We start from the raw sequence: 57,671 nt of genomic DNA on the forward strand, positions 1-57,671 counted from the left end.
CAGGGCCAGCATCAGCAACTCGCGCAGGCGTTCGCGCAGCGGATGCGAGGCGGTGAGCGCGGTCAGCCGGGCGACGGCTTCGGCGTGGTTGCCGAGCGCCAGATCCATGTCGATCTGGGCTTCGACGAGCTGGAGGCGCCATTCCTCAAGACGCGACCGCTGCGCTTCGGCGAACGGGCCCGGCAGGCCTTCCAGTGCCTCGCCGTCCCACAGGTCCAGTGCGCTGCCGATCAGCGCGTGGGCTTGTGGGAGGTCATCGACGGCGCGTGCGCGTCTCGACTCCGCCGCCAGGTCCTGGGCGACGTCGAGGTCGAGTGCGCCTTCGCCGATGTCGAGTGCGTAGCCGCCGGTTTCACTCAGCAGCACTCCGGGGCCCAGGGCCTTGCGCAGGCGTGAGGCGTACGTCCGTACAGCGGCGAGCGCTTGCCCAGGGGGATCTTCGCCCCAGAGTGCGTCGATCAGTTCGCGAGCGGATGCGAAGTGCCCCTCGCGCAGCAGCAGGGCGGCCAGGAGGGCTCGCTGCTGCGGTGATCCACTTGAGACACGCTCCCCATCTCGCCGTACGCGGAGGGGGCCGAGGACGTTGAAGCGGATGCCCTCGGCGGGTGGCCAGTTCAGCGTGGTTCGTTCAGCCGGGGCGGTGAGCCGGGCCTGCCGACTGATGCGTACGGTTTCAGGAGGTTCTCCCTGAAGGATGTGCTGATACAGCTCCTGGAGTTCAGCGCCCGGGTCGATTCCGAGTTCCTCGGTGAGCAGGCGACGCACGTCCGCGTACACCGCGAGGGCCTCTGCCTCCCGGCCCGACTGGTAGAGGGCCAGCATGAGCAGGGCGCGCAGCCTCTCACGCAGCGGATACCTCAAGGTCAAGTTTTCGAGGTCCGGGATGGTTTCGGCGTATGCGCCGAGATCAAGGTCCAGTTCGACTCTGTTCTCGACGAGCAGGAGCCACCACTCCTCCAAGCGCGCGCGCTGGGCCTCGGCGTAAGGGCCCGGCACGTCCCGGAGCGGTTCCCCCTTCAGCTGGTCCAGGGCCTCGCCGATCAGGCGCCGCGCGCCCGCGAGGTCGCCGGACGCCTGCGCCGACTGGGCCTCCGCGTGCAACCGCTCGGCCGCGGTCAGGTCCAAGGGGAGGTCGGTATCGGCCTGTTCGGCGCGGAGGCGGTAGCCATCCGCTTGGCGCTCGACGTGGATGAGGGAACCGGTCTGGCGGAGGAGCCCACGCAGCCGCGCGATGTAGGCGTGAAGAGTGCGCGACGCGGAGCTTGGCGGGTCCTCGCCCCACACCGCGTTCATCAAAGCGGTCTTCGTCACGATCCGGCCCCTACGCAGCAGCAACGCCGCCAGCACCGCGCGCGGCTTCCCTCCCCCCAGCCTGACCGGCTCGTCCCCCCGCCACACCAGCTCCGGCCCGAACACCGTGAACCGCAAAGGCGCCAAGGGCACTTCAGGCGCGTCGCCTCCGTGCCCGTCCGCCCACGACCCCCCGTACAGCCGGTCCAGCACCGGACTCACCAGCACCGCGAACGGCGTCGTCCGCGGTGACAGCCGCGCGCTGCCGTCCGGGTCGGCCAGCAGCGCGGCGAAGTCCGGCATGCGGCCCAGGTACGGCTCGAGAGCCTGGCCGACCGCCTCGACGACCTCGATGGACTGCTCGGTGCTGAGACCGCCGGCCAGGAGGTCACGGACACCGGGCTTGAAGTCGTACAGGACGTCGCCGGGGCCGCCCCTGATGGCCGCGGGCAGGCGTCGGCCGGTCGGCTCCCCTTCACCCAGTGGCTGGAGGATTTCTCCCAGGAGCACTTCCGCCACGACGCCCGACGACGTGGTGGGCAGCGTGGCGGTGCGGACCAGCTGGATGACGGGGGTGCTCAGGGGGCGCATCGCGGACAGCCGTACGGCGAGGCGGTACGCCTCCGGGGAGAAGGAGGCCCGAAAGCGTTCGAGCAGTTGGCCGGGCGACGGCGGGGTCGTGTCGTCCGGGGCGGGGGCATTGCGCGGGTCCGGCCTTCCTCCGGCCGCCGCCTCCCCGACCACCACCGTGTCCATCAACTGCCGCGTCCCCGGGCGGGTCAGCAGCCGTGCCCAGGCTCCCAGCGTGGTGGGCGAGAGCGCGAGGACGGGGACCGGCACCGCGTCCGCGGGGCGTTCCAGGGGCCCTCCGCCCAGTGGATCGAGGATGGCGAGTTCCCCGTCCAGCGCGAACGGGCGGTCGGCGACGAGGAGTTGGGGCTGTGCGTCGAACGCCGTGCCGCGCCACAGCCGTCTCGGCAGCGGTGATACGACGACCAGCGGGCCGGAGCGTTCCCAGGTCCGCAGGAAGCGGCGGGCCGCCGGGCCGCGCCAGGCCTCGTCCACGCCGTCGGTCAGCAGGAAGGTGATGGGGGATTCCGTGCGCGGGGTGGTGCCGGGCCGCTGTCCGCCGCGCAGGTCGAAACGGTGGAGGTGGACCGCGCGGAAGACGCCGCCGCGCTCCAGCAGGCGCCGCACTTCCCGTACGAGGGGCTGCCACACGCGCATGGAGGGGGAGTCGTCGACGAGCAGGACCGCCGTGTGCCGCAGTTCCTGCTCGGGGCGGTCGACCACGTCGAGCACGCCGGACTCCGCGGTGAGCCGAACGGTGGCCTCGATGTCGGCGACCGTGCGATGCCGGTGATCGCGGTGGCTGCGCAGCGGGCGCAGTGCCCGGGCGAGGCCGTGCATCCCCGGCAGGGCCCGTGGGCCCGGTGCGCGGATGGCACGGGCCCTGGGGTCGGCCGCGGAGCCCCGTTCGGCGTCCGCGGCGGCGGTGAAGAGGCGGTGCCGGTGGCCGGAGTCCTCCGCCGGGTCGGAGCGGCCCGGCGCGCGTCGTCCGGGCGGGGTGCGGTCGGGCGGGACGGTGGCGGGCAACGACCCGTCGGCGGGCGGCGGTTCCTGGCCGGCTCGCGCGTCCGGCTGGGCGGGGGACGGGCCGGCCGCGGCGGCCGGGGAGGCGGTGGCGCCGCCGTCCATGGCCCGGGCCAGCCAGAGGATGTCGAGGAGTTCGGGGCCCCCGAGTTCGTATCCCATCCCGTCCAGGACCTGGCGCAGCCGCTCGATCATGCGGGGAACGCTTCGTCCAACCGGTGCATGACCGCGCCGAGCAGTTCGTCGCGGCTCAGATCGGCACCGGTGACCCGCAGGTGGACCGCGGCGAGGAGCTGGTCGGTCGCCAGGCTCTGCACGGCCGCGCGGCGGAGGAAGGCGTCGATCAGGTCGTCGGCCTGGGCGAGAGCGTCCTCGCCCAGGTTCTGCCGGACGATGTCGCGCAGTTTCGCCTCGTCGGGGTCGCGCAGATCGAGGCGTACGCACCGGCGGAGGAAGGCGGGCGGAAACTCCCGCTCGCCGTTGCTGGTCATCACGACGATCGGGAAGTGGGCGCAGGAGACCAGACCGCGCTCGACCCGGACCCGTTCCCGGCTGCCGGTGACGAGGACGTCGGCGGTCTGCTGGTGTTCGGGGAGGCGGGCCAGCTCGGGGATCTCGAACTCGCCCTCCTCCAGCACCACCAGCAGGTCGTTGGGCAGGTCGATGTCGGACTTGTCGACCTCGTCGATGAGCAGGACACGGGGCCCGTCGGGGGCGGCGAGTGCCGTGCCGAGCGGGCCCAGGCGCAGATAGTTCCCGATGTCGGAGCTCTGGCCGGCGCGCCTTCTGAGCCGGCGCGCCTGACCGCGCAGCGGCTCCCGCTCACGTTGCAGGGAGGCCTCACGCAGCCGTCCGACGGCGTCGTACTGGTAGAGGGCGGCCGCCAGGGTCGAGCGGCTGTTCACCGACCAGCGCAGTACGTCGCCCAGCGCGAGGTCCTCGGCCACGGCCCGCGCCAGCGAGCTCTTGCCGGTGCCGGGACGGCCCGTCACCAGGAGCGGCCGACGCAGGTGGAGGGCGGCGTTGACGACGGCGATCTCGTCGGCGTTCATGAGGTAGCGCTGCGCCTCGGCGCGGCGGCGGGAGGCCGGGAAGCGGCGCCAGGGAGGGGGCTCCGGCAGCTCGGCCGGGCCGCGGAACGCCCACCAGTTCTCGGCGGCAGCGCTGGTGTCACCGGGGTCTGCGGTGTGCGGGTGCGTCACGGTCGCGCTCTCCTCGTCGGGGCGTGGGCGGGAGGTTCATGGCTGGGTGAGGACGGGAGGGTTCATGGCTGGGTGAGGGCCCAGGGGTCGGGCGCCAGGGGCGGCGGTCTGTGGTCGGGGCCGTCGTGCAGCAGCGACAGCCGGCGGCCGTGGTGGGCGGGAGAGTCCGGGTCGGCCATCGCCTTGGCCCGTTCCAGGCGGACGGCCTCGGGGATGTGGGTGTGGTCGATGCCCTCCACGAGCGCCAGCAGGTCCGTGGCGACCTGCCCGCCGTGGTCCTCGCGGTGCCACAGCACGGTGTGCACCCCGGCCTGTATGCACTGCCGCAGTACCCGTCCCTGCTGGCGCAGGTCGCAGCAGACGACGACGATCCCGGCGTCCGGGCTCAGTTCGAGCCGGGCCCGGGCGACGGCCGGGTCCGAGCAGCGCTCGTCGAGCAGCAGCGGGGACGCGGTCGGCAGGGCGCTGCTGCGGCGCTTCCAGCCCGCATACGTCTCCCGGGTCCGCTCCGAGCTGCGCAGCACCACGCGCCTGGTGATGCCCGGGTGGAAGCCGATGTCGTCGGCGTCGCCCGGGAACTCCCAGGTGTCCACGTCCAGGCGCAGCCAGGCGGGCGCGACGAAGAACTCCAGCAGCGCGGTCTGAGGGTGCTCCTGGACCTCGGTGCGCAGCACCGTGCGGATGGCCTCCACGACCTGGTGGCTGGGGACCTCGGTGTCCTGGGTCAACACGACCTCGTGCCGGCCGTCTCCGCTCCACACCCAGACCTGGTACGTGAAGAGATGTCCCGGCGACACGGGCAGCAGCTCGACCTGGACCCGCGGCGGAACGCCACCGGTACGCCCGGGGGCGGCCGTGGCGGAATGGGCCGCGGACGCGTCGGCCCGGAACTGGTCCACCGCGGCGGGCGCCACACCCAGTCGGGGAGCGGTGCTGCGCGCCCATGCGTCGAGATCGTCGGCGACCTCTTGGCCCGCCGCGCGCTCCCGCACGCTGATGTGGACGACGCCCTGCAACAACGGGGCCATGCGCCCGCCGGGTGGGGGATCGTAGCCCTCGAGGATGTCCGTGGCATCCGCGAGGTCGACGGGCGTCGGCAGGCCTTCCGCGTACGGCAGCACCGCGCGCAGCAGCGCGACGGGATCGGTGGCACGACACTGGGCGAGGAGCGCGTTCAGATTGCGCCGTCGCTGCGGCGAGAGCCGCTCGCAGGGGCTGACGAGACGGGCGATGCGCAACAGCCTCTCCCAGCCGCCGGACTCCGCGAGGGCGCCGGGACGGCACTCGGCGAGGTGCTCGTAGACGATGTCGAGGAGTTCGGGCACGCCGCGGCGCACTCCCATGGCCATGCCCGCCAGCCGCTCGACATCGGCGGCCGGGCCGACGGACTTCCTGCCGAGCCGTGCGGCGAGCCACTCCTCGCACTCCTTGACCGCCTGCCGGGTGGTCAGCAACTCCTCCAGCATCGCCAGGAGTTGCTGGCGTCCACGTCCGGCCGCGGGAACCGCCACGGGTGGCAGGCCGGGCAGCTCCGACTCGATGGACGACAGGCCGATCGCGTACATGGCGGCGGCCGAGCCATGGTGGCCGGAGCGCGGGGGCGGTGGCGCCGGCTGCTGTGAGGTCTCGTGGGCGGCGACGACGAGTCCGACGACGGCCTGTCGCTCGCGGTCCCACAGTGGTCCGCCGCTGAAGCCCGGCGCCACCGTGCCGCCCAGCACGTCCAGAGCGATCCAGGGATGGGCCGAGACCCGCGGCATCGCGCGGAGTGTGGGCAGGGTATGGCCGCTGGCCCACTGCGCGACGACCTCGTTGCCGTCCCGCGGAGGGAGAAACGGGGCCGGTTCGGCACCCGGCGGGGCTTCGGTGTCGAGTTCCAGCACGGCCAGGTCGCCGTAGTACGGAAGCATGCCGACGGCCGGGGGTATGGGGTGACCCGGCTCCGAGCGGGAGCGCGGCGGACGCCACAGCTCCGCGACGACCCGGCCGGCCAACTGGCGCTCACGGTCGACGTTCGGCAGCCGAACCGGGACCACCTGACCGCGTGGCGGCAGCGCGGTGTCGAAACGGTCGCGGCCGAGCGCGCTGTTGACGACGTGAGCGCACGTCAGCACGAGCCGCGGGGCGATCAGCACACCCGCGCCCACGGGCCGGACCTGGCCCAGAACCGACACGAAGGCCCGGTGCAGCGGGGCGTCGGCCAGGGCGGAGCTCACATCCGGGCGCATGCCATCAGGAGCCGTTCACCTGGTCGGGGACGGGAGCCGGGGGCGGGGCCTGGGTCGTCCCGTTCCCTGAGACGGATGTACCGTCCGTGGCGCCCGCCAGGTTCCAGGTCGCGGAGACGGTGAAGCTCGCCTCGCCACTCCCCGAGAACACCCCAAGGCTCAGATCGCTGCCCAGCGTGACGCCGAACTCGACGGTGACCTCGTCGGGTCGCTGGGCGAACTGCGCGAAGCTCTGATGAATGCCGCTGAGCACGCCCCCGAGTGGACGCAACGCCTGGGTGAGGGCCTCACCACCACGGGTGAGCGCCCGCGCCGTGCGCCCGTCGACGCTCACCGGGCGCGCACTGCCGAATCCGTCCGGAAGCTCCAGCTCGTCCGCCGGCTCTTTGGCGGGTTCGGTTCCGGTGGATCCGCCGACCTCTTCGCGCGTGGGCGCAAGGTGCAGACGCACGACGGAACCGTCGTCGAAGGTGAGTCTCACGTCCCCCATGAGTCGAAGTCTCGCACGTCACACGTGCATCCGTTGGAACTCTTCACAGACGGTTGCCCGTCAAGTCCCTTGCGGGCGTGGGCCATCGGCTCACAGCACCTTGCGGTGCACGAGGGCCGACAGGACCAGGGCGCCGGGCAGCAGCGGTACCCACACCGTGATGACGCGGTAGCCGATGAGGGTCGCCGTGGCCAGGCCCAGGGGCGTGCCGAAGGCGGTCATCGTGAAGACCAGCGCCGCGTCCACGGGGCCGATGCCGCCCGGTGCGGGGACGGCGCCGACCGCGGTGCTGGCGGCGAGGAACGCGAAGGTCACCTGTGCCCAGGTCATGGGCAGGCCGAGTGAGGCGCCGACGCAGGCGATCACGGTGGCCTGGAGGAGTGGGGTGACGGCCGCGCCGCCCCAGAGGGCGAGTACGCGGCTGGGCATGGTGTGCAGTCGTCGGGCGTCGGTCAGGGCGGTCCGTACGAAGGTGAGGGCCGGGCGGCGCAGCGGGGGTACGGCCGTCACGAGCAGGAGGGGTGCGGTGAGGCCGAACGTCACGCCCCCTGCGGCCAGGAACAACGTCCGCCGGTCCGGGACGACTTCGTCCAGCCGCAGCAGGTCGGGGAAGGCCAGCAGGAAGACGAGGAACACCGCGGTCTTCGCGATCGGTCTGACCAGCGAGTACAGGGCGAGCGAGGCGGCGGCCCGGCCGAGGGGTATCCCGCGGCCCCGCAGGAAGCGCAGGGTGACCGCGTGGGCGCCGATGCTCGCCGGGAGCACATGGTTCGCGGCACCGGCGGCGAACTGCGAGGCGAGCAGCAGCCACGGCGGCAGCCGCTCGGGGAGGGCGCCCTGCCGGACGCACGCGGGGGCCAGCCAGCCCAGGCAGGTGAAGAAGAGCGCGGCGAGCAGCCACCAGGGGTCGGCGGAGCCCAGCCGGGCGGCACCGTCGTAGAGGGTGCGCCAGTCGACCGCCGCCCACGCCCCGATCAGCAGGAGGGGGAGCACGCTCAGCAGCCTGGGGAGGAGGCGGGCGGCGGCGGCGGGGGAGCGGGCGGGAGCGGGAGCGGGGATTTCGTCGAGCGGGAGCAGGGACACGGCGCACGTCGTCCTTCCGCGTCACGCCCGCGCGGGGCGGGGCGGACGGATCCGAGGCGAGGCATGAGGGGACGGCGGAAACGTTCCCTTCCGGTGTGACGCTCCGGTGTCCGGAATCCGAAGGCGCGCGGGCGGGTGGGCGACACGGACGGCCACCCCTCGCGCACCGTGAATCATCGATCCGCTCCTCTGTTGACTTTTGGCTTACCGAGCCAGAGGATTTCCGGGATGACCCACACGGAACGCCTGCTCGCCAGTGCGGCTCTCCCCGTCGACCTCGACGAGGCCGCGCACCGCTGTCTCGTCGCCGGATTCGAAGGCACCACGGTCGTCCCCGACACCCTGAAGCGGCTCGTCGACCGCGGCCTCGGCGGGGTCATCCTGTTCACCCGCAACATCCGCGACGCGGAGCAGGTGCGCCGGCTCACCGACACCCTGCGGGCACTGCGCCCGGACCTGCTGGTGGGCATCGACAACGAGGGCGGCGGTATCGGGCACCTCGTGGGCGCGGGCGCCCCGGAGGTACCCGGCTCCTTCGCCCTCGGCGTCGCCGACGACCCCGCCCTGACCGCCCGCTGCGCCGACGCGCTCGCCGGGCATCTGGCCACGCTCGGCATCACCGCCTCCTACGCCCCCGTGGCCGACGTCCAGCGGCACCCGGACAACCCGATCGTGCGGACCCGCTCCTTCGGCACCGACGCCGAGCTGGTCTCCCGCCATCTGCGGGCCTGGATCGCCGCCACCGAGGCGCGCGGCATCGCCTCCTGCGCCAAGCACTTCCCCGGGCACGGCGGCACCGTCACCGACAGCCACCACGAGCTGGCCGTCGACCCGCGGCCGTACGAGGAACTCGACCTGGCCCCCTTCCGGGCCGCCGTCGACGCGGGCGTGCCGATGCTGATGAGTGCCCACGTCGTCTTCCCGGCGCTGGACGCCAACCGCCCCGCCACCCTGAGCCGCCGCATCCTGCGCGATCTGCTGCGGCACGAGCTCGGCTTCGACGGCGTCCTGGTCAGCGACGCGCTGGAGATGAAGGCGATAGCGGACCGCTACGGCGAGGCCGCCGGGGCGCGGATCGCCCTCGCCGCGGGGGCGGACCAGGTCATCGTCGCCGTACCGGACCTGGAGGTCACCCTGTCCTGCCGGGAGGCGGTGCTCGACGCGCTGCGCTGCGACGTGCTGACCGAGGAGCGGGTGGCTGAGGCCGCGGAGCGGGTGCGGCGGCTCGCCGAGCGGTACGCCACCCCCGCGGCCGAGGTCGGCGAGTGGGACGCGGGGGCCGGGCTGGAGGCGGCCCGCCGGGCCGTGCGCGGCCAGGGCCGCGGGCCTGCGGCGGTGCGCGGCGCCCATGTCGTCGACCTGTTCCCGCCGCCGCACCCCGCGCTCAACTGGGGCGGCGAGGACCTGCTGTGCGAACTGCGCGCCGTCGACCCCACGGCCACCGGGACGACGGTCACCGGCGAGGCCGCGGATCCGGCCTCCTTCGTCGACGGGATCCTGCGCCTTGCCGAGGGCACGCCGTTGATCGTCGCCACCTGCGACGCCGGGTTGTACCCCTGGCAGCGGCACCTGCGGGACGCCCTGCTGGCCGCGCGACCTGACGCGGTGCGCGTGGCCACCGGGCTCCCGGACGGCGGCGCCCTGTGCTCGTACGGGCGCGGCCGGGTGAACCTGCGGGCGACGGCGGAGGCACTGACGGGCGCGTGAGCCCGCACGGCGCCTACGGCAGTCGTACGAGTTCTTTGATGCCGCGCGCCGCCAAGTACTCCGCGTCGTCCGCCCGTGAGGCCAGGACCACCGCCGGGCGGACGCCCTCCGTGCGCAACCGCATCCATGCCTCGAAGTACGCGCCTCCCGGGCCGGACACGGAACGGGTGCCCGGCGTGCAGTCCAGGACCAGGGCTCTCTCGCGCGGCGCGGGGGACGGGGGCTCGGCGCGCAGTTCGGCGACGGTCTCGGCGAGCGCCGTGGCGATCGGCTTGGCCCGGCCCGCCGAGTCGAACAGGCCGAGGGTGTACTCCAGTTCCGGATAGTCGGCCAGGGAACGGTCCACGTCGTGGGAGCACCACCACGTCACGCCCCACAGGGTCGCGCACTCGGCCGCGTTCCGTACGGTCGCCCGCGCGAACTCCGCTGCGTCGGCGGCCGGGATGTGCGGCTGCGGCGCGCCCGTCTCCTGGACCCAGACGGGCCGGGACGGGTCCTGGGAGTACGCGGTGGCGAGTTCCGTGCCGTACTCGGCGAGGTGCAGCACCTGCGGGGAGCGGGGGCCGTAACGGCGGGCGCAGTCGCCGGAGAACACCCACGGGTGGATGGTGGTCAGGTCGCCCTTGCGGGCCGAGGCCTCGGGGGTGAAGGGGTGGTCGTCGCCGTACCAGGCCGCGTCGTAGGCGGAGTGCGTGGCGAGGTGGCCGGGGCGCAGGCCGTCGCGGGCGGCGGCCAGCAGGGTGTCGAGGTAGCGGTCCACCTCGTCCGGTTTCACCGGGTTGTGCTCGACCAGGTTGTTGAGTTCGTTGCCGAGCTGGAGACCGATGAGGTTGGGGCGGTCGGCGAGGGCGTGGCCGAGGGTGCGCAGCAGGTCGGCCTGTGCCGCGATGGCTTCCGGGTCCGTGAAGACGTTGCGGTGGTGCCAGCTGCGGGTCCACTCCGGGTAGAAGTCGAAGCTGGACAGATGGCCCTGTACGCCGTCCACGAGGACGTCGAGACCGGCCTCGGCCGCCAGGTCGACCAGCCGCGCCAGCTGGTCGACGGCGGCGGTGCGGATGAGGGTGCGGTTGGGCTGGAGGAGGGGCCAGAGGTGGAAGACGCGGACGTGGTCGAGACCGAGCCCGGCTATCTGGGCCAGGTCCTCGCGGGCGTGGGCCGGGTCGAAGTCGTGCCAGGAGTGGAACCAGCCGAGACGGGGCGTGTAGTTGACGCCGAAGCGGAGCGTAGAGATGGGATCCTCCTCGGGTCCGGTCGTGTCCTGCTCTTTGTCCTGCTCTTTGTCCTGCTCTTGTTCTGCGCGAATGTATCAACCACCATAGTCAGTGATGAGCAATAATTTGAACCAGGATCTCGTGATCGGCCTGGACGCCGGTGGCACGCGTACGCGTGCCGTCCTCGCCGCCGCCGACGGCCCCCCGCTCGGCGAAGGCGCCGCCGGTCCGGGCAACGCCCTGACCGTGGCGGTGCCGACGCTCACGGAACACCTGGCCGAAGCCATCGCGGAGGCGGTGCCGGAGAGCCTCCGCGGGAGGGTGGTCGCCGTCGCCGGCGGTTTCGCGGGCGCCACGGCCGCCTCGCCGGACGAACCCGGCCACGTCAACGCCCGCGCCGCGCTCACCGCCGCCCTGCGGCGCCTGGGCATCGCCACCGGCTCCGTCCGCATCTGCAGCGACATCGAGGCGGCCTTCGCCTCCGCACCCGGCACCCCGGCCGACGGCCTCGCCCTGGTGGCCGGCACCGGCGCGGTCGCCATGCGCATCACCGGCCGCCGGGGCACGACCACCGTGGACGGCGACGGCTGGCTGCTCGGCGACGACGGCAGCGGCTTCTGGATCGGACGCGCTGCGGTGCGGGCGGCACTGCGGATGGCGGACGGCCGAGGACCGGCGACGACCCTGGCCGCGTCGGTCGGCCGGGCCCTCGGCCTCCCGGCCGCGGCACTGCCGCCCGGCGCCGTCGACGTCGTGCCGCGCGGCGCGGAGGGGGTACGGGCACAGAGCACCGGCGATGAGGGCCGTGCGCTGCACACCATCGGCGAGGGCCGCGCGCTGGGCACCGGCGATGAGGGGCGGTTGCAGCGCACCGGCGGCGAGGGTCGCTTGCAGCGCACCGGCGGCGAGGGTCGCTTGCAGCGCACCGCCGATGAGGGTCGCCCGTTGCGCACCATCGGCGAGGGCCGCACGCAGCACATCGCCGATGACGGTCGCCCGCCGCGCGCGGGTGATGAGGGCAGCGCGCTGGGCACTGGCGACGAGGGCCGCCCTCAGCACACCGCCGGCGACAGCCGCCCGCAGCGCACCTCCGCCGACGTACAGCCGCAGCACACCTCCGCCGACGACCCCCCGCACCACACCTCCACCGACAACGCCCCCTCGCACCACACCGCCACCGACAACGCCCCCCCACCCCACCCCACCCCGAACTGGCCCCGTCCCCGGCGCGAGGCCTACCGCATGTACCTACTCCCCGCCGTCATGGCTGAGCCCCCGATCCGGCTCGCTCGATTCGCCCCGCTGGTGGCCGAGGCGGCGCGGGGCAAGGATCCGGTCGCCGAGGCGATCCTCGAGGAGGCGGCCGGTCAACTGGCCGAGGCTGTAAGGGCGTTGGATCCCCGCCCGGGAGAACCGCTCGTCGCCACCGGTGGCCTGCTCGGGCCCGACGGTCCCCTGACCGCGCTTCTGACCGGTCGCCTGGCCGCCCTCGGGCTCACGCTCGGCTGGGTGGCCGACGGCTGCCGGGGCGCCGTGGCGCTCGCCCGGCTCGTACACACGGCGGCAGCGGATGAGTGACGTCCTCTACCGCGACCCGACCGCCCCCGTCGACGCCCGCGTCCGCGACCTGCTCGCCCGCATGACCCTGCGCGAGAAGGCCGGCCAGCTCAACCAGCGGATGTACGGCTGGGACGCCTACCGCCGCGCAGCGGACGGCGGGTTCGAGCTCACCGACGCCCTGTACGCCGAGACCGAGCGCTTCGCCGGACTCGGCGCCCTGTACGGGCTCCAGCGCGCCGACGCCTGGTCCGGCGTCGACCACACCAACGGGCCCGGTGCCGAGGACGGCGCCGCTCTGGCCGGGTTGGTGCAGCGGCACGTCGTCGAGCGGAGCCGGCTCGGCATACCGGCGCTGTTCGTCGAGGAGGTGCCGCACGGCCACATGGCGCTCGACGGGACGGTTCTCCCCGTGAATCTGGCCGTCGGCGCGACCTGGGACCCCGAGTTGTACGAGCGCGCCGCCGCCCACGCCGCCGCCGAACTGCGCGCCCGGGGTGGCCATGTCGCCCTCGTGTCCGCCCTCGACATCGCCCGCGATCCGCGCTGGGGCCGTACCGAGGAGTGCTTCACCGAGGATCCGTATCTCGCGGCCCGGCTCACCGAGGCCCTCGTACGGGGCATGCAGGGCGAGCCCGCCGAGTGCTTCGCCGCCGACCGGGCCCCCGTCGTCCTCAAGCACTTCGCCGGACAGGGCGCCACCGTCGGCGGGCGCAACTCCGCCGAGTCCGAACTCGGGCTCCGCGAACTCCACGAGATCCACCTCCCCGCGGCCCGGGCCGGCATCCGCGCCGGAGCCGCCGCCGTCATGTCCGCGTACAACGAGGTCGACGGTTTGCCCTGCTCCGGTAACAGGGCCCTGCTCACCGGGCTGTTGCGCGAGCGCTGGGGCTTCGACGGGCTCGTCATGGCCGACGGTCTGGCCGTGGACGCGCTGGCCCGCATCACCGGTGACAAGGTCTCCGCCGGCGCCCTCGCGCTCCGCGCCGGTGTCGACCTCAGCCTGTGGGACGAGGGCTTCACGCACCTGGAGGAGGCGGTCGAGCGGGGACTGGTGAGCGAGGACGTCCTCGACGCGGCCGTCGCCCGCGTCCTGCGGCTCAAGTTCCGCCTCGGGCTGTTCGACCAGGCCGGCACGGACTCTGCTCCGGCCCATGGCAGGGAGGTCAGCACGGCCCTCGCCCGCGCCGCGGTCACCCTCCTCCACAACGACGGCGGTGTCCTGCCCGTCGCGGCGGGCGTCTCCCGTATCGCCGTCCTCGGACCTCAATCGGCCACCACAGCACACCAGTTGGGCGACTACACCGCTCCGCAGCGCCCCGGTACGGGCGCGAGCGTGCTCGACGGGCTACGGCGACTCGCCCCGCCCGGCGTCGGCATCCGCCACGCCCGCGGCTGCGCCCTCACCGGCGACGACCTCTCCGACATCCCCGAGGCGGTCGCCGCGGCAGCCGCCTGTGACGTGGCCGTGCTCGTGCTGGGCGGCAGCAGTGCGCGCACCCCGGGCACCGGCTTCGCGGCCAACGGGGCCGCGCTCACCGCCGTCTCGGAGATGACCTGCGGCGAGGGAGTCGACCTGGCCGGTCTCAGGCTCGGGAAGGCGCAGCACGCGCTGCTGGACGCCGTCACCGCGACCGGCACACCCACGGTGGTCGTCCTGATCCAGGGCCGTCCGCACGCCGTCCCGGAGGCGGCGGAACGTGCCGCCGCGCTGCTCACCGCCTGGTATCCGGGCCCGTGGGGCGGCGAGGCGATCGCCGAGATCCTCCTGGGACACGTGGAACCGCTCGGCCGTCTCCCGGTCTCCGTGCCGCGCTCGGCGGCCCAACTCCCCGTCTACTACAACCACAAGGACATCGAGTACGGCGGCTACGTGGACGAAAGCGCCCTGCCGCTCTACTCCTTCGGCCACGGGCTGTCGTACACGAGCTTCGCGTACGGACCGCCGCGCCTGTCCGGGCACACGGTCGAGGTCGAGGTCACCAACACCGGGAGCCGGAGCGGGCGCACGGTCGTGCAGGTCTATCTGAGGCGACTGATCACGTCCGTCTGGCCGCGCACCCTCGAACTGTGCGCGTTCGAGGGCATCGACCTCGCGCCGGGCGAGCGCCGTACGGTCACCATGACCCTCGAAGAAGAACAACTGGACCGGGCCGACACCGTCGAGATCCGTGTCGCGGAGTCGGCCCGGGCGGCGCTGACCGCCGTACCCGCTGTTCTGCACGTGGGAGACCTCAGAACTTGACGGCCCCCGACGACACACCCTTGTAGAACCACCGCTGCGTGATCATGAACAGCACCAGCACCGGAATCACGGAGATCACCGAACCGGCCATGACCATCCGCTGGTCGTAGCCGAACGACGAGCTCTGCAGCCGCGACAGACCCAGGGTCAGGGTCATGTTGCTCTCCGTGCGCAGGACGATCAGCGGCCAGAGGAAGTCGTCCCAGGCGCTGATGAAGGTGTTGATGACGACCACCAGGATCGCGCCCCACGCGGACGGCAGGTACAGGTACCTGAAGCGCTGCCACTCGTTCGCCCCGTCGAGCATGGCCGAGTCCTCGATCTCGCGCGGCACCGCCAGGAACGCGCCGCGCATCAGCAGGACGTTGATGGCACCGACGAACCCGGGCAGCCACACACCCGCCAGGCTGTCGACCAGGCCCAGGCCGCGGATGCTGATGAACAGCGACACCATGATCGACTCGAACGGGAACATCATGGAGGCGACCAGTACGACCCAGACCGCCTTGCGGCCCTTCCAGGAGGGCTTGGAGAGCATGTAGCCGGCCGTGGTGGAGAACACCAGCTGGCTGGTGACCGACAGGGCGACCACGATCAGGCTGTTCTTGATGTACGTGGCCACCGGCACCTGGTCGAAGACCGTCCGGTAGGCCCGCAGGGTCGGGTGCTGCGGCAGGAGGGAGGCGTTCGCCCCGAAGACGTCCTCGCCGGTGCCCTTCAGCGAGGCCAGCAACTGCCACAGCAGCGGTCCGACGGTCAGGCCGAGCACGAGGAACAGGATCAGGTAGCGGACGATCAGTTCCCGGGGGCGGCCGTAGTCCCGCCAGCGCGGCATCAGGCGGCGGCGCTTGGCCGAAACCGCGGTCGTCGTCATGCGTCGTCCTCCTTCGTCAGGCGCTGCGCCAGCAGGGTCAGTCCCAGCGTCAGCAGGAACAGGGCCACGCTGACGGCCGAGCCGTAACCGGCGTTGCCGGTGAGCGGGTCCAGGCCGACGTCCCGGATGTAGAAGGGCAGGGTGCGGTCGGCGCCGCCGGGGCCGCCGGTGGAGCCGCCGAGCATGTAGATCTCGGTGAACACGCGCAGCGAGCCGATGCCGGTGAGCGTGCCGACGAGCATCATGGCCTGGCGCACGCCCGGCACGGTGATGTGCCAGAAGCGGCGGGCGGCGCCGGCGCCGTCCATGGACGCCGCCTCGTGCAGCTCCTTGGGTACGTTCCCGAGCGCGGCCAGGTAGAAGACCATGTACCAGCCGAGCCCCTTCCACAGGGTCAGGCCCATCGCGGACAGCAGGATCAGCCACGGGTCGGACAGGAACGGGATGGCGTCCCTGATCACATGGGACTTCTCCAGCCAGGTGTTGACCAGCCCGTCGTCGGCCAGCAGCCACTGCCAGCTCAGGCCCACGACCACGCTGGAGGCGAGCACCGGGGTGTAGAAGGCGGAGCGGAAGAAGCCGATGCCGGGCAGGTTCTTCTCCACCAGGATGGCCAGCAGCAGCGGCAGCAGCACCATCAGCGGTACGACGATCAGCGCGTACAGGATGCTGTTGCGGGTCGCCAGCCAGAAGTCGGAGTCGTCCAGCATCCGCGTGTAGTTGTCCAGCCCGACGAAGCTCGCGGCGCCGCCGAGAGGCTTGGCATTGGTGAAGGACAGCACGAGCGTGTTGAGGAACGGGAACACGCCGAAGACCACCGCGCAGATGATCGCGGGAGCGGTCCACAGCCAGGGCAGCCACCAACGGCGGTACATCGCCGCGCCGTTGGCACCGGGAGCGCGACCGGGCAGCAGGGCCCGGGAGAGCCGGCCAAGACGGGACGGGGCCGCGCCCGGCGCGGAGACTGTGCTCTCCGCACCGGGCACGGACACCGGCTTCGTGATCTGTACCGTCACCGTCAGCCTGCCTGCTTCAGGAGCTCGTTGGACTTCTCCTGGGCGTCCTTCACGGCGTCCGCGGCGCTCTTCTTGCCCTGCATGGCGAGCTGCACCTGGCCCACGATGGCGGCCTGCATGGCCGAGGAGATGTTGGTCTGGTAGGCGGTGGCCGTCTTGAGCTGCTCGGCGATGAGCTTGCGGGCCTCGGAGAACGGGTCGCTACCGCTGACCTTCTGGAAGAACGGGTCGTCCAGCGAGGTCGTGGTCGTCGGGAAGATCACGACCTTCGGGTCCTTGCACCAGGCCGTCTGGTTCTCCGCGTTGGTGAGGAACTCCGCGAAGGCCACCGCTGTGGGGGCGTTCTTGGTGGTCGCGGCGGTCGCGATGTACTGGGGGGCACCCGTGGTGTGGCCGAGCGCGTCGAAGGGCTGCTGGCCGACGGCGGTCTTGGTGTAGATCGACGGGCTGTTCTGCTGCACGAAGCGCACGAAGCTCGGGTTCGTCGAACCGTAGGCGAGCTTGCCCTGGCTGTAGAGCGTGGAGGGGTCGTTGTTGGAGGACAGCGAGTCCTTCGGCATCGCGCCCTCCTTGTACAGCTTCGTCATCCACTCGACCCACTGGACGGTGCGCGGATCGTCGCCGAAGACGGCGGACTTGCCGTCGGAAGACAGGATCTTGATGTTCATCTGGTCCCAGTCGGCCGGGACCCGCCAGACCGGGTTGGCCATCGTCGCGTAGTACTCGCCCTTGCCCGCCTTGGCGATCTTCTCGTAGTCGGCGAACAGCCCGAACATGGTCGTCGGCGGCTTCGCCGGGTCGACCCCGGCCTTCTTCAGCAGGTCGGTGTTGTACGTCAGGACGACGCCGCCGGTGTACCAGGGCAGCACGGTGTGCACCGAGGCGCCCGAGGCGTCCTTCATGGTGCTGGAGTTCCAGAACGCCGGGACGAACGGCTTGCCGGCGTCCGGGTCCTTGACACCCAGGTTGAGCAGGTAGCCGGCCTTGGTGAGGGCGGTCGCGGTGGGGGAGTCGACGTTGATCACGTCCGGCAGGGTGCAGGCGGAGGCGTCGGTGACGGTGCGCTGGTTGAAGTTCTGGTCGCCGGGGTCGTCGATCCACTTGACCTTGGTGCCGGGGTGCGCCTTCTCGAAGTCGTCGATGACGCCGTTGAAGAAGCCGCCGAAGTCCTTCTTCAGGTTGGTCGTCTGGAAGGTGATGTTGCCCTTGACGTCGCCGGAGAGCTTCCCGGACCCGACGTTGGCCTTGTCGACCTTGCAGGCTCCGGCGGTGGCGTCGCCGTCACCGGAGCCGCCGCCCGAGAGTCCGCAGCCGGATGCGGCCAGGGACAGGGCGGCGATACAGGTCAGGGTGCGGGTCAGTCTTCTTGCGCGCATGTGATGGGCCCTCCTGCGACCGGGCGAGTCAGGGATGTGCTGGTTCAATGAACCAACTTCGACTCCGAGTGATGAAAATGTGGACCAGAATTCATCGGAGGTCAATGGGTAACCGTGTTGCGTTTAGGTTCCGTCCGAGATCAGTGCCGGTGCTCGTGGTCCGGATGCGCCGGGTCGCCCGGGTGCTCGTGCCCATGGGTGTACACCACACCCGCGCGGGCCCGGTCCAGCCAGTCGAAGAAGGCCCGCCGGCCCGCCGCCCGCCGCAACTCCCGGGCGACGCCCTCACGGACGTCCTCGTACGGCAGGAAGTCCCGCTCCGCCGCCACGCCGAAGGGGTCCACTCCGTGCCTGAGCGCCTCCGGGGTGAGGAAGCGGTCCCGGTTGCGGTCGTAGTAGTCCCGTACGTCCGTCTCGGGCACGTGCTGCTCGCCCTCCAGCTCGGCCAGCAGCACCCGGGCCGCCGGGGAGTGGGCGAGCGCCGCGGCGACGATGCTGCCCAGGTCGGCGACGTCGCTCTCGGCCACGGCGAGCACCCCGGACGAGGACACCTCCGCCGGGGGCCCCAGCCCCCGCTCCGCGCACGCCCGGCGGGCGAGTTCGTCGGTGACCACGACCTGGGTCGCCCAGCGCCGCCGCTGCCGCTCGGCACGGGCGAGGGCCTCTGGACGGGTCTCACGGTCGCGGGCCGGAACGGCCTTCAGAAGGGCGTCCACGCGTGCCTTGGCGACCGCCTCGCCGTCCACCAGGGCCGCGTGGGTCACATGGGCCGTGTGGGTCGCGTGTTCGGTCATCGCGTCACCTCCGGCGCGAGGGTCTCCAGGGGGCGTCGACGCGTGCCTTCGCCGTCCCGTATTGCCTGTATGGACCGCGTGCTCGCTCACGGTGTCACCTCCAGCTCGACCGCCTCCGTGTACGCGACGCAGCCGTTCCAGGCGACCTTCGCCATCAGCCAGTACGAGCCCGGCGGTACCGCCGAGCCGTCCACCTCGATCAGGCACTCCAGCTCCTGCCCGGCTGCCACGGTGAACCCCTGGCAGCCCGGACCGACCCCCGGCCAGGTGCCCCAGGACGACACCGCCCACAGCTGGCCGCCGACCGGCCCGCGGGTGGTGTTGCGCAGGGTCACCGGCACTCGGGCCCGCTCATCCCGGCCCACCGTGACCCGCTCAACACCCAGACAGGACACCAGAGTCGGCCCGGTGTGCCCGTCCGGCACATCGAGCGCCACGACGTCCTCGTACGTCTGTCCGCGATACGACAGCCGCGCGGCCAGCCAGTGGCGGCCGGGCACGGCGTCCGCCGGCGGGGTCACCGTGACCTCGGCGAGGGTGAACCCGCCGGGGCCCAGCGCGTACGGGAGTTCGGCGGGCTCGGCGGACCAGCCGGCCGGCACGTCGAAGGTCACCGTGCCCGACACCGGCGCGTCGGTCAGTTCGGAGCCGACCCGGACCGTGGCCGTGACGGGGCCGGAGGCGGTGAGCGCGGTGGGCGAGACGTATACGGCCACGGGCATGTTGCCGCGCGGGGCGGGCCCGGAGTTGTGCAGCCAGTAGCGGGTGTGGACGGGCTGGGCGGGCTCGTGGGCATCGACACCGGGGCCGGGGGACGGGTCGGTGCCGGCTGTCGGCGTGGCCAGGACGGTGGCCACCTCGAACCCGGTCAGCCCGACCTCCAGCACGCCCTCCCCGTCCGGCGCCAGCGGCTCCCCGGGCCGCTCCAGTACGTCCGCCCGGGCGCCCTCGGTCCACTCCAGCGGCCCGCGCACCCGCGCGGCCACCGGCCGCCCGTTCACCTCGTGCATCCGTACGACGACCCCGCGCCCCGGGTCGGCGGGCGTGACGCCGCCCCGGGCGAGCGGGGAGCCGAGGGGCTTGAGGGCGTCGAGCAGCACCTCGCCGGCCGGCTCCAGGGTCAGCAGGGAGGTCTTCCTGGGCAGCAGCCAGGCCTCGGAGGTGGTCCTCAGTTGTGCGGTGAGCGGGTGGTTGAACTCGTGCCCGCGCTGGGGAAGCCGCAGCTCACGCCAGTCGCCCTCGCCCGCCACGACGGCGTAGTCGAAGGTGTGCGACCAGCGCTGGAGCTGGAAGGCGGACCCGTCGGGGGCCGTACGGCGCGGCGGGTCGACCCAGATGCCGGACGGCCAGCCGGTGCAGGAGCGCATCAGCGACATGTAGAGGTCGCCGGAGGCGGTGACCACGCAGCCGGGCGTGCCCCGGTTGAGGACGGCGAAGCCGCGCCCGTCCCAGGCGTCGCCCGGCGGCAGCGCCTCGCCGCCGCCCGCCGCGACGGCCGTGACGGTCGCGTCGTCCAGGTCGGCGATCAGCGCGTCGACCGCCTTGGCGTCGTCCTCGGGGCCGGCGCCCGCCACCACGAGCAGCGGCAGCCGCTCCAGGTCGCGCAGGTCGGCCCCGGGCACCCACTCCTCGCGCAGCCCCGCGCGCGGCGCGACCCAGACGGCCGCCACCCCCCGCGCGGTCAGCTGGCGCCCGAGCTCGCGTCCGGCGGCCGGGTCCCAGCCGAGCGCCTCGGCGACGACCGGGTTGCGGTCGGGGCCGCCGACGGCGATCCGGATGTCGGGAAGGTTGGAGTCGACCTCGAGGTCGCCGTAGCGGGGGCCGCCCGCGATGGTGGAGGTCGCCGTGACGCCCGCGCGGACGAGGGCCGCCGCGAGCGGGGTGCCCAGCTCACCGGCCTCCTCCCAGGAGGCGTACACCAACTCGGCGACCCCGATCGAGCGGTGGCCGAGGAAGGCGCCGGAGTCGTCCCGGACCGCGACCCGCGCCGTGGATCCCAGCCCGAACCAGGTGTTGGCGGGGTTGTCCAGCGTCCACGGGAACTGTTCGCTGTCCACCTCGACGAACCCGAACCCGCGCCCGATCACCGCGTCCGCCACCTCGTGCACCGGCAGCCCGCCCCGCACCTCGGAGGGCCAGCGCACCCGGACGAGCCGGTCGGCGCCGTCGTATCCGTCGATGGTCGTGGAGACGTCGAGCCGGTCGACGCCCTCCCACAGCGTCAGCCGCTGCGTGTAGCGGAACAGGCCGAGGTCGGCGGTGACGGTGAGGCGGGAGCCGGCCGGGGAGCGCTCGGCCCGTACCTGGGCGGTCACGTCCCGGCCGCGGGCCGCCGTCGTGCCGGTCGGGGTGAGGTGCCACGGTCCCTCGCCGAAGCGCGGGTGGCGCGGGTACTCCTCCTGGACGACGAGTTCGTTGCCGATGTCGCCGGGGCGCAGCAGCTCCCGGCCGCCCTCGGCCAGGGCGCGCAGGCTGCTGACGCCGCCGCCGCGGGCCGGGTCGACCGTGACCTCGTAGAACTCGTTGCGGATCGAGGTCCCGTCGGCCGGGGTGGCCGGGTACCACCCGGCCACCGATCCCCTGCCGAGCGGGATCGCCGTCAGGCCCATGCCCGGCACGTCCGGTACGACGACCCGGAGCCGCCCGTCGTCCTCGCGCACGGCGGGCAGCGGCCGGGAGGCGTCGTCGAGGGGGACCAGGCCGGGGTCCTCGACCGTGAGGACGTCCCGCCGCTGCCAGGTCGCCGAGTTGAAGACGACCAGGTCGGTCCCGTTGCCCGGGGCGACCCGCTCGGCCAGGGCCCGGGTGGCGTCGGCGTGCACGGACTCGGCCAGGTCGGACAGCTCCCGCCAGCCGGTCATCAGGTCGATGTAGACCTGGTCGGACTCGGAGCCGGTGATGGCGTCGTGGTGGGCGCCGTAGATCAGCTGCCGCCAGGCCTTGTCGAGCGCCGCGTCGGGATAGGGGTGCCCGGCGACGAGGGAGGCGAGCGTCGCCCAGGCCTCGGCGTCGGCGAGCAGCGTCTCGCCGTACCGCTGGGCCTGCTTGGTGTCGATGTAGGAGACGTCCTTGCCGGTGTAGACCGGGTTCATGTCGCGCGTCTGCGGGGAGGCCTTGCGGCCCTCCGCGTCGAGTTCGTCGCGCACGGCGGCGAAGAAGTCCCGGGGGATGGCGCTGACGAAGCGCGGCCACACGTACCGGTCGTTCCAGTCCCGGTGGATGCCCATCACCCAGCGGCAGGGCGGCGCGTAGTCCCCGCCGACCGGCAGCAGCACGTTGCGCGTGAGGGCGACCTTCTTGAGCCCCTTGAACAGCTTGAGGGCGGCGGCCTCCGCCTCGGGCAGCGTCGGCGCGTTGTCGATCGCCCAGCCGGCGCCGTAGTGGTTGACCATGTACGCGGTCAGCAGCCCGCGCCCCGAGGGGGCGATCCAGCTGAACTCGGCCGGGAACTGCATCCGCTGAGGATCCCGGGGCTCCTCGCCGAACACCGACAGGGTCGGCCCCCACTGGTGGAACGGCCCGCGCGCCCACGAGCTGGAGGTGACGCCCGCGTCCGCCATCAGCCCGGGGAACTGCGGATCGTGCCCGAAGGCGTCCAGCTGCCAGGCGGTTTCGGGAACGGCTCCCAGGATCGCGCGCTGGAAGCCGTCCCCGTACAGAGCGTTGCGTACGGTGGCCTCGGCGCCGGTGAGGTTGGTGTTCGGCTCGTTGTAGGTGCCGCCCATGATCTCGACGCGACCGGTGCGGATCAGCTCGCGCAGGAAGGCGCGCTCCTCCGGGAAGGCGTCCCAGTACGGCTTGAGGTAGTCGACCTCGGCCAGCACGAAGGTGTACGCCGGGTCGCGCCGCGCCAGATCGCAGTGGGCCCGCACGAGGCTCATCCCGGACTGGCCGCGCGAGTCGAAGGTGCGGGCGGGCAGACCGCTGCCGGCCGGGTCGTCGGCGACGTCCCAGGTCTCGGTGTAGGCGGCCTGGGTGTTCCACCACACGGGGTCGTAGTGGAAGTGGCTGACCATGAACATGGTCCAGCCGGGCTCGGCGACGGTGAACTCGGCGGTGTGGCGGGCGAGTTGCTCGCCTTCGGCGGCGGTGACGGTGATCTCGCGACGCTCACCGGCGGCCAGCTCGGTGCGCACGGGTATCTCGGCGCGCAGGGTGCCGTCCTCGCCCGTCGTCGCTTCGGCCTCTCCGGCGACCCCGGGGCCTTCGACGCTGAGGCGGACGGTACGGCCGGGAGTATGGCTCAACTCGACGGCCACCACCTGGCGCGGCCGCTCGGTGGTTCCGACGAAGAGCTCGGTCGACTCGACAGAGGTCACGCGCATGGGCTGGGGCTCCTACGAGGATGCGGGGGAGCCCCATCGTGGCACCGAGTGGATGATTCAAACAACCATCTACGTGTTTTTTCGGTGGTTCATCCACACAACTTCGGACGGCCTCAGCGTGCGCGCCGGTTCTTCAGGGCGTGCTGCCCGAGGATGTGGTCGGTCAGCGCCAGGGAGGCGCTCGCGCGCTGGTAGGAGAGCTGGGCGACCCGGACGTAGAGGCAGTCGATGAGGACCAGCACGGAGTGGCGGGCACCGACGATGGTGGTGGGGAAACTGGTTGCCGACGAGGAGGAGATCAGCCGGATGTCGGCGGCCCTGGCGAGCGGCGAACGCGGGTCCGCGGTGATCGCCACGGTGGTCGCGCCGCGTTCCTTGGCCAGCTCCAGGGGTTCGAGCGTCTCCCGGGTCGCCCCGGACTGGGAGATGCCGATGGCGACGTCCGCCGGGGTGAGCAGCGCGGCGGAGGTGGCCGCGGCGTGCACCTCGGTCCAGCCGCGCACCGCGCAGCCGATGCGGAACAGCCGGGTCTCGGTCTCCTGCGCGATCACCCCGCTGCCGCCGACGCCGTACACGTCGATGCGCCGGGCACGGGCCATGGCCTGCGCCACGCGCTCGATCGCGTCGAGGTCCATCCGGTCGATGGTCTGCTGGATCGCGCGCAGGTCGGCGCTGCCCACGACCTGCACGACCCGTTCCAGATCGTCGTCCGGGGAGATGTCCGGGCCGATCTCCGCGGTGCCCCAGTCGGAGACCTCGCCGCGCCCGCGCTCCTGGGCCAGCTCGATCAGCAGATGCTGATAGGAGTCGAGGCCGATGGCGCGGCAGAAGCGGGTCACCGTCGCCTGGGAGGTGCCGGTGCGGCGGCCCAGCTCGGCGGCCGAACAGTGGGTGACGGCGGCCGGATCCTCCAGGATCAGCTCGCCGACCTTCCGCAGGGAGCCGGCCAGCCGGGGCAGCTCGGTGCGGATCAGTGTGGTGACGTCGGTCGAGGGCATGTGAAGAATGTATCAGCCACCGTTCAGGGGGCGGATTGAATACCAGGACCGCCATGTGATTTATTGATTCATCGATGGAGATATAGACGGTGGTTCAATCCATCAGTGGGGAGCGTCGCGTGTCGGATGAGTCAGTCAGCGCCCAGGGGTTCGCACGAGAGGGCCTGGCCGTCCTCCAGCACCTCACCGAGTCAGCCCGCGAGGACGTGGCGCGCGCGGCCGAACTGATCGCCGGGTGCGTCCGCTCCGACGGCGTCATCCAGGCCTTCGGCACCGGCCACTCCCAGGCCATCGTCCTCGAACTCGCCGGCCGCGCCGGGGGTTTCGTACCGACGAACCGGCTGAGCATCGCCGACCTCGTCCTCTACGGCGGCGACGACCCGAGCGTCCTGGACGACCCGCTCCTGGAGCGCCAGTCCGGCGTGGCCGCGCGGCTCTACGACCTCGCCGCCCCGCACCCCGAGGACCTCTTCGTCATCATCTCCAACTCCGGCGTCAACAACGTGATCGTGGAGATGGCCCTGCGCGCCAAGGAACGGGGCCACCGCGTCCTGGCCGTCACCTCCCTCACCCACACCCGGGCCGTCCCCGCCGCCCACCCGAGCGGCAAGAAGCTCGTCGACCTCGCCGACGTCGTCCTCGACAACGCGGCCCCGCGCGGCGACGCCCTCCTCGAACTCCCCGGCGGCGGCGCCGTGTGCGCCCTGTCCACGCTCACCGGCGTGCTGCTGGTGCAGATGGCGATAGCGCAGGCGTCGGCTGTGCTGCTCGCGGCGGGGGAGCGGCCGCCGGTGTACGTCTCGGCCAATGTGCCCGGCGGTTTCGAGGGCAACCTGGAACTGGAGAAGCGGTACGCCGGACGGATCCGGCGTACCGCGAGCTGAACTACTCCACCGGTACGGGCGTCAGCGCGACGGCCAGCGGATAGGCGCCGGTCGTCAGGGATGCCCCCGCGGTGCCCTTCGCGGTGTCGACCGGTACCAGGGCGTTGCCGTCGGCCGTGGTGACGTAGGCCGTGGCGCCGTTCCAGTCCAGGCCGACGTCGAAGGCCGACCTGCCGACCTTGACGCTCGTGCCCGGGGCGCCGGTGACCGTGTCGACGGGGGTGACCGAGGCGCCGTTGCTGGGGCTGACCCACAGCGTCCGGCCGTCCGGTGAGAGGGCGAGGCCGTAGGCCTGCCCGGAGACCAGGAGGGTCGGCTCGGTGTCGTTGGTCGCGGTGTCGATCGGGGTGATGGTCGAGCCGCCGGAGTTGGACACGTACACCGTCTTTCCGTCGGGCGCGGCCACGACGTTGAAGGGGCTGGGGCCCACGGGGACGGCGGTTTCGGCCTTCCCGGTGGCGAGGTCGACGGGCGTGACGGTGTTGTCGTGGATGTCGGCCACGTACAGAGTGCTCCCGTCCGGCGTGATCGCCATGTTCTCCGGTCCGGAACCGACCGGGACGGGTGTGCCCGCCGTCAGCGTGCCGGTGTCCACGGACTGGACCGTGCCGTCCGTGTAGTTGGCGACCCAGAGTGTGCCGCCGTCCGGCGTGAGGGCGAGGCCGGCCGGGACGCGGCCCACGGCGACCGTGGCGGTGACCTTGCCGCTCGCCACGTCGATCACGCTGACCGAGTTCGAGCCCTGGTTGGCGGCGTAGGCGGTGCGCCCGTCGGCACTGACGACCACCTCGCCCGGGTTGTTGCCGACGGCGATGGTGGTGGCATCGCCGGAGGCCAGGTCGATGGAACTGACCGACGCACCGCTGAAGTTGGCGGTGAGGGCGCGGGGCGTCCCGGTGCCGTCGGTGACCTGGACCGGTATCGCACGGTCGAGGATGCCGTCGCCCGACACCACGACCGAGTGGACGCCCGGGGTGTCCGAGGTCAGGGTGACGGTGGCCGAGGCGCTGCCCTGGGCCGGGACGCTCACGGTGCCCTCGGCGGGCGAGGCGGTGATGCCGTCGGGGACGTCGAGCTTCCAGGTGACGGTCTTCGCGGCCGTGGACCGCTTGTCGGACAGGGTGAGGGTGACCGTGTCGGTGGCGCCGGGCTTCAAGGTGAGGGAGGCGGGGGCGAAGGAGGCGTCGACACCGGGGTCCGGGGCGTTCTCCAGCATCGTCGTGTAGAGGAACTGGTCCATCACACCCGGCGAGACCTGCTGGGGAATGGCGTCGAGTTCCTTGCGCTCGCTCCTGAGCCGGTTCCAGTAGGTGGTGACGGCGTCCGTGTCGCCCGCCTTGTTGGCGAGCAGCAGGTCTACGGCCGTCTGCCCGGCGGTGCCGTAGCGGCCGAGCTTGTCCAGCCAGGCGGAGGTCTCCTCGAGGAACCCGGGGTTGTCGAGGCGGGCGCGCAGTTCGGCGGGGGTCGCGGCCATGTCGGTGAAGTAGGCCTTGAGCGCGGCGGCGGCTCGGTCCAGGCCACTGTCCTGTTCGTAGGCGGTACGGAAATCGGCGATGAGGCGAGTGAGAGTGGGGGACTCGGTCGCGTCGAGCTGGGAGGAGTAGTTGTTCTCGGCGAAGATCCGCAGCCACTTGGCGGCGCCCGTCGCCGGTCCCGCGAGGTCGTCGACGGAGGCGAGGAAGGCGGCCCGGGGGTCGTAGGCGTCCGGGTTCCACAGATAGGCGGCGGAGGTGAACAGGGCGATCCGGCTCGCCTCGCCCTGGACCATCGGGTTGGCGGTCACCCCGGTCGCCGCGCTCGCCACACCGGGCTCGCGACCCGTGTAGGGGCCGAGCAGCAGACGGCTGGTGACGTAGTCGTTGACCGGGTAGTTGTCCCAGACCAGGATCGGATGGCCGTACACCGCACGGGCCTGCGCGACCTGATCGGCGGTGATGGTCGGCGCGATCACGCCGACGCCGGTCCACTCCACGACGACGGACGGGTCCAACTGCTCCCGCAGTGCCTTCTTGTACGGGGAGTCGGCGAGGTCGGAGTACTCGGTGGGGACCATCTCCAAGGGGTGCAGGTCGTCGGGGTGTTCGGCGGAGAAGTCGTGCCAGACCCGGTTGAGGAGATGGGCCTGCGCGGCACCGGCCGCACCGCCCCCGGTGCCGAACTCCTTCTCGTCCTCGGCGCAGTTCCACTTCGTGTAACTGATGTCGTCCAGCGGGACGGCGAAGGAGCGGACCCCGATGGCGTAGAGGGAGTCGAACTTGGCTGTGAGGGCCTTGATGTCGGCCTCGGAGGAGTAGCAGACGGACAGCCCCGGGGAGAGGGCGTAGGTGAAGCGGACGTGGTTGGCGTCGGCCCGGTCGACCAGTTCCTTGAGCTGTTCCAGTTCGGCGGCGGGGTAGGCGTCGCGCCAGCGGGCCCGCAAGTAGTCGTCGTCCTTGGGGGAGTAGACGTAGACGTTCTGCTTCGTACGGCCGTAGAAGTCGAGTTGGGCGAGCCGCTCGGCGTGCGTCCAGGGGGTGCCGTAGAAACCCTCGATGACTCCGCGCAGGGCGGCGGTGGGCCAGTCGCGGATGGCGACTTCGGGCAGTCCGCGTTCCTTGGTGACCAGTTGACGCAGGGTCTGGGCCGCGTAGAAGGTGCCGGTGGTGTCTACGCCGGAGAGGGCGAGGAGGGGCTGTCCGTTGCTGCGTCCGGATGCCAGGACGTACCCGCCGGAGGCGAGGCCGGTCGGGGACGCGGCGCCCAGCCGCTTCAGCGCCTTGCCGGTGGCGCTGTTCTCACCGGGGCCGCCGAGGTAGACGGTGAGCCCGGCCGCGGGAGGCTTGTGACCGGCGTCCACGGCGATGATCCTGTCGGCTCCGGCATCCCGCAGGACGGCCTCGACGACCCGGCGGGCCGACGGGTCGGTGCCGGGGCCGACGACCTCGACGACCCGGTCGGGGACGGTGAGTTGATGGGAGCCGGTGCGCATGCTCTGCGGCGTCGGCCAGACCTGCGGCGCGGGTGGACGGGGTGCCGCTGACGCCGGGCTCGTCGGGGCCGCGAGCCCGAGGGCCAGCAGCAGGACGGCGGCCGTGCGTCTGACGCGGGTGGGTGGGAGCACGGGTTCTCCTCGGGGTGGGTGAATGGAGCCACCGAGTTATGGTAGGGACGTTGATTTGAGCATTCAATGTCGTCGCCGAAACTCCCCGGCGCACCCGGGTGCAGCTGGAGCACCGCAACATCGACCGACACGGCCGAGCGTTGACTGCTCAGCCTGTTTACGGACACCCCGTAACTGCGAACCCTGCAACCTCTTGAGCGCATCCCCATGACAGGGTTACTCCTGCGCCGCCATGCCCGTAGTTGTGGATCACGGGGACCGCGCCATCGCGGTGTGTGAACTCGACCCGAACCCTTGAGCCCGTGGGCCGAGCGCCCACCCGATGTTCAATAACCTGAGCGTCTGCGAACCTCGGTTCGATCGCCGCGCACCGCTCGATGATCCCCTTCGCTGTGGCCGCGTCGTCCGCCACGTCACCGTCGCCGTCGATCGCCGTGCCGCCTAGGACGACCGTGTCCCCGTGCGGATAGAAACAGACGAGATCGGGCGACAGCCCCGTGTCCTCGGAGAAGAACTCCGTGATGCCTGGGTTCTCAACGACCACGTGCTGTCCTCGGATTGGCCGCAGCGTGCTGTCTCCGGCCAGCGCGGCGGCGCCCATGCCGGCGCAGTTCACGACGGCGGACGCGTCCGCGAACTCGTCGAGTGAACGGACCAAGCGCTGCTCGTGACGCTCCATTCCCGGACCTTCGCCCAGGGCTCGACAAGGTACGGCCCCCACATCGCGCCGGCCGCGAGCGACGTACGTCCAGGAATCTCCTCGGCGACCAGCCGCACGGACAGCCCAGCCTCAAGGAGCACGACTCCGGTGGTGAGTCCGGAGACTCCTCCACCCACGACGACGATCGCCTCGTTCGTAATCATGGTCCGACCGTAGTCGTTCGAGTGCTTCTCGGGGTCGGCCGCTCCGCGATGCGTTCCTCGAGGTCCGGCAGGAAGTCCCGGACGTACGCGTTGCGCTGCTTTCGACGCGGTTCGGTCGCCAGCTGATTCAGTACAGCCGTGCTTCTGGGCGAGCGCACCGTGCTGAGGCGGGCAGCAGCCGTCTCACCGACCTCGCAGGAGCGTTCCAGGTCTCCCGAGGCGCTGTAGCCGAGGGCGAGCCACGCCCCTTCGAAGAGCGCCCGGCGCGGGCCCGGTTTCCCTGCTCCAGCGGCGCGCGGCCGAGACTGATCAGTGAGTAACCGGACTGACATTCAAGGTGGTTGGGGGTCAGGAAATACATCCATCGCGGCTCTTCCTCGGAGCCGGTGCGGTCCTCGATCAACTCGCGTGCCAACGCGCTTGTGCGCTCGAAGTCCGTGTTGCGTCCTGCCGCCGCGTATCCGTAGGCGAGCCGCGAGAGGACCGAGGCCCGCACGGAGGCGGTTCCACCTTCGCTTGCTCGCCGGGCCGCCTCGCCCAGAGCGACGGCGTCAGCGGGGTGACTGCGCGACGCGGCCTGGAACGACAGATCAGCGAGGATGTGCGCGCACAGAGCCCGGTCGTTCACCTGGTGCGCTGCGCGGAGCGCGGTAACGAAGTACCGCTGTGCCAGACCGTGGTCGGCAGAGTCGAAGGCCATCCAGCCGGCCAGCTGCCCGATCTCGGCCAGTGCCCGGATCAGACGTACGGTCGCGGCGTCGGAGAGCCCGCCATCGTGGAGCAGAAGTCCTACAGACCTGAACTGCGCACCGACGTAAGGGAGATGGCGAGCACCGCCATGCTCGTCGTCGAGCTGTTGCAGCAGTGGGAGGTTCTGCTCCACCTGCGCGACGAGCGGGTCCGTAGGCGTGTCGTCCGCGAGTCTGGGGCTGAAAGGCCCGCGGCCCGCCGTGCCGTCCAGGTACTGGGAGACCACCGAGAGCAGTCCCGAGCCCGAAATCGCCAGGAAGCGGCGACGATCGACCAGTCCGCCGAGCACTCAGTCCTCCAGAATGCGAGCAAGTCCCCGGAAGGTCCAGGGATGGAACACGCCCGGCGTCACGCCAGTGGTAAGGCGCTGACTCGGCGACGGTGCCCGTGCCGAAGACGCGATTGAGCTTGCGCGCGAGCACCTTGGGGCTCCAGTCGAGCTCGTCAAGGCACGCTGCCAGCGCGTTGTTGCGTCCTCTGGCCGCAGTCGCCATACGGCACTCCTCCGCAGATCCCGTCACTGTGCCGACGCACACCCTTGCGTTCAGTTATTCCCATCGTCCAGCCACTTCGCCGAACTGGCTGCGAAGTTGGAGGGGCTGCCGTGGCCCGCGGAGCTGCATCCCTTTCGTGAGTTGGCGGGACCCCGGCATCATGCCGTGTCCACCCCGGGCGACCTGCTCCTGCACATCCGGGCCGCCCGGACGGACCTGTGCTTCGCCCTCGCCGCCGAGGCCGTACGGCGGCTGCGTGGCGCGGTGAGCGTCCAGGACGAGGTGCAGGCCTTCTCCTACTTCGACTCGCGCAACCTCCTCGGCTTCGTCGACGGCACCGAGAACCCGGTCGGCCCGGCCGCCGCCGAGGCCGCGCTGGTCGGCGCGGAGGATCCCGAGTTCCGCGGCGGCTCCTACGCCGTCGTGCAGAAGTACCTGCACGACGTGGACGCCTGGGAGGCGCTGGCGGTCGAGGCGCAGGAGAAGGTGATCGGCCGCACCAAGCTGACCAACATCGAGCTGGGCGTGCCCGGTTCGCATGTCGACGTCAACACGGTCACCGGACCGGATGGCGGGGAACGGGAGATACTGCGCGGCGCCATGCCCTTCGGGCGGCCCGGACACGGCGAGTTCGGCACCTACTTCATCGCCTACGCCCGCACCCCCGAGGTCCCCGAGACGATGCTGCGCAAAATGTTCCTCGGCGGCTCCGCCGGAGGGCCCGACCCGCTCCTCGACGCCGACTTCCTCCAGAGCATCCCCGAGCGCCCGCAGCCGTCGTGACGCCTCTCAGACCGCCGTGCGCTCGATGAAGTACGACCTTCACGAAAGAGACCTCCGCCGGCTGGGAGACTTCAGTCACCGGCCAGCTCGTTGCACGCCTGGTCGGCTGACGTGACCGTCGCCTGCCTCTTCGCGACGCTCATAGTGGACGCCGTCTCCACCATCGCAAGCCGTTCGACGACAACACGGCCTACTCCACCCAAGTCGCCGCAGAGAGTTGCGAGTTACAGGCCCGAGGTGTCTACCCTGCCAGCCGACACCTGCTGCACCTCAGATCGGAATCATCGACGAGATGTCGGGCCCGGTGCGCATGTTGTTACCGCCGTCGACTGCGATCGCCTCGCCGGTGATCCACCGCGCCTCAGGGCCGAGAAGGAAACGTACGAGATTGGCGACATCGGTCATCTCGCCGACCCCCGGCAGCGGAGTGTTCACGACGTAACTCTCGCGGACCGGGTCGTCGGCCGGTACGAGGGATGCCATCTTCTCGCTCATCGTGAACCCAGGCCGTACGGAGTTGAACCGCACGAGCCGGCCTCCGTACTCGTCAGCCGCGTTGCGCAACAGCACGTCGACCGCAGCCTTGGCTGCCGTGTACGCCCCGAAGTAGCGACTCGTCTGGGCAGCGGCGCCGGAGGAGATTCCCACGAACGACCCGCCCCGACGCTCGATCATCAACGGCACGGTGAATTTCAGCAGATTGAACGTTCCGACCACATTGAGGTTCAGCACCGACGCGATGTCGGCAGCGCTGATCTCGTGCAGCAGGCGCATCTGCCCGCTACCACCGGCGTTGGCCACCGCTCCCGTGACGCCGTTCCCAGCCTCGGCGGCCCGGGCCACGGCCTCACCCATGGCCCGTTCGTCGGTTACGTCGACGGCAATGGCGAGGACGCGGCCCGGGCCGGAGCAGGCGGAGTTCAACTCGGCCGCGGTCGCTTCCAGGATGTCGGCCCGACGACCGCAAATCGTGACGGTGGCTCCGTCATTGACCAAGCGCCGGGCGATGGCCCGGCCGATGCCCGAGCCGCCGCCAGTGACGACGATCGAGTGATTTTCCAGTGTGGTCTCCATCGCTGGATGGTACCGAGACCGACCCGATTGTCTCCAATTACATGACAGTGTCTCGAATTACGAGATCCACTCCGGCCTGGCGGCTCCACCCGGTCTCGGCGGCGGCCAGCGGCTGGCTCGGCGACCTCGCGGATGCCGAGCTCTTCGGCCGGCAGGGCATGAGGGTCGCGTGCCGTGCTCGGATACGGGCTTCGATCGGCGGCATTCTCTTCGCGGTATCCCGGTTTTTGCCTTGGATGTGCCCTCGGGCCGCACGCTCGTGGGCCGCTCGGGCGTCCGCGAGCGAAAACGTGCTGTCGATCGCGACGCGGATCATGCCCGCGTCGAGCAGGCGTCCCAGTTCGGCGAGCTGCGCGCCGTTCGAGCGGACCTGGGCGCTCGAGACGGTGACACCCAGCTTCGCGACCTCTTCTTCGTCGAAGTCCCCAGGGGGCACGGGGAATTGAGCGCCACCGCGCTTGAGCGTGCGCAGGAAGCGGCTGCTGCGAGGGCCACCGACGGTGTCGAGAACGAGGTCGACGTCGTGCACGCGTTCTTCACCGTTCCGGCACCCGCGCCGAAAGACGCACCCCTGGAGCAGGACGACGTCCGCCCAGCCGCCTGAACCGGTTTCAGGCCGACCCACCGACCCTCCCGGCCGGCGCCCAGAGCAATCACCGGATAGAGGGCGATCGGACGGGCGCGTCCGGACCGCACGCCGGGTAGCTCAGGTGCGATCTGCGGGAGCTCCGATCACTGCGCTGCCGGCTGGCACGGCGCTGTCCACGTCGAGGACGCGACCTGGGTCCAGCCCTGATCGGTCGGGGCGTCCTTCCGCGCGGCTGCCGCAACGACGAAGCCCTGCCCACGGAGGACCTCCACGGCCTTCTCACGGGGCAGGATCGGTATCGGCGCTCAAGTAGTGGCCTGGTCCGGGTTGGGTGAGGAAGCCTTGGCGTCAGAGGCGGCTGCGGGTGACGTTCATGGCCGGGTCGTCGCATGCACGAACTGCTGGTAGGCGGTGCCTTGGTCGTGAGGGCCGGAGCGGGATCGGATATTCGGTTTTCTGCCCGCCCCGCGAGGACACAAGATGGTGCGCATGACTTTGGCCACCCCCATGCTGCACACCGCTCGCCTGCGGCTGCGCGCCTTCACCGACGCCGACGCGGACCCCCTCTTCGCGCTGCACAGCAGCACATACGTGATGCGCTACTGGGACTCCCCGCCGTGGAACGAACGGGCCCGCGCCGAGCGCTTCATCGCGATGTGCCGGAAGATGGCGGACGAAGGCACCGGGGCGCGGGTGGCCATCGACCGTGCTTCTGATGGGGCCTTCGTCGGCTGGTGCGGTCTGACCGGATGGAACCCGGGCTACCGCAGCGCGTCGTTGGGCTATGTCCTCGACGATGCGATGTGGGGCCACGGCTATGCGACGGAGGCCGCGCACGCCGTGCTGGCATGGGCATTCGACACACTGGACCTCAATCGAGTTCAGGCCGAGACCGATACGCGCAACGTGGCGTCTGCCCGGGTTCTGGAGAAGATCGGATTCGTGCGGGAAGGGACGTTGCGGGAAGACTGCGTGGTGAACGGCGAGGTATCCGACTCGTGGGTGTTCGGGTTGATCAAGCGAGAGTGGCGGCCGTCGGCTGTGCCGATTCCAGCCCGCGAAGCGCGCCCCTGATCGCCGGGGGTTGCGGCGGACGACATCGACGGTGATGTCGAGCATCGCGCCGTGGATGACGACCTCGTCCTTGAACCCCTGGTCCACCAGGGCCTTCTCCAGGCGGTTTCCACACCGTTCGGCGGCCTGGTCGAGCAGGGCGGCCCTGCCCGCGGCGTTGTCGTGGGCCGAGGCGGCCAGCACGACGACGCCGATGATCAGCCAAAGGACACCTCCGACCAGGCTGGCAGATCATGAGGCAGGCAGCGCCACTGACAGCCCGTCCGGTTCTGGTAGCGCGAGTTCGGCACCTGCTTCATCGCCTGTGCCCGTACACCCAACGCCTCACCACCCCGTCAGCAGCAGATGGTTGATCAGCAGCGCCAGCACCGCCTGCGCCGCCAGCCACCCCCGCACCCCCGTCAGCCACGCACAGGCGGGCAGCAGCCACACCACGAACGGCAGCCAGATGCGTTCCGTCTCCGCCTTGCTCATGCCGGACAGGTCCGCGGCGAGCAGCGCCAGGAGCGCGGCCAGTACGAGCACGCCGAGGCGGACGTCGGAGCGGGACCGGCGTGCGGCGAGCGTCACGCCGGTCCGCCGTAGTCCCGCCACCGTCGCCGGGCCCACGATCAGCACCGTGCACGCCAGGTTCGCCCACACCCAGTAGCCGTACGGCCGGACCCCGCCCGCCCCCTGGTAGTAGCGGCGGACCAGCAGTCGGTACGCCTCCCACCAGTCGAAGCCGAGGGCGGTGAACACGATCGGGACGACGACGAAGCCGGCCAGCAGGAAGGGGAGCGGGCGGATGCGGTGCGTGCCCAGGAGGAGGACGGCGCCGGCGATCACGGCCATGAGGGTGAGGCCGTACGACAAATAGAGGGTCAGGCCGAACAGCAGGCCCGCGGCGAAGCCGGTCCAGGCGGGGCGGTGTCCCGTCACCGCCAGGGCGAGGAACGCCACCGCCCAGGCCGCCACCGCCGCGAAGTAGCCGTCGGCGGACGTGCCCACCCACACGGCGGCCGGGGCCAGTACGAGGAAGGGCGCGGCCCGGCGGGCGAGTGACTCGTCGGCCAGCACGCGTACGGCTACCAGGACCGCGACCGCGGCCGTCGTGCCGATGGTGATGCACCAGGTGCCCGCCCAGCCCCCGCCGCCCAGGCCGATCCGGTCGAGGAGGACGAAGGTGACGGTGGCCCCAGCGGGATGCCCGGCGACATGGGCGGGCCAGTTGTCGGGCGTGTCGATCAGGATGTGCTGGGTGAAGTCCGCCAGCGTGGCGGGGATGTCGTGGAAGCGGCCGATGACGCGGAGGTACTCGCTCTGGGTCGTCAGCTGCTCGGCGATGCCCCGGTGCCAGCCGTCGATCAGGGCGAGGGACCAGGTCCAGGCCATGCCGGTGGCCCAGACGGCCAGGAGCAGGTGGCGCCAGGGCAGGCGGGCGGCCAGGGCGGGGCCGTACGCCACGACGGCGACCGCGACGGCGAGTGCGGCCGGGGTGCCGGGGCCGACGTGCGGATCCCAGGTGGCCAGGAGCGGCGGCCAGCTCACGCGGAGCGTGCCGTCCCGGTGCTCGATGGCGCGGCCGACCACGATGGCGGTCGCCACGAGCAGGGCGGCGGCCAGGGCCGCGTACAGGTCACGTCGCAGATCGCGGTTCACGTGGAAAAGCTAGGGCGCGCGGGCTCCTCCGGACGGCTGACAGGCGCGGACGTCAGAGTTTCGTCATGGTTCGCGGGCCGGTTGTGGGGGTGGCGCGGGCCTACGGTCGGGGCATGGCACGCATCCCTTCATCGCCAGGCACTCCTCCATCGCCGGGCACCCCTCCATTGCCACGCGCCTTTTCCTCGCCACGCACTCCCTTCTCGCCCGCGTTCTGGCGCAGCCCGCTGCGCGGTCCGTGGTTCACCTCGGTGCTCGGCGTCGTGCTGCTCGGCGGGATCACCGTGCTGTTCCTGACCGGGCTGCTGTCGTACGCCGCCTACAACCCGGACCTGTCCTCGGTGAACGACAAGACCCCGGACAAGGGGATCCTCGGCTTCTACCTCTTCTCCTGGCCGACCGATCCGCACTGGCTGTACCGGCTCAACCAGGGCGTCCACGTCACGCTCGGCATCACCCTGATCCCCGTCCTGCTGGCCAAGCTGTGGTCGGTCGTGCCGAAGCTGTTCACGCTGCCGCCGGCCCGCTCGCTCGCCCACGCGCTGGAGCGGATCTCGCTGCTGCTTCTGGTCGGGGGCGGGGTGTTCGAGTTCGTGACCGGCGTGCTCAACGTCCAGCTGGACTACATCTTCCCCGGCTCCTTCTACCCCCTGCACTTCTACGGCGCCTGGGTGTTCTTCGCCGCGTTCGTCGCGCACGCCGTGCTCAAGATGCCGATGGCTCTGCGCAATCTGCGTCAACTCAGGGAAGAGAAAAGCAAATTGGTGGCGCCGAACCCCGCCGAGCCCACCATGTCCCGGCGCGGTGCCCTGTGGTTCGTCGGGGGCGGCTCGCTGTTGCTGTTCGCCACCACCGTCGGGCAGAACTTCGACGGACCCCTGCGTCGCACCGCCCTCCTCGCCCCGCACGGCGGCGCCGAGCCCGGCTCGGGACCCGCCGCGTTCCAGATCAACAAGACGGCCGCGTACGCCAGGATCGACCCGTCCGAGACGAGCGAGGACGCCTGGCGGCTGGTGGTGACGGGGCGCGGCGGGACCGTGCGGCTCAGCCGGACCGAGCTGTCCCGACTCCCCCTGTACAGCTCGGCGTTGCCCATCGCCTGTGTGGAGGGCTGGTCCACCTCCGACCAGTGGTGGCGCGGGGTGCGGCTGCGGGACCTCGCCGCCCTCGTCGGCTACGACGACGATCCGCCCGACGTCTTCGTGGAGTCCCTGCAACGGCGCGGCGCCTTCCGGCGGGCCGCACTGCGCGCCAACCAGGTCGCCGACCCGCGCTCCCTGCTCGCCCTGTACGTCAACGGCGAGGACCTGACCCCCGACCACGGCCACCCGGCGCGGATCATCGTGCCCGCCGCACCCGGTGTGGTGAACACCAAGTGGGTGGCCCGGATGACGTTCGGAGATCTGTGATGCCGCCCAAGCCCAAGCCCAAGCCCAAGCTCAGGTTCCCCATGGGCAGCCCGTTCCAACTCCTCCTGCTCGCCTGCTCGTTCGCCCTCGCCGCCTACGCCGGCGTACAACTGCTCGCGGACGACTGGTTCGGGGTCGCGCTGTGGGTCGTGGGGGCGGCCCTCCTGCACGACCTGGTGCTGCTGCCGCTGTACGGCGTACTCGACCGCGCCCTCGTGAAGGCGGCGGGCCGCCATCGGGAACATGTCATGTACGTCCGCGTCCCCGCCGCCCTCTCCGGGCTGCTCCTGCTCGTGTGGTTCCCGCTGATCAGCGGGCGGGTGGCGGAGCGCTACGGCCCTGCCACCGGCCTGTCGGACGGCTTCCTGGCCCGCTGGCTGCTGATGACGGCCGTGCTGTTCGGCGGCTCCGCCGTGCTGTTCGTGCTGCGGCTGCGCAGGGCGACGAAGCAACGCCCGCCGGCCGCCCACTGATCGACGGCATGCCAGCCCGCGCGGTCCGCGTGCCGCAGCAGGGCCGGCGTGCCGAGCCGGGCCCAGGGGAACGGGCTGCCGGTCGCGCCGCGTGCGTCGGTGACATGGACCAGCACGCGTTCGTCGAGGTCCAGGTCCGGGACGGTCTCGACGATCAACAGGCCGCCTGGAGCGAGTAGTTGGGACATCCGGGTGAGCAGGGCCCGCGGGTCGCCGCCGATGCCGACGTTGCCGTCGATCAGCAGCGCGGTGCCCCAGCGGCCCTCTCCGGGCAGCGGCTCGAAGACGGAGCGCCGCAGTGCGGGTCCGCCGAGCTGCGACGTCCTCGCCACGGCCGCCTCGCTGACGTCGACGCCGAGCACCCGGCGCCCCTGGGCGCCCAGGGCCGCGACCAGGCGGCCGGGTCCGCAGCCGACGTCGAGCACGGCGCCCTCGCAGCGCCGCAGCACTTCCAGGTCCGCCGCGTCCGCGTCGGCGCACCAGCGCTCCACCTCCAGTGGCAGCAGCCAGCCGTCGGCGCGGCGCAGGAAGAGCGGGCCGCGGCCGGTGCGCAGGGCGTCCGCGTAGGGGTCGGCCGACCAGGGATCGTGGTCGGCGACAGGCGCCCGCTGCTGCACGATCTGGTGCACGACCTCCACGGTGCTCATCGGGCTCCGGTCCTGCTGAGGCGGGCCAGTTCCGCGGCGAACCGTCCGCCGGGGGCGGCCCCGGCGACCACTTCCGCGTCGTACGCCGTGTCCACGTCTGTGAGGCGCGGCAGGTCCCGCACCCGCAGCCCCGCGAGCCGCGCACGCTGGGCGGCGCCCGTGTGGGGCGTCGACATCGGTACGCCGCGCAGCAGTTCGGGGTCCGGTTCGGCCAGGCCCAGCGCCCAGAAGCCGCCGTCCTCGGCGGGCCCGAAGTACGCGTCGCAGTCCGCGAAGTCCACGGTGAGCAGCTCCGGGGTCACCTGGGGTGTGTCCATGCCGATGAGCAGGGCCGGGCCGTCGCAGCCCGCGAAGGCCGCGGCCAGCCGTTCGTCGAGACCGCCCGCGCACTGCCGTACGACCTCGAAACCGTTCGGCAGCCAGGGACCCGGCGTCCCCTCCAGGACCAGCACCCGGCGTCGCGCGGGCGTGCGCGCCACGGCGTCCAGGGTGTCGGCGAGGGAGGCCTGAGCGAGTGCGGCTGCCTCGCGTGGTGTGTACGGCGGGGTCAGCCGAGTCTTCACCCGTCCGGGGCGGGGCTCCTTGGCGATGACGAGGAGCGTGGTCACCGTGGTCACGGGCGGGGTCCTTCCTGCGCGCCTTGTACGGCTGTCTCGGCGGCTGTCTCCGCCAGCACCCGGCTCATGTCCCGTACCGCCTGCCAGGTGCCGCGCCAGGTGCCCGTCACCTTGGAGGCGCCGGTGCGCGGCCGGTAGGGGACGTCGTGCTCGGCGATCCGCCAGCCCGCCTCGGCGGCGCGTACCACCATCTGCAACGGGTAGCCACTGCGCCGGTCCGTCAGGCCGAGGGCGAGCAGCGCCTCGCGCCGGGCGGCGCGCAGCGGGCCGAGGTCGTGCAGGCGCAGGCCGGTGCGGCGGCGGAGCAGCCGGGACAGGGCGAGGTTGCCCGTCCGGGCGTGCAGGGGCCAGGCCCCGCGCGTCTGCGGGCGGCGCCGGCCGAGGACGAGGTCCGCCTCCCCGGCCCGCAGCTCGCGCACGAAGGGCACCAGGTCGGCCGGGTCGAGGGAGGCGTCGCAGTCGCAGAAGCAGACGATGTCGGCCGTGGCGGCGGTCAGCCCGGCGTGGCAGGCGGCTCCGAAGCCGCGCCGCTCCTCGCGCACGACTCGGGCGCCGAGTTCGCGGGCGATCCGGGCGGAGCCGTCCGTGGACCCGTTGTCCACGACGAGCGCGCGCCAGCCGCTCGGGATGCGCCCCAGTACCCAGGGCAGCGCCTCGGCCTCGTCGAGGCAGGGGAGTACGACGTCTACGGACGGTGGACCCGGGACGGAAGCTGAAGAGGTCGTCACGGCTCTCACCCTACGAGCGCGAAACAGACATAACGGGCCCTCGCTCCTTACGAAACGCGGACGTCGGAAGCGGGGGACCGCACCGGAGCGCGGACGGTGCGAGGCTGGCGGCATGCAGCAGCCACAGCCGTACGCACCGGCCACCGGGGCCCGGGTCCTCGTCGTCGACGACGACCCCACCGTCGCCGAGGTCGTCTCCGGGTACCTCGACCGGGCCGGATACGTCGTGGACCGCGCCGGGGACGGACCCGACGCGCTCGCCCGGGCCGCCGCGCACTGGCCGGACCTCGTGGTGCTGGACCTGATGCTGCCGGGCATGGACGGCCTCGAAGTGTGCCGCCGGATGCGCGGGCGCGGCCCCGTCCCGGTCATCATGCTCACCGCGCGCGGCGACGAGGACGACCGCATCCTCGGCCTGGAGGTCGGCGCCGACGACTACGTCACCAAGCCCTTCAGTCCCCGCGAACTGGTCCTGCGCGTGGAGTCCGTGCTGCGCCGCTCCCCTCCCGCCCAGCCGGCCGGCGACCTGCGTGCGGCAGGACTGAGCGTCGACCCGTCGGCCCGCCGAGCCGCCAAGCACGGCACCGAACTCGCCCTCACCATCCGCGAGTTCGACCTCCTCGCCTTCTTCCTGCGCCATCCCGGCCGGGTCTTCAGCCGCGAGGACCTGATGCGGGAGGTGTGGGGCTGGGACTTCGGCGACCTGTCGACCGTGACCGTCCATGTCCGCCGGCTGCGCGGGAAGGTCGAGGACGATCCGGCCCGGCCCCGGCTGATCCAGACCGTGTGGGGCGTCGGCTACCGCTTCGACATCGGCCCCGGACAGGAGGCCTGATCGTGCGCGACACCCTCCTCATCGCCCTCTTCGCCTTCCTCGGCGCCACCGCGGCCGGCGTGCTCGGCGCGTGCGTCCTGCGCCTGGTCCGGCGCCGCTCGCTGGTCACGCACGTCTCAGTGGTCGCCGGCGTCGCAGTCGCCGCGATGCTCGCGGGCACCCTCGCGGTCGCGCAGGCGATGTTCCTGTCCGCGCACGACCTGAAGGTCGTCACGACGGTCGTCGCCATGGCCGCCGTGGTCTCCCTCCTTACCGCCCTGCTGCTCGGCCGCTGGGTCGTCGGCCGCAGCAACGCCCTCGCGCTCGCCGCCCGCTCCTTCGGCGACGGCGGCGACTTCACCTCGCCCGTCGGCCCCGCCACCGCCGAACTCGCCGCGCTCAGCCGCGAGTTGACGGCCACCAGCGCCAAGCTCGCCGAGTCCCGGGACCGCGAACGCGCCCTGGAGACCTCCCGGCGCGAACTCGTCGCCTGGATCTCGCACGACCTGCGCACCCCCCTCGCCGGCCTGCGCGCGATGTCCGAGGCCCTGGAGGACGGCGTCGCCGCCGACCCCCAGCGCTACCTGCGGCAGATCCGCACGGAGGTCGAGCGCCTCAACGGCATGGTGGGCGACCTGTTCGAGCTCTCCCGTATCCACGCGGGCACCCTGACCCTCTCCCCGGCCCGGATGTCCCTCTACGACCTCGTCGGCGACGCCCTCTCGGGAGCGCACGCGCTCGCCCGCGAGCACGGCGTACGCCTCGTCGGCGACGGTGTCGAACCGGTGCCCGTCGAGGTGGACGGCAAGGAGATGAGCCGGGTCCTGGGCAACCTGCTGGTGAACGCCATCCGCCGGACACCGGCCGACGGCACGGTCGCCGTCGCCGCCGAGCGCCGCCCCGACGGTGTCGTCCTGTCCGTCACGGACGGCTGCGGCGGCATCCCCGAGGAGGACCTGCCGCGCGTCTTCGACACCGGGTGGCGCGGTACGCACGCCCGTACCCCGCCCGCGGGTGCGGGGCTGGGCCTCGCCATCGTGCGGGGGATCGTGGAGGCGCACCAGGGGCGGGCCACCGTACGCAACGTGGTCGGAGGCTGCCGCTTCGAGGTGCTGCTGCCGGCGGCCGAGGGATGATCCTCATGTCATCGGCCCGGCTCGCCCTTACACTGAACCACAAGGGATGTTCGTGGCATACGTGACATATCGGAACCGCCGTGCGCTCTCAGCGGATGATCGTACTGGCCCTCGCCCTGGTCCTCGTGTCGGTGCCCGCGATCTCCGCGCGGGCACAGGGTGAGGAAGGCCCGCGCGGCCCGACGTTCGGCGCGCGCGCCCTTCAGGCGCTGATCGACGGTGTTCAGTTCGGCGTCATCATCGCGATCACCTCGGTCGGACTCTCGCTGATCTTCGGCACCATCCACCTGATCAATTTCGCGCACGGCGAGTTCGTCACCATCGGCGCCACCTTCGCGTTCTTCCTCAACGCCTCCGCGGCCGGTCCGGGCTGGCACCTGATCCCCGCCGCCATCGCCGCGGTGGCCTTCGGCGCCCTGCTCGGCGGGGCCGTCGACCGGGGCATCTGGCGGCCGCTGCGGGCCCGGGGCACCGGGCTGATCAACATGTTCATCGTCACCATCGGGCTCTCGCTGCTGCTGCGGCACGTCGTGCTGGTGCTGTACGGAACCCGGCCCGGCTCCTATGCGCAGTACGACATCCAGAGCACGATCGACCTGGGGCCGGCCGGCATCACCCCCCGGGACCTCACCGTCACCCTGCTCGCCGTGCTGGTGCTGCTCGGCATCGCCGCCCTGCTGCAGAAGACCCGCATCGGTACGGCTGTCCGAGCCGTCTCCGCCAACCGCGATCTCGCCGAGGCGACGGGCATCGACGTGCAGCGGGTGGTGCTGTTCGTGTGGATGCTCAGCGGTGCGCTGGCCGCACTCGGCGGGGTCTTCTTCGGCCTCGTCGAGATCGTCAGCTGGGACATGGGCTTCAAGCTGCTGCTGCTCATGTTCGCGGGGATCATCCTGGGCGGCCTCGGCTCCGCCTACGGCGCGATGGTCGGCAGCCTCGTCATCGGCATCGTCGCCCAGATGTCCACCCTGTGGTTCCCGGTCGACCTTCAGTACGCGTGGGCGCTGCTGGTCCTCATCATCGTCCTGCTCGTGCGGCCGCAGGGCATCCTCGGCCGGGCAGAGCGCGTCGGGTGAGGGGTGCGCCATGGACTTCGAGGTCATCTTCTCCGACGCCCTGCGCTCCGGCATCGGCCCCATCGCGGCCGTCTACGCGCTCGCCGCGATGGGGCTGAACCTGCACTTCGGCTACACGGGCCTGCTGAACTTCGGCCAGGTCGGCTTCATGCTGGTCGGCGGCTACGGGCTCGCCATCACGGTGTCGACGTACGACGGCCCGATGTGGCTCGGCGTCCTGGGCGGCATCGCCTGCGCGATCGTGCTGGCGATGCTGCTCGGCCTGCCCACCCTGCGGCTGCGCGCCGACTATCTCGCGATCACCACGATCGCCGCGGGGGAGACGCTGCGGCTGTTCTACCGGTCCAGCTGGGCCGAGCCGGTCACCGGTGGGGTCTTCGGGCTCCAGAGGTTCGCGAAGGACTTCTACGACCTCAGCCCCATCGAGCGCGGCACCTACGGCGTGTGGCTGGTGGAGTTCAGCGCCCGCGACCTGTGGGTGATGATCGTCGGATGGGCGCTGGTGCTCGTGACCGGAGTGCTGCTCGCCCTGCTGATCCACAGCCCGTGGGGCCGCGTCATCCGGTCGATCCGGGAGGACGAGGTCGCCCCGCGCAGCCTCGGCAAGAACGTCTACGCGTACAAGATGCAGAGCCTCGTGCTCGGCGGCGTCATCGGAGCGGTCGCGGGCATGTTGCAGGCGATCCAGGTGCAGTCCGTGAACCCGGACAACTACGACCCGGGCGTCACGTTCTTCCTGTACACGCTGCTCGTCCTCGGAGGTGCCGGGCGGATCCTCGGGCCGGTCATCGGCTCGATCCTGTTCTGGTTCGTCCTCAGCTTCCTCGACAGCGCGCTGCGGCAGGCCATCGACGCCGAGTACATCTCGCCGGACCTCATCAGCACCTCCGAGATCGGCGCGGTGCGCTTCGCCCTCGTCGGGGTCGCCCTGATCCTGCTGATCGCGTTCAGGCCGCAGGGCATTCTCGGCAGCCGGAAGGAGATGCTGCTCAGTGGCCGCTGACAAGGTCATCGCTCCCGAGCCGGGCGTACGCAAGCCCGACCCGCTGCTGGTCCTGGACCAGGTGACCCGGACCTTCGGCGGCCTCGTCGCCGTGCGGGTCGAGCACCTGGAGATGCAGCGCGGGGCCATCACGGCGCTCATCGGGCCCAACGGAGCCGGCAAGACCACGCTGTTCAACGTGATCAGCGGATTCGACCGGGCCGACGGCGGCCGTTGGACGTTCGACGGACAGCCCCTCACCGGCTCCCCCGCGCACCGGGTGGCACGGCGCGGACTGGTCCGTACGTTCCAGCTCACCAGGACGCTCGCCCGGCTCACCGTCATGGAGAACATGCTGCTCGCCGCGACCGGGCAACGCGGCGAGGGGGCGCTGCCCGCGCTGCTGCGACCGCTGTGGCGCGGGCAGGAGCGGGACTTCGAGCGCCGGGCCGACGAGCTGCTGGACCGGTTCCGGCTCGGGCCGCTGCGCGACGACCATGCCGGCACGCTCTCCGGCGGTCAGCGCAAACTGCTGGAACTGGCCCGTGTGCTGATGGCCCAGCCGGTCATGGTCATGCTCGACGAGCCGATGGCCGGGGTGAACCCCGCGCTGACCCAGTCGCTGCTCGGACACATCACCCGGCTGCGGGACGAAGGCCTGACGGTGTGCTTCGTCGAGCACGACATGGACGTGGTGATGGGCATCAGCGACTGGGTGGCCGTCATGGCCGACGGCCGCCTGGTGGCCGAGGGCCCCCCGCACACGATCGGCCGGAACGCCGCTGTCGTGGACGCCTACCTGGGCAAACGGCACGACGAACCGGGCGCGGCGACCGAGGAGACCGAGGAGAAGGAGTAGCGATGTCCGCCGAGGAGCAGGAACCGGTGCTGGCGGCCGACGGCATCGTCGCCGGCTACGTCCCCGGCGTCGACGTACTGCGCGGATGCAGCATCGAGGTGCGCCCGGGCGAGGTGGTCGGCGTGATCGGCCCCAACGGCGCCGGCAAGTCGACGCTCGTCAAGGCCGTCTTCGGGCTGCTGCGGGTGCGCGGCGGGACCGTACGGCTGCGCGGCGAGGAGGTCACCAACCGGCCGGCGCACGAACTGGTCCGGCGGGGCGTGGGCTACGTACCGCAGTTGCAGAACGTGTTTCCCGAGCTGACCGTCGAGGAGAACCTGCGGATGGGCAGCTACCTGCGGCCCAAGGACTACGCGCGGCGGGCCACGGCGGTGGAGGAGCTCTTCCCCCTGCTGGCCGACCGCCGCAGGCAGAAGGCCGGCGCGATGTCCGGCGGCGAACGCCAGATGCTCGCGATGGCCCGCGCGCTGATGATGGAGCCGCAGCTGATGCTGCTCGACGAGCCGTCGGCCGGCCTGTCACCGCTCCACCAGGACCATGTCTTCGACCGGTGCAGAATGATCAACAACGCGGGCGTCGCCGTACTCATGGTCGAGCAGAACGCCCGCAGGTGCCTGCAGATCTGCGACCGCGGCTACGTCCTCGACCAGGGCCGCAACGCGTACACCGGCACGGGTACGGCCCTGCTCCACGACGAGAAGGTGATCGAGCTCTACCTCGGCACGCTCGCCCGCGTCCGTTGACTTCCGTCTCCGCCGGTCCTTCCGGTCACGGCTGGGCCTTGCTGACCTCGGTACGCAGGGTCTGCAACTGTCCCTTGTCGTTGTAGCCGAAGACCTCGATCGTCGCCTGACCGGGTTCGCCGACGTCGGTGAACTCGAGCGGGCCGCTCACACCGTCGTAGTCGATGTCCTTGCCGTCGGCGAGCAGCTCCTTGCAGGCGGCGAACGTGGTGCACTTGTCGCCGTCCTTGGTGATCCCGTTCATCTCCTCCACGAAGTCGGCCGGGTCGTCGGACTGCGCCTTCTCGGCGGCGAGCGCGATGGTCGTCGCGCAGTCGAACACCTGCGGTGCGTACTGGAGCTCCTTCAGGTTCGGCGCGAACTTCCGAAGATCCTTCACGTACTGCTCGTTCGACGCCGAGGCCGGCGCGGTCCCCTTCATCCCGGCGAGCCTGCCCGGCTGGTCCGGGGCGACAAGAGTGGGCAACTCCTCGCTGCGCAGCCCGTCGGCGCCGTAGACGCCCTTCCGGTCGGGCCCGATCCCGGACTCGATCATGGCCTGCATGATCTGGGTGCCTTCCTCGAAGGCGATCACGACGGTGGCGTCCGGATTGGAGTTCTTCACCTTCTGGACGACCTGGTCGAAGTTGGTCGCCTTCGGGTCGTACGTCTCGGCGAGCGTCACCGTCGCACCGCCGTCCTCGAGGGACTTCTCGGTGGCCTCCAGCAGGCCGCGCCCGTAGTCGTCCGCCCGTGCGATCAGGGCCACCCGCTTGTGGCCGTCCTCGCGGACGACATCCGCCAGGACGGGTCCCTGCAACGCGTCGCTCGGGGCGGTACGGAAGTAGAAGCCGTCGTCCTCGTAGTCGGTGAAGGTAGGAGCGGTGTTCGACCCCGAACACTGCACGACGCCCGCTCCGGTCACCCGGTCGATGAACGTCAGGGACATGCTGGAGGCCGCGGCGCCGATGAGCGCGTCCACGCCCGCCGCCAGGACCCGGTCGGCCGACTGCGCGGCCACGGCCTCCGAACCCGACTCGTCACCGGAGACCACCTTCGGCACCGGCTCGCCCAGTACCCCGCCCGCGTCGTTGATCGTCTGTATCGCGAACTTCAACGACTCGATCTGCGGCGGGCCGAGAAAGGCCAACTGCCCGGTCTCCGGCAGGACATAGCCGAACTGGAGCTCACCGTCGCCGGGCTCGGCCGGGACCGCGGAGTTCGCGGTGCCCGTCGTACCGCAGACAGCTATCACAAGAGCGGCCGCGCTCGTGAAGATCGCGGACCGTCGTATCGACGCTCTCATCTCCGCCTCCGCTCGGTACAGGCGGCGATGGTCGACAGGCCGGCCATCCGCCCGCCATCTGTATACGAGCGTAGATCCCATCCAGACGCCGGAGAAGTGTTAATTGTCAGAGTTTGCGAGAGGGTGGTTCGGTGCCGGGACGCGATCAGCCGGACACGCCCTGGCGCATCTGAGCCCGGGCGAACTCCCGCATCCCCTCCGCGAACCCGACCCCCGCCTTCCACCCCAGCTCCGCCCGCAGCCGCGCCGAGTCCGCCGTGATGTGCCGGACGTCCCCCAGCCGGTACTCCCCGGTGACGACGGGCTCGGGGCCGCCGTACGCCGCCGCCAGCGCCCCGGCCATCTCGCCGACGGTGTGCGGGTCGCCGCTGCCGGTGTTGTACGTCGCCAGCGCGCCCTTGCGGGCCGCCGCCTCCAGCGCCGCCACGTTGGCCGCGGCCACGTCCCGCACGTGCACGAAGTCCCGCCGCTGACGGCCGTCCTCGAAGACACGCGGGGCCTCGCCGCGGGCGAGCGCGGAGCGGAAGAAGGAGGCGACGCCCGCGTACGGGGTGTCGCGGGGCATGCCCGGCCCGTACACGTTGTGGTAGCGCAGCGACACCGCCGAGCCGTCCGTGGCCCGCGCCCAGGCCGCCGCCAGGTGCTCCTGCGCGAGCTTGGTCGTCGCGTACACATTGCGCGGATCGACCGGGGCGTCCTCCGCGATCAGCCCGGGCGACAGGTCGGCCCCGCACTGCGGGCAGGTCGGCTCGAAGCGCCCCGCGTCCAGGTCGGCGACGGCGCGCGGTCCGGGCCGCACCACTTTGTGCCGGGGACAGGTGTAGCGCCCCTCGCCGTACACCACCATCGACCCGGCCAGCACGAGCCGTCGTACGCCCGTGTCGGCCATGGCGGTGAGCAGCACCGCCGTACCGAGGTCGTTGCGGGAGACGTACTCCGCCGCGTCGGCGAAACCGGCCCCCAGGCCGACCATCGCCGCCTGGTGGCACACGGCGTCCACGCCGGTCAGGGCGCGGCGGACCGTATAGGGGTCGCGTACGTCCGCCGCCGGGTCGGCGCGGACGTCGTACACGACGGGCTCGTGCCCGTGGGCCCGCAGCGCCTCGACGACATGGGACCCGATGAACCCGGCACCGCCGGTGACCAGTACACGCATGCGCCCACGCTAGGGCGGCGAACAGGGGGAAGGACCGGGCCGCGCCCGTCACGTCACACCTTCGTAAGACCTGGCCGGCCGAGCGGGAGCGACACCGTGAACACCGTCGCGCCCGCCTCGCCGCTCAGCTCGATCCTGCCGCCGTGCGCCGCGATCAGGGAGTGGGCCACCGCGAGGCCCAGGCCGCTGCCGCCGCGGTCGCGGCTGCGGGCCTTGTCGACGCGGTAGAAGCGGTCGAAGACGCGTGCGCGGTCGGCGGCCGGGATGCCGGGCCCCGCGTCCGCGATCCGCACCAGCGCCCGGCCGGGCTCGACCGAGACCGCCACGGTCACCTCCGTGCCCGCCGGGGTGTGCACGGCCGCGTTGGTGAGCAGGTTGTCCAGGACCTGGCGGATGCGCTGCGGATCCAGGCGCAGCGTCAGCGTCTCGGGGCCGGCCGTCACCGTCAGCGGATGGTCCGGGTGGCTCGCGCGGAACGCGTCGGCCGCGTGGTCGGCCAGCTCCACCAGGTCCGCCTCAGCGAGCCGCAGCGGGGTCTCCACCTCGGCCGCGTCCAGGCGGGCGAGCAGCAGCAGGTCGTCGAGCAGGAAGCCCATCCGGGCGGCCTCGGCGCGCAGCCGGGCCAGGTGCTTGTCGCGTTCCTCGGGGGCGTTGGCGGCGGCGTACTGGAAGAGGTCCGCGTAGCCCCGTACGGACATCAGAGGCGTACGCAGCTCGTGCGAGGCGTCCGCGACGAAGCGGCGCAGGCGCTGTTCGGCCTCCGCGCGGACCGCGAGGGAGTCGTCGATGTGTTCCAGCATCGTGTTGAACGCGGTGCGCAGCTCGTCCACCTCCGGCCCGCCGTCCCGGCCGTCCGCGCGCAGCGGGAGCCGGGACGCGGACTCGGTGAGGTCGTGCGAGGCGATGCCGTGGGCGGTGGAGGCCATGTCGCTCAGGGGTTGCAGCCCGCGCCGCAGCAGCTTGCGGCCGAGCACCACCAGCGCCGCCGCCGCGAGGGCGAACGCGATCACCTGCACGGTGATCAGCCGGTCCACGGTGTCCTCGATCTCCTTCATGGGCGCGGCGCTGACCAGCACCACCCCGGGCTCGACCTCGCAGGCCCGCAGCCGGTAGACGCCCTCCCCGTCGATCCTCACGGTGCGCAGCAGCTCGGTGTCGGAGTGCGCCATGGTGTCGGCGAGTGCGGTGAGCGGGCGGATGTCGTGCGGGATGTCGGCAGGTCGGCGCAACACGGCCGCGCCGCCCGACACGTCGTACACCGCGGTGAACCAGCGGTAGTACGGCTTCTGCGTCACCGTGCCGTTGGCCGCGGCGTCCTTGGACTGCACGGTCTGGACGACCTTCAGCTGGTAGCCCAGCTGGCTGTCCAGGTACTCGCGCATGTACATCGTCAGCGCGTAGCCCACGACGGCGAACACCACCAGGGACAGCGCGCCGACCCCCAGCGCCAGCCGGGTGCCCAGGCGCAGTCTGCGGTAGGTGTGGCGCAGCCGCCGGAAGAAGCCGCTCACTCGGCGGCCTGCCGGACCACGTAGCCGAAGCCCCGCACGGTGTGGATCAGCGGCTCGCCCGTCGAGTCGAGCTTGCGGCGCAGTCTGCTGACGACCAGCTCCACGACATTGGACCGGCCGCCGAAGCCGTACTCCCACACGTGGTCCAGGATCTGCGCCTTGGTGAGCACGGTCGGCGACTTGCGCATCAGATAGCGCAGCACCTCGTACTCGGTCGGGGTGAGCGTGAGCAGCCGCTCGCCGCGCCGCACCTCGCGGGTGTCCTCGTCCATCGTCAGGTCCGCCACCTGGAGTACGGACCGCTGGAAGCCGGGCCCGGCGCTGCGCCGCAGCACGGTCCGCAGCCGGGCCATCAGCTCCTCCACCGCGAACGGCTTGACCAGGTAGTCGTCGCCGCCCCGGGTCAGCCCCGCCACCCGGTCGGCGACCGCGTCCCGGGCCGTGAGGAACACCACGGGCACCATCGTCCCGGAGCGGCGCAGCCGGTCCAGGACGCCGAAGCCGTCGATGTCTGGCAGCATCAGATCGAGCACGACGATGTCCGGGCGGAACTCGACGGCGCGGGTCAGCGCCTCCTCGCCCGAGTTCGCGGTGACCGCGTCCCAGCCCTCATAGCGGGCGACCGTCGCCACGAGGTCGGCGATCGGCGGGTCGTCGTCCACGACGAGGAGTCGTACTTTGTCCACCTGCTCATAGTGCTTCACTCGAACGCCGAAGCCAGACCCGGGCCCCCGCCGTGGCCACATCGATAACCACTTGAAAGTCGTACGACAGTGAATCGACAGCTCCCGCCGGAGAAGCTCGTTACACCCCGGACCCGATCAAGGAGCTCTGTCCGTGACTGCCGTCCAATCGCCCCCAGCGCCCCCCACGGCGATACGTCCCAGAGTGGTGGCCCGCACGGGCCTGTACGCCGTGCTGGCCGCGAACGTGGCCGTGGTGACCTTCTTCTTCACACAGGCCGGATTCGCCTCGAACACCCTCATCGTGCTGGGCCGGCTGGCCGGTCTGTACGGCGCGCTCCTGATGGCCTTCCAGCTGGTGCTGGTGGCCCGCCTGCCGTGGCTCGACCGCCGCATCGGCATGGACCGGCTGACCTCCTGGCACCGCTGGACCGGCTTCGGCATCCTGTTCACGCTGCTCACGCACGCCGTCTTCATCACCTTCGGCTACGCCGACTCGTCCGGCATGGACCCGGTGAACCAGATCATCGACCTCGCCGAGACCGTCGAGGGCGTGCTCCGCGCGGTCGTCGCGCTGGGCATCATCATCGTCGTGGGCGCCGTCTCGGGCCGCTACGCCCGGCGCCGCCTCGCGTACGAGACGTGGCACTTCATCCACCTGTACACCTACGCCGCCGTGGTGCTGGCCTTCACCCACCAGGTCGCGGTCGGTACGACCTTCACCGCGTCGGACGCCGCCACGACGTACTGGTACGGCGTGTGGGGCGTCGCGCTCGGCTCCGTGGCCCTGGGCCGGCTGGTGCTGCCGCTGTGGCGGAACTGGCGCCACCAGCTGCGGGTCACGGCCGTCGTGCCCGAGTCCGAGAACGTCGTCTCGATCTACATGACCGGCCGCGACCTCGACCGGATGCCCGCCCGGGCCGGCCAGTTCTTCCTGTGGCGGTTCATGACCCGGGACCGCTGGTGGCAGGCCAACCCGTTCTCCCTGTCGGCCGCGCCCGACGGCCGCACCCTGCGGCTCACCGCCAAGGCGGCCGGCGACGGCAGCGCCGCCCTGCGGCATGTGAAGGTCGGCACGCGGGTCTTCGCCGAGGGCCCCTACGGCGCCTTCACCGCGATGCACCGCACCCGCTCGGAGGCCGTGCTCATCGCCGGCGGCGTCGGGGTCACTCCCATCCGGGCGCTCCTGGAGGAACTGCACGGCCACGCGGTCGTCATCTACCGGGTCGGCAGCGACCGGGACGCGGTCCTCTACGAGGAGCTGCGGGACCTCGCCCTCGCCAAGGGCGCCGAGCTGCACCTGGTGACCGGCCCGGTCAGCCCCGACAAGCTTTCGCCGGGCGAGCTGGCCCGGATGGTGCCGGACATCGCCGACCGGGACGTCTTCCTGTGCGGGCCGCCGCCCATGATGAACGCGGTGCTGGGCAGCCTGCGCGAGCTGGACGTGCCCAAGCCGCAGATCCACTTCGAACGCTTCAGCCTGGCGGGATGAGGAAGTCACCGTGAAGAAGGCAGTACCCATTCTGGTCCTGAGCGTCGCGGGCCTGATCCCGGTGTGGCGCTACGCGCCGTCGACCGACACGACGTCCTCGGTCGCCGCGCCCGCTCCTTCCACGCCCTCCTCCCCGGGTGCCTCCTCCCAGGTGGTCACCGGCACGACGGTGAACACGGAGAAGGGCCCCGTCGAGGTCCAGGTGACCTTCGACGGCGAGAAGATCACCGCCGTCAAGCTGCTCCAGCAGCCGAACCATCCGCAGACGACGGCGGCGGTGCCGAAGCTGATCGCATCGACGCTTCAGGCGCAGAGCGCGGACATCGACACGGTGTCGGGCGCGACGATCACCACCGAGGGCTACAAGGAGTCGCTCCAGGCGGCGATCGACGAGAACGCGAAGGCGGCAGCGGCATCGCCCTCGGCGTCCGCCACGTCGGAGGTCGTCACCGGCTCGACGGTGAACACGGAGAAGGGCCCGGTCCAGGTCGAGGTCACCTTCGACGGCGACAAGATCAGCTCCGTACGCATGCTCCAGCAGCCGAACCATCCGCAGACGACGGCGGCGGTGCCGAAGCTGATCGCGGAGACGCTTCAGGCGCAGGGCACGGACATCGACACGGTGTCCGGTGCGACGATCACGACCGAGGGCTACAAGGAGTCGCTCCAGGCCGCCCTCGACGCGAAGGGCGCCTGAGGTGCTGCGGGTCGAACACGTCATGGGCTTCCCGGTCTCGCTGCGGATCGACGACCCGGACGTCCCCGAGTCGGCCGCGGACGCGGTCTTCGCGTGGCTGCGCGAGGTCGACGTCCGGTTCAGCCCCTTCAAGCCCGACAGCGAGGTGTCCCGCCTCGACCGGGGCGAGGTGGTGGAGCTCAGCGCGGACCTCACCGAGGTCCTCGACCTGTGCGAGCACTACCGCGTCGCCACCGGCGGCGCCTTCGACGTACGGCTGCCCGGCCGCGGCCTCGACCCCTGCGCGGTGGTCAAGGGCTGGTCGGTGCAGCGGGCGGCCGAACTGCTGACGGCGGCCGGTGCGCGCCGGTTCTGCCTCAACGCCGGCGGTGACGTGGTCGCCGCCGGCGGCCCCTGGCGGGTCGGCGTACGGCACCCCGAACACGCCGACAAGTTGTGCACGGTGCTTGACCTCACCGACGCGGCGGTCGCGACCTCCGCCCGCTACGAGCGCGGCGACCACATCATCGACGGCCGCACCGGCCGCCCCGCGACCGGCCTGCTCAGCCTGACCGTCGTCGCCCCGACCCTGGCCGAGGCGGACTCGGTCGCCACGGCGGCCTTCGCGATGGGCACGGAGGGCATCGAGTGGGCGGCCGGCCTGGACGGCTGCGAGGTGTTCGCGGTGGACGCGGAGCGACAGGTGCTGCGGTCGGCCGGGTTTCCGGTGGCGGGGGAGCGGGCCGCGGCGGCTTAGTGGTCGGCGCCGGAAGTCCCTCGGGGGTTGCTCATGGTCAGTTCTCGGCGCTGGTCAGCAGGAGTGCGTGGACGCGCCGCCATGCGTCGGCCGACGTGGTGCGATCGGTGCCGAGGAAGCCGTGTCCGATGCCGGGGTAGACGACCATCTCGTGACGGATGCCGGCCTCGCGCAGCGCCCGTGTGATCTCGCGTCGCTGTGCGGGCGGGACGACGTGGTCCTCCTCGCCGACGAGGAAGAGGACCCGCCCGGTGATCTTCGAGGTCAGTGACAGCGTCGGCTCGGGGCGGCTGATCGAGATGTCGGTGCCCGGCAGCCAGCCGCCGTAGAAGACGACCACCGCGGCGAGGTCGAACTCCGTGGCCGCGAGGTAGGCGATGTGACCGCCGAGGCTCAACCCGACCATGCTGACGCGTTCGCTGCCGGCCGCGTGCAGGTGGTCGATGGCGGCGCGCACGTCGCTGAGAACCGCGGTGCGCGTCATCAGCCCCAGCAGCTCGAAGCCTCGCTCCCGCCCCGCGGGGTCGCGGGGCAGTTCGCTGCCGGGGGCGGTTCGGTGGTGGAAGTCCGGCGCGAGTGCCACGAACCCGCCTCCCGCGAGTCGGTCGCAGACGTCGCGGACACCGCCATCGACGCCGAAGAGCTCCATGCCCACCAGGACGCCCGGGAACGGGCCGGGAGCCGTCGGCCGGGCGACGTAGGCACCCATCGGCGGCCCGTCGCCCACCGGGATGTCGACGTGTTCGGTGCGGATGGCGTACGGCCCGGTTGTGCCGACTTCTGTGTTCCGGAGATTCATGGCGCCAAGGTAGCCAGCGCCTAGAGTGGTATCCACAGGATGTTTTTCCTAGTAATGGAAGTACCAGGATGCCTCAGTCCACGATCCGGACCAGGGAACTGGGAGAGCTGCTCCGCTCCCGCCGCGAGCGGCTTCAGCCGGCCGATGTCGGTCTGCCCACGGGAACTCGACGCCGGACCCGCGGTCTGCGCCGGGAAGAGGTGGCCCAACTCGCGGCCATTTCCTCGACGTACTACACCTACCTGGAGCAGGGCCGCGACGTGCGTCCCTCCCGCCAGGTGCTCGACTCCCTCTCGGCGGCCCTGCGACTCGACGCCGCCGAGCGGAGTCATATCCACGAGCTCGTCCACGGAGCCCCACCCGCCGAAACACCCGGCGTCGCTGAAACGCTCTCACCTGCCGTCGTCTCGCTCGTCGACCGGCTCGACCCATGCCCGGCCTATGTCACCGGCCGGTGCTGGGACGTGCTGGCCTCCAACCGGGCCGCCCGCGCACTGTGGACCGACTGGCCCGCCCGGCCACCGGAAGCCCGCAACCTGCTCTGGTGGATGTTCACCGACCCGGGCGCCCGTCAGGTGATGGCCGACTGGCCGGCCGAAGCATCCGCACTGCTCGGCCGATTCCGCACCGCCGCGGCACGACACCCGGGCGACCCCGGCTTCAGCAGGTTGCTCGAGCGGCTGCACGGGGCGAGCCCCGAGGTGAGGAGCTGGTGGCCACAGCACAGAGTCGTCCCCCTCACCTCCGGCACCAAGCGGCTGCGTCATCCCGTCCTGGGGGAGATCGAGTTGGAGCACGTCGTGCTCCAACTCGCCGACGATCCCGAGCAGAAACTGGTCACCTTCGGCGCCACCGACCAGGACCAGGCTCGGATCGCCCAGCTGTGGTAGATGGCGGCGGTCCGCTGCGCGGGAGCCGCGCGTATTCCGCGAGGAGCTCGGTGAGGGGGCGGCCGTCGGTGTGCCAGTCGGCGTCCTCGCTCGACTCGTCGAACGCCGGGTTCTGCTTCTTGTCGCGGGCAAACTCACAGCTCGCCCACAGCCCGCCCCCGCCGGACCCCCAGGAACCGCCCGCCACGGCCTGGCAACACAAGCCGTCTAGACTCTCCCGGCAGCGGCCCGCACGCGACGGTGGCCGGTAATGGGCAACTTCTGCCAGACCCGAAGGGTATTCGGCGCTTTGATACGGATAGATTCAGTCACCAAGCGGTACCCGGACGGCACGGTGGCGGTCGACCGGCTCTCGTTGGAGATACCCGACCGCTCGATCACCGTCCTCGTGGGGCCCTCGGGCTGCGGGAAGACGACGACCCTGCGCATGATCAACCGGATGGTCGAGCCCAGCGAGGGCACCATCCTCCTCGACGGCAAGGACATCCTCCAGCAGCCCGTGAACACGCTGCGCCGGTCCATGGGCTACGTCATCCAGAACGCCGGGCTCTTCCAGCACCGCACGATCATCGACAACATCGCCACCGTGCCCCGCATGCTCGGCTGGGGCAAGGACAAGGCGCGGGAGCGGGCCCGGGAGCTGATGGAGCGGGTCGGTCTCGACGCCGCACTCGCCAAGCGCTACCCCTACCAGCTGTCCGGCGGACAGCAGCAGCGCGTCGGTGTGGCGCGGGCGCTCGCCGCCGATCCGCCGGTGCTGCTGATGGACGAGCCGTTCTCCGCCGTCGACCCCATCGTGCGCAAGGGGCTCCAGGACGAACTCCTGCGCATCCAGGAGGAGTTGGGCAAGACCATCGTCTTCGTCACGCACGACATCGACGAGGCCGTCAAGATCGGCACGATGGTCGCCGTGATGCGCACCGGCGGCAAGCTCGCCCAGTTCGCGCCGCCCGCCGAGCTGCTGTCCAGCCCGGCCGACGCCTTCGTCGAGGACTTCCTCGGCGCGGACCGCGGCATCCGGCGGCTGTCCTTCTTCCCCTCCGCCGGACTCGAGCTGCTGACCGCGCCGATCGTCGCGATCGACGCCACCGCCGAGCAGATCGCCGCCCGCGACACGGACGGTGCCCCCTACCTCCTCGTCACGGACCTGGAGGGCAAGCCCCTCGGCTGGAGCGAGCCGCAGGACCTGACCGCCGGCAGCATCACGCCCGAGCAACTGCTGTCGTACGGGCGGCCGTTCACGGCCGGTACGGACTCGCTGCGGTCCGCGCTCGACTGCGCGGTGCTCTCGCCCACCGGCTGGGCCGTCGCCGTGGACGCCGAGGGCCGGGCGGCCGGAGTCGTCTCCCAGCAGACCATCGGCGAGGCGATCCGCGGCGCCCATCACGCGGAAGGCCGCGCAAACGACGAGGCCGCGAAGGCCGCCCGATGAGCGGCTTCTTCGATATCCCGAGCGACCTCCAGCACAGCTGGCTCGGCCTGATCGGCCTGCATCTGCGAGAAGCCCTGCTGCCGGTCCTGGTCGGACTGGTGCTCGCCCTGCCGATCGCCCAACTCTGCGTGCGCTTCCGCTGGTTGTACCCGCCCGTGCTGTGGGTGACGACCGTGCTGTACGCCATCCCGTCACTGGCCTTCTTCGTCGTCCTCATCGACTACACCGGCCAGACCGAGCTCACCGTGATGATCCCGCTGACCGTCTACAGCCTGGTCGTGCTGGTCCCGGCGATCGTCGACGGGGTGCGGTCGGTGCCGCAGGAGACGCTGGCCGCCGCCACCGCCATGGGCTTCGGCCCCATCCGCCGCTACGCCCAGGTGCAACTGCCGATCGCCGTCCCCGCCATCATCGCGGGACTGCGCATCGCGGTCGTCTCCAGCATCAGCCTCGTCAGCGTCGGCACCCTGATCGGCAACCAGGGCGCGCTGGGCAACCTGCTCGCCGACGCGATGTTCTACCACCGGCCCGAGCTCGCGGTGAACTCCGTGATCACCACGGCCGTCCTGGCGATCCTCATCGACGCCCTGCTGGTGGGCGTCCGCGTGCTGCTGACGCCCTGGATGCCGCGCAGCGCGCCATCGAAACCCAAGGCCGACCGGCCCGACCCGGCCGCCCTCGCCCTGGAGGACGCAGCCCGGTGAACGTACTCAACTTCATCAACTCCTTCTTCAGCGACAGCGCCCACTGGAAGGGCTACGACGGCATCCCCACCCGCCTGTCGGAGCACGTCGGCTACTCCGTCATGGCGCTCGCCATCGCCGCCGCGATCGGGCTCCCCGTGGGCCTGCTGACCGGCCACACCGGCCGCGGCGGCAACGCCCTCGCGCTCATCGCCACCGCCGCCCGGGCGCTGCCCAGCTTCGGCCTGCTGGTGCTGATGTTCGTCATCCTCGGGCTCGGCCTGCTGCCCGTGATGATCCCGCTGGTCGTCCTCGCCATCCCGCCGATCCTGGTCACCACCTACGAGGCGATGCGCTCCGTCGACCCGTCCCCGGTGGACGCGGCGCGGGGCATGGGCATGCACGAGGCCCGGGTCCTGTTCCAGGTCGAACTGCCGGTGGCGCTCCCGCTGATCCTCAGCGGCCTGCGCTCGGCGGCCATCCAGATCGTCTCCACGGCCACCATCGCCGCGTACGTCTCCCTCGGCGGCCTCGGCCGCTACATCGTCGACGGCCTCTACCAGCGCAACTACGAGAAGGTCGTGGGCGGCGCCACGCTGACCGCCGTGATGGCGCTGGCCACGCTCGGACTGTTCTGGGCGGTGACGCGGATCGCGGTGTCGCCGGGGGTGCGGCGGAGCAACTAGGGCCCTTCTGATGGATCTCCGTGGAAGAAGGAGCGGCGTTCGGTGCGTGCTCTCGGCGTGCCGGGCGGAAGTCCTCGTAGCGGAGCTACTAGGGTTTTCGTCCGGTGCGGCGAGAGTGCGTGCCGGGCGTCGCGACGCCGCGGAGATCCATCAGAAGGGCCCTAGGCGGGGCTGGGCGCCGCGGGGCCGCGGCAGGCAGCCGGACCTTGCCATCTGCGCATTCTCTCCACAAGTACTCGACCGTAACGGCGGCCACTCCAGTTATTTTGAGACTTCAATAGTTAAGTTCGATCTACTTTTCGCGATCAACGCACCGAGGCCCTACATGCCCAGCTCGTCCCGTACCACCTCCACCGGTGGCCGTCACCGCAAGTCCAAATCAATGAGCCCGTCGGTCCGACGAACGCTCGTGATGGTGGCGACCGCCCCCGTCGCCGGGACGATCCTGGCCGCTCCGTCCGCCTTCGCCGCGGACAAGGCCATCGCCAAGAGCTCCGCCACCGAACTCGACACCGCCGAGCAGAAGATCGCGGACAACCTCGACACGCGGAGCCAGGACGCGCGTCTTGGCACCAACCTCAGCGGTGTCGTCCTCGACGCCAAGTCGGACAAGCCGATCTGGGGTCACAACGCGACCACCGCGCTGATGCCCGCGTCCAATGCCAAGCTCGCCACCTCCACCGCCGCGTTGACCGTTCTCGGCCCCGACCACAGGTTCACCACCAAGGTCGTCTACGGCGACGGCACGCTCACCCTCGTCGGAGGGGGCGACCGCACCCTGACCACCGACGACCTCGACGCGCTGGCCAAGACCGCGGTCGCGGGCCTGAACAACGCCGGTCTCACCTCGGTGAAGGTCCGCATCGACGACAGTCTCTTTCCCGAGCCCGCCCTC

45 protein-coding genes and 4 pseudogenes (2 of these 49 cut by a window edge) are annotated in these 57,671 nt (G+C 71.5%); 21 read left to right on the forward strand and 28 right to left on the reverse strand.

Features of this window, described 5'->3' with window-relative positions; all coding sequences use genetic code 11:
• The 5 genes from AB0I77_RS04340 to AB0I77_RS04360 all read right to left on the reverse strand — a co-directional run.
• On the reverse strand, positions 1–3,078 hold the 5' portion of the coding sequence (locus tag AB0I77_RS04340) for an SAV_2336 N-terminal domain-related protein (RefSeq protein ID WP_363280807.1). Its footprint begins 2,289 nt before the window's first position; only the first 3,078 of its 5,367 coding nucleotides appear in the window; its start codon is at positions 3,076–3,078; its stop codon lies beyond the left edge, outside the window.
• Positions 3,075–4,085, reverse strand: coding sequence for a MoxR family ATPase (locus AB0I77_RS04345; RefSeq protein WP_363280808.1), 1,011 nt, complete (start codon positions 4,083–4,085; stop codon positions 3,075–3,077). The genes AB0I77_RS04340 and AB0I77_RS04345 overlap by 4 nt, the downstream gene beginning before the upstream one ends.
• A gap of 62 nt (positions 4,086–4,147) precedes the next feature.
• Positions 4,148–6,313, reverse strand: coding sequence for a trypsin-like peptidase domain-containing protein (locus AB0I77_RS04350; protein ID WP_363280810.1), 2,166 nt, complete (start codon positions 6,311–6,313; stop codon positions 4,148–4,150).
• A 4-nt stretch (positions 6,314–6,317) separates the two neighbouring features.
• On the reverse strand, positions 6,318–6,803 hold the full coding sequence (locus AB0I77_RS04355; RefSeq protein ID WP_363280811.1) for a CU044_2847 family protein: 486 nt from the start codon (positions 6,801–6,803) through the stop codon (positions 6,318–6,320).
• Positions 6,804–6,893: 90 nt separating this feature from the next.
• The gene (locus AB0I77_RS04360) at positions 6,894–7,886 is read right to left on the reverse strand and encodes a lysylphosphatidylglycerol synthase transmembrane domain-containing protein (RefSeq protein ID WP_363280812.1); all 993 of its coding nucleotides are present in this window, start codon (positions 7,884–7,886) and stop codon (positions 6,894–6,896) included.
• Positions 7,887–8,114: 228 nt separating this feature from the next.
• On the opposite strand from AB0I77_RS04360, the gene AB0I77_RS04365 reads away from it, so the two are divergent.
• On the forward strand, positions 8,115–9,593 hold the full coding sequence (locus AB0I77_RS04365; protein ID WP_363280813.1) for a glycoside hydrolase family 3 protein: 1,479 nt from the start codon (positions 8,115–8,117) through the stop codon (positions 9,591–9,593).
• Between the two features lie 13 nt (positions 9,594–9,606).
• Here AB0I77_RS04365 and AB0I77_RS04370 read toward each other — a convergent pair.
• Positions 9,607–10,910 (reverse strand): annotated as a pseudogene (locus AB0I77_RS04370) (glycosyl hydrolase).
• A gap of 8 nt (positions 10,911–10,918) precedes the next feature.
• On the opposite strand from AB0I77_RS04370, the gene AB0I77_RS04375 reads away from it, so the two are divergent.
• Together AB0I77_RS04375 and AB0I77_RS04380 are read left to right on the forward strand one after the other, a co-directional pair.
• The gene (locus AB0I77_RS04375; protein WP_363280814.1) at positions 10,919–12,382 is read left to right on the forward strand and encodes a BadF/BadG/BcrA/BcrD ATPase family protein; all 1,464 of its coding nucleotides are present in this window, start codon (positions 10,919–10,921) and stop codon (positions 12,380–12,382) included.
• Entirely contained in the window at positions 12,375–14,606 is a 2,232-nt protein-coding gene (locus tag AB0I77_RS04380) for a glycoside hydrolase family 3 N-terminal domain-containing protein (protein WP_363280815.1), read from the forward strand. Before AB0I77_RS04375 ends, AB0I77_RS04380 begins: the two co-directional genes overlap by 8 nt.
• Here the strand turns inward: AB0I77_RS04380 and AB0I77_RS04385 are convergent.
• The 6 genes from AB0I77_RS04385 to AB0I77_RS04410 form a co-directional block, all read right to left on the reverse strand.
• Positions 14,596–15,480, reverse strand: a complete 885-nt coding sequence (locus AB0I77_RS04385) for a carbohydrate ABC transporter permease (protein ID WP_363280816.1) — start codon at positions 15,478–15,480, stop codon at positions 14,596–14,598. The two genes, AB0I77_RS04380 and AB0I77_RS04385, sit on opposite strands and share 11 nt — an antisense overlap.
• Positions 15,477–16,496 (reverse strand): sugar ABC transporter permease, encoded by a 1,020-nt coding sequence (locus AB0I77_RS04390; protein ID WP_363280817.1) that lies wholly within the window; start codon positions 16,494–16,496, stop codon positions 15,477–15,479. Before AB0I77_RS04390 ends, AB0I77_RS04385 begins: the two co-directional genes overlap by 4 nt.
• A 2-nt stretch (positions 16,497–16,498) precedes the next feature.
• The gene (locus AB0I77_RS04395; protein ID WP_363280818.1) at positions 16,499–17,872 is read right to left on the reverse strand and encodes an extracellular solute-binding protein; all 1,374 of its coding nucleotides are present in this window, start codon (positions 17,870–17,872) and stop codon (positions 16,499–16,501) included.
• 140 nt (positions 17,873–18,012) lie between these two features.
• On the reverse strand, positions 18,013–18,666 hold the full coding sequence (locus AB0I77_RS04400) for a peptidyl-prolyl cis-trans isomerase (protein WP_363280819.1): 654 nt from the start codon (positions 18,664–18,666) through the stop codon (positions 18,013–18,015).
• Positions 18,667–18,752: 86 nt separating this feature from the next.
• Positions 18,753–22,991 carry an NEW3 domain-containing protein gene (locus AB0I77_RS04405; protein WP_363280820.1) on the reverse strand — a complete coding sequence of 1,413 codons (4,239 nt, stop codon included), beginning with the start codon at positions 22,989–22,991 and terminating at the stop codon, positions 18,753–18,755.
• Positions 22,992–23,104: 113 nt separating this feature from the next.
• The gene (locus AB0I77_RS04410; protein ID WP_363280821.1) at positions 23,105–23,989 is read right to left on the reverse strand and encodes a MurR/RpiR family transcriptional regulator; all 885 of its coding nucleotides are present in this window, start codon (positions 23,987–23,989) and stop codon (positions 23,105–23,107) included.
• Positions 23,990–24,108: 119 nt separating this feature from the next.
• On the opposite strand from AB0I77_RS04410, the gene AB0I77_RS04415 reads away from it, so the two are divergent.
• The gene (locus tag AB0I77_RS04415) at positions 24,109–24,873 is read left to right on the forward strand and encodes an SIS domain-containing protein (protein WP_363280822.1); all 765 of its coding nucleotides are present in this window, start codon (positions 24,109–24,111) and stop codon (positions 24,871–24,873) included.
• 1 nt (position 24,874) lies between these two features.
• Here AB0I77_RS04415 and AB0I77_RS04420 read toward each other — a convergent pair whose 3' ends face one another.
• The 4 genes from AB0I77_RS04420 to AB0I77_RS04435 all read right to left on the reverse strand — a co-directional run bounded on the left by AB0I77_RS04420 (position 24,875) and on the right by AB0I77_RS04435 (position 29,876).
• Positions 24,875–27,973 (reverse strand): beta-N-acetylglucosaminidase domain-containing protein, encoded by a 3,099-nt coding sequence (locus AB0I77_RS04420; RefSeq protein WP_363280823.1) that lies wholly within the window; start codon positions 27,971–27,973, stop codon positions 24,875–24,877.
• A 157-nt stretch (positions 27,974–28,130) separates the two neighbouring features.
• A complete protein-coding gene (locus AB0I77_RS04425; protein ID WP_363280824.1) occupies positions 28,131–28,652 on the reverse strand; it encodes an FAD-dependent oxidoreductase in 522 nt (173 codons plus the stop codon).
• Positions 28,586–28,837, reverse strand: coding sequence for an FAD-dependent oxidoreductase (locus tag AB0I77_RS04430; RefSeq protein WP_363280825.1), 252 nt, complete (start codon positions 28,835–28,837; stop codon positions 28,586–28,588). Before AB0I77_RS04430 ends, AB0I77_RS04425 begins: the two co-directional genes overlap by 67 nt.
• 127 nt (positions 28,838–28,964) lie before the next feature.
• Positions 28,965–29,876: a hypothetical protein gene (locus AB0I77_RS04435; protein WP_363280826.1), complete on the reverse strand. Its 912-nt coding sequence runs from the start codon at positions 29,874–29,876 to the stop codon at positions 28,965–28,967.
• 313 nt (positions 29,877–30,189) lie between these two features.
• Here AB0I77_RS04435 and AB0I77_RS04440 point away from each other — a divergent pair.
• Positions 30,190–30,864 (forward strand): annotated as a pseudogene (locus AB0I77_RS04440) (Dyp-type peroxidase); the annotation flags it as partial.
• A 270-nt stretch (positions 30,865–31,134) separates the two neighbouring features.
• On the opposite strand, the gene AB0I77_RS04445 reads toward AB0I77_RS04440, so the two are convergent.
• Positions 31,135–31,938, reverse strand: coding sequence for an SDR family oxidoreductase (locus AB0I77_RS04445; protein WP_363280827.1), 804 nt, complete (start codon positions 31,936–31,938; stop codon positions 31,135–31,137).
• Between the two features lie 226 nt (positions 31,939–32,164).
• Positions 32,165–32,476: pseudogene (locus AB0I77_RS04450) on the reverse strand (zinc-binding dehydrogenase); the annotation flags it as partial.
• Between the two features lie 540 nt (positions 32,477–33,016).
• Between AB0I77_RS04450 and AB0I77_RS04455 the strand changes: the two are divergent.
• A complete protein-coding gene (locus tag AB0I77_RS04455) occupies positions 33,017–33,601 on the forward strand; it encodes a GNAT family protein (protein ID WP_363281142.1) in 585 nt (194 codons plus the stop codon).
• A gap of 6 nt (positions 33,602–33,607) precedes the next feature.
• On the opposite strand, the pseudogene AB0I77_RS04460 reads toward AB0I77_RS04455, so the two are convergent.
• Positions 33,608–33,900, reverse strand: a pseudogene (locus AB0I77_RS04460) (IS5/IS1182 family transposase); the annotation flags it as partial.
• Between the two features lie 25 nt (positions 33,901–33,925).
• Positions 33,926–35,242: a hypothetical protein gene (locus tag AB0I77_RS04465; protein WP_363280828.1), complete on the reverse strand. Its 1,317-nt coding sequence runs from the start codon at positions 35,240–35,242 to the stop codon at positions 33,926–33,928.
• Between the two features lie 113 nt (positions 35,243–35,355).
• Between AB0I77_RS04465 and AB0I77_RS04470 the strand changes: the two genes are divergently transcribed.
• On the forward strand, positions 35,356–36,651 hold the full coding sequence (locus AB0I77_RS04470; protein WP_363280829.1) for a molybdopterin-dependent oxidoreductase: 1,296 nt from the start codon (positions 35,356–35,358) through the stop codon (positions 36,649–36,651).
• Positions 36,652–36,982: 331 nt separating this feature from the next.
• Here the strand turns inward: AB0I77_RS04470 and AB0I77_RS04475 are convergent, their stop codons facing one another.
• The 3 genes from AB0I77_RS04475 to AB0I77_RS04485 are packed head-to-tail and all read right to left on the reverse strand — an operon-like array spanning position 36,983 to position 39,125.
• Entirely contained in the window at positions 36,983–37,771 is a 789-nt protein-coding gene (locus tag AB0I77_RS04475; RefSeq protein WP_363280830.1) for a methyltransferase domain-containing protein, read from the reverse strand.
• Positions 37,768–38,379 carry a DUF2064 domain-containing protein gene (locus tag AB0I77_RS04480; RefSeq protein WP_363281143.1) on the reverse strand — a complete coding sequence of 204 codons (612 nt, stop codon included), beginning with the start codon at positions 38,377–38,379 and terminating at the stop codon, positions 37,768–37,770. The genes AB0I77_RS04475 and AB0I77_RS04480 overlap by 4 nt, the downstream gene beginning before the upstream one ends.
• Before the next feature lie 5 nt (positions 38,380–38,384).
• Positions 38,385–39,125: a glycosyltransferase family 2 protein gene (locus AB0I77_RS04485; protein WP_363280831.1), complete on the reverse strand. Its 741-nt coding sequence runs from the start codon at positions 39,123–39,125 to the stop codon at positions 38,385–38,387.
• Positions 39,126–39,228: 103 nt separating this feature from the next.
• Here AB0I77_RS04485 and AB0I77_RS04490 point away from each other — a divergent pair, with 103 nt between their 5' ends.
• The 6 genes from AB0I77_RS04490 (at position 39,229) to AB0I77_RS04515 (ending at position 44,726) form a co-directional block, all read left to right on the forward strand.
• Entirely contained in the window at positions 39,229–39,951 is a 723-nt protein-coding gene (locus AB0I77_RS04490; RefSeq protein ID WP_363280832.1) for a response regulator transcription factor, read from the forward strand.
• Positions 39,952–39,953: 2 nt separating this feature from the next.
• Positions 39,954–41,066: a HAMP domain-containing sensor histidine kinase gene (locus tag AB0I77_RS04495; RefSeq protein WP_363280833.1), complete on the forward strand. Its 1,113-nt coding sequence runs from the start codon at positions 39,954–39,956 to the stop codon at positions 41,064–41,066.
• A gap of 95 nt (positions 41,067–41,161) precedes the next feature.
• Positions 41,162–42,142: a branched-chain amino acid ABC transporter permease gene (locus AB0I77_RS04500; protein ID WP_363280834.1), complete on the forward strand. Its 981-nt coding sequence runs from the start codon at positions 41,162–41,164 to the stop codon at positions 42,140–42,142.
• A 10-nt stretch (positions 42,143–42,152) separates the two neighbouring features.
• Positions 42,153–43,145: a branched-chain amino acid ABC transporter permease gene (locus tag AB0I77_RS04505; RefSeq protein ID WP_363280836.1), complete on the forward strand. Its 993-nt coding sequence runs from the start codon at positions 42,153–42,155 to the stop codon at positions 43,143–43,145.
• A complete protein-coding gene (locus AB0I77_RS04510; protein ID WP_363280837.1) occupies positions 43,135–43,983 on the forward strand; it encodes an ABC transporter ATP-binding protein in 849 nt (282 codons plus the stop codon). The genes AB0I77_RS04505 and AB0I77_RS04510 overlap by 11 nt, the downstream gene beginning before the upstream one ends.
• Before the next feature lie 2 nt (positions 43,984–43,985).
• On the forward strand, positions 43,986–44,726 hold the full coding sequence (locus AB0I77_RS04515) for an ABC transporter ATP-binding protein (RefSeq protein WP_363280838.1): 741 nt from the start codon (positions 43,986–43,988) through the stop codon (positions 44,724–44,726).
• Between the two features lie 25 nt (positions 44,727–44,751).
• Here AB0I77_RS04515 and AB0I77_RS04520 read toward each other — a convergent pair whose 3' ends face one another.
• From AB0I77_RS04520 to AB0I77_RS04535, 4 genes are all read right to left on the reverse strand, one after another.
• Entirely contained in the window at positions 44,752–46,011 is a 1,260-nt protein-coding gene (locus AB0I77_RS04520; protein ID WP_363280840.1) for an ABC transporter substrate-binding protein, read from the reverse strand.
• A gap of 145 nt (positions 46,012–46,156) precedes the next feature.
• Positions 46,157–47,167, reverse strand: a complete 1,011-nt coding sequence (locus AB0I77_RS04525; RefSeq protein ID WP_363280841.1) for an NAD-dependent epimerase/dehydratase family protein — start codon at positions 47,165–47,167, stop codon at positions 46,157–46,159.
• Between the two features lie 53 nt (positions 47,168–47,220).
• Positions 47,221–48,678: a HAMP domain-containing sensor histidine kinase gene (locus AB0I77_RS04530; RefSeq protein ID WP_363280842.1), complete on the reverse strand. Its 1,458-nt coding sequence runs from the start codon at positions 48,676–48,678 to the stop codon at positions 47,221–47,223.
• Complete coding sequence (locus tag AB0I77_RS04535) at positions 48,675–49,364, reverse strand: response regulator transcription factor (protein WP_363280843.1); 690 nt, start codon at positions 49,362–49,364, stop codon at positions 48,675–48,677. The genes AB0I77_RS04530 and AB0I77_RS04535 overlap by 4 nt, the downstream gene beginning before the upstream one ends.
• A gap of 151 nt (positions 49,365–49,515) precedes the next feature.
• Between AB0I77_RS04535 and AB0I77_RS04540 the strand changes: the two genes are divergently transcribed.
• From AB0I77_RS04540 to AB0I77_RS04550, 3 genes are read left to right on the forward strand one after another with little or no spacing between them, the layout of a single operon-like run.
• Complete coding sequence (locus tag AB0I77_RS04540; protein ID WP_363280844.1) at positions 49,516–50,853, forward strand: ferredoxin reductase family protein; 1,338 nt, start codon at positions 49,516–49,518, stop codon at positions 50,851–50,853.
• 10 nt (positions 50,854–50,863) lie between these two features.
• The gene (locus AB0I77_RS04545; RefSeq protein ID WP_363280845.1) at positions 50,864–51,550 is read left to right on the forward strand and encodes an FMN-binding protein; all 687 of its coding nucleotides are present in this window, start codon (positions 50,864–50,866) and stop codon (positions 51,548–51,550) included.
• Position 51,551: 1 nt separating this feature from the next.
• Complete coding sequence (locus tag AB0I77_RS04550; RefSeq protein WP_363280846.1) at positions 51,552–52,286, forward strand: FAD:protein FMN transferase; 735 nt, start codon at positions 51,552–51,554, stop codon at positions 52,284–52,286.
• 37 nt (positions 52,287–52,323) lie between these two features.
• On the opposite strand, the gene AB0I77_RS04555 is transcribed toward AB0I77_RS04550, so the two are convergent.
• Entirely contained in the window at positions 52,324–53,085 is a 762-nt protein-coding gene (locus AB0I77_RS04555; protein WP_363280847.1) for a dienelactone hydrolase family protein, read from the reverse strand.
• 68 nt (positions 53,086–53,153) lie between these two features.
• Here AB0I77_RS04555 and AB0I77_RS04560 point away from each other — a divergent pair, with 68 nt between their 5' ends.
• The 5 genes from AB0I77_RS04560 to dacB form a co-directional block, all read left to right on the forward strand.
• Complete coding sequence (locus tag AB0I77_RS04560) at positions 53,154–53,975, forward strand: helix-turn-helix transcriptional regulator (RefSeq protein ID WP_363280848.1); 822 nt, start codon at positions 53,154–53,156, stop codon at positions 53,973–53,975.
• Between the two features lie 289 nt (positions 53,976–54,264).
• Entirely contained in the window at positions 54,265–55,407 is a 1,143-nt protein-coding gene (locus tag AB0I77_RS04565) for an ABC transporter ATP-binding protein (RefSeq protein WP_363280849.1), read from the forward strand.
• Entirely contained in the window at positions 55,404–56,111 is a 708-nt protein-coding gene (locus tag AB0I77_RS04570) for an ABC transporter permease subunit (RefSeq protein WP_363280850.1), read from the forward strand. The genes AB0I77_RS04565 and AB0I77_RS04570 overlap by 4 nt, the downstream gene beginning before the upstream one ends.
• A complete protein-coding gene (locus AB0I77_RS04575) occupies positions 56,108–56,776 on the forward strand; it encodes an ABC transporter permease (RefSeq protein ID WP_363280852.1) in 669 nt (222 codons plus the stop codon). Before AB0I77_RS04570 ends, AB0I77_RS04575 begins: the two co-directional genes overlap by 4 nt.
• Positions 56,777–57,101: 325 nt before the next feature.
• Positions 57,102–57,671, forward strand: partial view of a D-alanyl-D-alanine carboxypeptidase/D-alanyl-D-alanine-endopeptidase gene (gene dacB / locus AB0I77_RS04580; protein ID WP_363280853.1) — the beginning only. 768 nt of this gene lie beyond the right edge of the window; the window shows 570 of its 1,338 coding nt (coding positions 1–570); its start codon is at positions 57,102–57,104; its stop codon lies beyond the right edge, outside the window.

The organism is Streptomyces sp. NPDC050619 (assembly GCF_040654815.1).
Taxonomy (GTDB): Bacteria; Actinomycetota; Actinomycetes; order Streptomycetales; family Streptomycetaceae; genus Streptomyces.

Bases quoted from the DNA above. Each gene is read 5' to 3' on its own strand.
- AB0I77_RS04350 (WP_363280810.1), bottom strand. From the start codon at position 6,313: ATGCGCCCGGATGTGAGCTCCGCCCTGGCCGACGCCCCGCTGCACCGG.
- AB0I77_RS04355 (WP_363280811.1), bottom strand. From the start codon at position 6,803: ATGGGGGACGTGAGACTCACCTTCGACGACGGTTCCGTCGTGCGTCTG.
- AB0I77_RS04365 (WP_363280813.1), top strand. From the start codon at position 8,115: ATGACCCACACGGAACGCCTGCTCGCCAGTGCGGCTCTCCCCGTCGAC.
- AB0I77_RS04375 (WP_363280814.1), top strand. From the start codon at position 10,919: ATGAGCAATAATTTGAACCAGGATCTCGTGATCGGCCTGGACGCCGGT.
- AB0I77_RS04380 (WP_363280815.1), top strand. From the start codon at position 12,375: ATGAGTGACGTCCTCTACCGCGACCCGACCGCCCCCGTCGACGCCCGC.
- AB0I77_RS04385 (WP_363280816.1), bottom strand. From the start codon at position 15,480: ATGACGACGACCGCGGTTTCGGCCAAGCGCCGCCGCCTGATGCCGCGC.
- AB0I77_RS04395 (WP_363280818.1), bottom strand. From the start codon at position 17,872: ATGCGCGCAAGAAGACTGACCCGCACCCTGACCTGTATCGCCGCCCTG.
- AB0I77_RS04400 (WP_363280819.1), bottom strand. From the start codon at position 18,666: ATGACCGAACACGCGACCCACACGGCCCATGTGACCCACGCGGCCCTG.
- AB0I77_RS04405 (WP_363280820.1), bottom strand. From the start codon at position 22,991: ATGCGCGTGACCTCTGTCGAGTCGACCGAGCTCTTCGTCGGAACCACC.
- AB0I77_RS04410 (WP_363280821.1), bottom strand. From the start codon at position 23,989: ATGCCCTCGACCGACGTCACCACACTGATCCGCACCGAGCTGCCCCGG.
- AB0I77_RS04425 (WP_363280824.1), bottom strand. From the start codon at position 28,652: ATGGAGCGTCACGAGCAGCGCTTGGTCCGTTCACTCGACGAGTTCGCG.
- AB0I77_RS04430 (WP_363280825.1), bottom strand. From the start codon at position 28,837: ATGATTACGAACGAGGCGATCGTCGTCGTGGGTGGAGGAGTCTCCGGA.
- AB0I77_RS04445 (WP_363280827.1), bottom strand. From the start codon at position 31,938: ATGGAGACCACACTGGAAAATCACTCGATCGTCGTCACTGGCGGCGGC.
- AB0I77_RS04455 (WP_363281142.1), top strand. From the start codon at position 33,017: ATGACTTTGGCCACCCCCATGCTGCACACCGCTCGCCTGCGGCTGCGC.
- AB0I77_RS04470 (WP_363280829.1), top strand. From the start codon at position 35,356: ATGGCACGCATCCCTTCATCGCCAGGCACTCCTCCATCGCCGGGCACC.
- AB0I77_RS04475 (WP_363280830.1), bottom strand. From the start codon at position 37,771: ATGAGCACCGTGGAGGTCGTGCACCAGATCGTGCAGCAGCGGGCGCCT.
- AB0I77_RS04490 (WP_363280832.1), top strand. From the start codon at position 39,229: ATGCAGCAGCCACAGCCGTACGCACCGGCCACCGGGGCCCGGGTCCTC.
- AB0I77_RS04500 (WP_363280834.1), top strand. From the start codon at position 41,162: ATGATCGTACTGGCCCTCGCCCTGGTCCTCGTGTCGGTGCCCGCGATC.
- AB0I77_RS04505 (WP_363280836.1), top strand. From the start codon at position 42,153: ATGGACTTCGAGGTCATCTTCTCCGACGCCCTGCGCTCCGGCATCGGC.
- AB0I77_RS04515 (WP_363280838.1), top strand. From the start codon at position 43,986: ATGTCCGCCGAGGAGCAGGAACCGGTGCTGGCGGCCGACGGCATCGTC.
- AB0I77_RS04520 (WP_363280840.1), bottom strand. From the start codon at position 46,011: ATGAGAGCGTCGATACGACGGTCCGCGATCTTCACGAGCGCGGCCGCT.
- AB0I77_RS04525 (WP_363280841.1), bottom strand. From the start codon at position 47,167: ATGCGTGTACTGGTCACCGGCGGTGCCGGGTTCATCGGGTCCCATGTC.
- AB0I77_RS04555 (WP_363280847.1), bottom strand. From the start codon at position 53,085: ATGAATCTCCGGAACACAGAAGTCGGCACAACCGGGCCGTACGCCATC.
- AB0I77_RS04560 (WP_363280848.1), top strand. From the start codon at position 53,154: ATGCCTCAGTCCACGATCCGGACCAGGGAACTGGGAGAGCTGCTCCGC.
- AB0I77_RS04570 (WP_363280850.1), top strand. From the start codon at position 55,404: ATGAGCGGCTTCTTCGATATCCCGAGCGACCTCCAGCACAGCTGGCTC.